Below are 50,211 nucleotides of genomic sequence, written 5' to 3'. Positions count from 1 at the left end.
CATGCCAGCCACCGCGAGCAGGGCAGCATGATCCGCCGCTACATCGCCTGGCGAAACCGCAACACCGACAACCCCCGCCTACGGAAGATCGTCAACAGGGCGAACGTGGCCTGACGCGGCACTAGCGTGACGCCGGTGATCTACGAACATCCCCTGGCCTACGTCCTCGGCCTGGAAGGCCTCGCGCTGTTGCGTTCGTTCACCGGCGAATATGACAGGAAGTTCGTCGACGCCCGCCTCGCCGAGATCCGCAAGCTCCTCGACGACGAGTCCCTGGCGGACGCCGGCGTGGAGGTGGCCCGCGTGGACACGGTCGATGGCTACCAGATGTGGTCGAAGACGTACGACGACGGCAACTCGACGTTCGACATCGACGAGCCGATCATCGGAGAGATCGTCGGCGCGCTGCCCGCGGGCGACGCACTGGACGCCGCCTGCGGTACCGGCCGGATGGCGGCGTTCCTGACGGAGCGCGGGCATCGCGTCCGCGGCGTGGACAGCTCGCCCGACATGCTCGGCCGGGCGCGCGAGCGGGTGCCGCACGTCGAGTTCCTCCACGGCGACCTGTGCCGCCTTCCCGTGCCCGACGACTCGGTCGACCTGGTGGTCTGCTCGCTGGCGCTGACGCACGTGCCTGCGCTGGATCCGGTGCTCGCCGAGTTCGCCAGAGTGCTGCGGCCGGGCGGGCATGTGATCACGTCGGACATCCATCCCGAAGGGGTGGCGCGAGGCATCGTCCCGCCCATACGCCTGCACGACGGGCGACCGGCGCGGCTGGCCACCCATCGCCACCTCATCGGCGACTACGTCCGCGCCGCCCTGGCGGCCGGACTCCAGGTGAGGCGCTGCGAGGAGCCCTTGATCCCGCCTGCGGACGGGCCCGCGCCGGCCGCGACGGACACGCTGGGACCGTGGGACGTCTGGCCGTGGGTCCTGAGCGACCTGGCGCCCGAGGCGGCGCGGGCGGCCATCGGTGGAACGCCCTCGTTGGTCGTCTGGCACTTCCAGCTGGCCGGTTAGCTCAGGCGGTGCTTGGCCATCCACTCCGCCACGGCCGCCGCGATGGCCAGGGGATGGTCCTCCGGGGTGTGGTGCCCGGCGATCTCCTCGTGCTGAACGATCTCGAGTGACGCCACGTTCGCCGCGCACCAGGCAAGGGTCTCGTCCGTCCACATCGTGCCGGGGCCGGGACGGAAGCCGATCAGCAGCTTCGGCACCTCCACGCTGGCCGCCAGCCACCGGCCGAACGCCTCGATCCAGGCCACGACGTCGGCCGGCTCCCCGCCCAGCGGCAACGAGCGAGCCCAGCGCAGCACCGGCAGGCGACTCTCCCTGGTTGGGTACGGCCGCGCGTACGCGGCCACGTCGTGCTCGGCGAGCGGCGTGGCGACCGAGTTGGGCAGCCCTTCCAGGAGGAAGGCGTTGTCGTCGAGGATCATGGACTCTCCCACACCCTCGGTCTTGATCGCCCTGAACAGGTCGCGGCCGCCCTCGGGGAGCTCTTCCCAGCTCATCGGCTTGACGATGGCCTCGGTGAAGGCGATCCCGCGTACCCGGTCCGGGTGGCGGGCGGCCCAGTCGAAGGCCAGCGCGCCGCCCCAGTCGTGGCCGACGAGCACCACGTCGTCGAGGTCGAGGGCGTCGAACCAGGCGTCCAGATAGCGGCCGTGGTCGTCGAAGGTGTAGTCGATGGCGGGCTTGCCCGACTCGCCCATGCCGATCAGGTCGGGGGCCAGGCGGCGGCCGTGCCCGATGGCGGGCAGGACGTTGCGCCACAGGTGCGAGGAGGTCGGGTTGCCGTGCAGGAAGACGATCGGCGCGCCGGCGCCGAGCTCGCGGTAGGACATGGTGGAATCGAGCACGTTCTGAATGGGCATTTTTCAGGTCCTGTTCAGGTGTTGAGTGTCATGACGCGGTCCACCGCGATCTCGATCACGACCCGGCCGGGCGGCGCGGGCGGCGGCGAACCGTAGCGTCGGCTGTAGCGGCGGGCGGCCTCTGCCACCCGGCGCGGATCGTCGGACACCGTGGTGGCGCCTTCGAGGGTGACCCAGCGGAACCCCTCGACCTGGCAGAGCGCGGCGCGGCCGCCCCGCACCAGGTTGCGGGCCTTGCGTGAGGCTGCGACGGTCAGCACGCGGGCCACGCCGGCGGCACCGTCCCAGGTGAAGCGCACGGCCACAACGTGCGGGGATCCGTCGGGCCGCAGAGTCGTGAGCGTGGCCACGCGCGGCTCGGCCAGGAAGGACTCCGCCGAGCCGGTCAGGTCCTTCATGTCAGCGGTAGGCCGCGACGTTGCGGGCGGCCCAGTCGGCGAAGGTGCGCGGCGCACGTCCCAGGATCCGCTCCACATCCGCGCTGACCTGCTGCTCGGCGGGGGTCGGTGTGCCCAGGATGGCGAGGGTGCCCTCGACGACCGGCTCCGGCATGAACTGCAGCATCTGCTGGCGTGCCTCCTCCCGGGTCTGCTCCACGAACCGCACCTCCTCGCCCAGCGCCGCTCCGATCGCGGCGGCACGCTCGCGCGGGGTGACCGCCCGCGGCCCGGTCAGCGTGTACGTACGCCCGGCGTGCCCGTCCTCCCGCAGCACCACGGCCCCGACCTCGGCGAGGTCGGCCGGGTCGACGGTCGGCAGGGCGATGTCGCCGAACGGCGCGGCGGCCGTACGGTGGGCGCGGATCGGCTCGGCCCAGGCCAGGGCGTTGGAGTCGAAGCCGCCCGGCCGCAGGATCGTCCACTCCAGCCCCGACCCGCGGACGGCCTCCTCGAACGCCACGGGGTGGCCGTACACGTCCGGCCGGGTCCCGGCACCCTGAGACGAGAGCAGGACGACCCGCCGGATCCCGCCCGCCGCGGCGGCCTCCAGGACTGCCTGCGGTTCCTGCCCGGCGACGAGCAGGAACAACGCGTCGGCGCCGTCGAATGCGGCCTTCAAACCGGCCGGCTCGCCCAGGTCGGCCGCGCTGTGCCGGACACCCACAGGAAGCGGCGCGGATCTCCTGGAGACCGCGGTCACCTGCTCGCCCGCGGCGGCGAGCAGCCGGGCCAGCTCTCCGCCGACCTTGCCCGTCGCACCCGTGACAACGATCATGGTTGTACCTCGCAGAGTTAGTTAGTTGGCTGACTTACTTCGAGGACCATAGCGGGCAAGCGAGGCGCCTGTCTATAGTGAGTCAGGTGGCTAACTCAACACGCTCGGGGAAGCGCGATCGCCTGGCCGGCGCCGCCGTGCGGGTGCTGCACGAGCAGGGAGTCGAGAAGACGACGCTCGCCGACATCGCCCGCGCGGCCGACGTTCCGGTGGGCAACGTCTACTACTACTTCAAGACCAAGGACCAGCTCATCGAGGCCGCCATCGCCGCCCACGGTCGCGAGCTCGAGTCCATGATCGCCCGGCTCGAGCAGCTCCCCACCCCGCAGGAGCGGCTCAAGGCCCTGGTGCACGGGTGGATCGAGCAACGCGACCTCGCGGCCAAGTACGGCTGCCCCACCGGCACCCTCGCCTCCGAGCTCGACAAACGCGACGACGGCCTCGACCGCGCGATCGCCAAGGTCATGGGGGAGCTGGTCGACTGGATGGAGCGGCAGTTCGCCGCCATGGGGCGCGACGACGGGCGCGAGCTCGCGATCGCCCTCATGGCCGCGTACCAGGGCATCTCCCTGCTGACCAACACCTTCCGCGACCCCGACCTCATGGCGACGGAGGGCCACCGCCTCGAACGCTGGATCGACTCGCTGGCCTGACGGCGCTTCCGCCGTGGGTGAAGACGTTCCGCCGTGGGCGATGAGGGGGCGCGATGGGCGCCGGCGGGCGTCATGGTGAGCCCAAAGATCGATGGCGGAGAGGTGGTGCGTGGACGATGACGGTCGCACAGGCGCTGGGGCCGGGGGAGTGGCTGAGCGCGGAGATCCGCGACAGCGACGCCTGGCGGATCCCGCTCGACGAAGAGCACCGGCAGGAAGTGCTCGCGGCCGTGCGCGCGGCGCAGTCGGCGGGCGAGATCACCCAGGAGGGCTTCCCACTGCCGACGCTCGGCCCCGTCCTGCGGCGGGTGCGTGAGGAGCTCGTGGACGGCCGCGGATTCGTGCTGGTCCAGGGGTTGCCGACGGGCGGGATGAGCGAGCGTCAGTGCGGGATCGCCGCGCTCGGGCTCGGCTGCCACGTCGGCGGCATCGTCCCGCAGGGCCCGGGCAAGGCGCCCCTCATGCACGTACGGGACACGGGCGCCGACCCGGCGCAGGCACGCACCAAGAGCTACGAGCACAGCGGGCGCCTCGGCTACCACAGCGACCCGACCGACATCGTGGCCCTGCTGTGCGTGCGACCGGCGAAGTCCCACGGCGCGGGCGATCGGCAGGACGAGGACCGTCGCGGTCAGGTAGTTGGTCAGCGGCAACCGGCCCAGCGGCGCGACACCCCGAAGGCCAGGCACAGCACGGCCGGTCCCCGGACGGCCCGCTCGATCCGGCCGATGGGCCAGGCCGTTGGCGAGCAGTACCAGGAGCCTGCGCAGCAGGAGCAGGAGCAGGCGGGGCCGGGGGCGCGCTGCCCGGCGGAGTCGAGCAGCCGGCCGGCTCGGCCGCCACGGCGGCGTCCCCGACGTTGGCGATCAGGACCCCGCACAGGTTGAAAGCAGGGTTCGCGGCGGCCCGGATCGTACTTTCGGCCGGTTCATCGGGCGGGTGCCGCCCGCCTAGCCTGGGCGGCGTGAATGTCCGGGATCGACTGACCGGGCGCGCCCGTGCCGCGGCCGACGCCGTCCTCGGGACGGCGCTCGCCGGGCTGCTGGCTTTCGTGGCCTACCAGATCGCCCACACCTGGGGCGGCGACTACTGGCAGTTCGGGTGCGCGGCCGGGACGGTGGTGTGCGGGCTGGCCCTGGCGCGTCGGCGCAGCCGCAGGTGGACGGCGGTCGCGGGCCTAGCCGTGGCGGCGGCGGCCGTGCTGGTCGCCACGTTCGCCGATCTGCCGGCCGAGCCGGGCCCGGCCATGACCCTCGCCCTGGCGGTGCTGGTGGGCTCGGCGGTCGCGGAGCTCCCGGCCCTCACTGCGGGCGCGGTCGCGGCCGGAGGGCTCGCGGTGGCCGCCGGCAGCCTGCTCACCGGCAACCTGACCCAGACCGTCCTCCCGCCCGTGACGATGCTGAACGTCGCCGGATGGCTCGGCGCGGTGACGATCGGACTGAGCTCGCGGCTGCTCGCCGCTCGCCGCCGCACCATGGCCGAGGACGTACGCCGCCACGAGCGCCTTCAACTCGCCAGAGAACTGCACGACGTCGTCGCCCACCATGTCACTGGCATCGTCCTGCAGGCCCAGGCCGCCCAGGTGCTCGCCCGCAAGCAGCCCCAACGCCTGGACGGTTCCCTGTCCGGCATCGAGGCCGCCGGCTCCGACGCGCTGGCCGCCACGCGCCGCCTCGTCGGCCTGCTGCGTGAAGCCGGCGACCCGCCCACGCCCGGCCAGGAAAGCCTCGCCGACCTGGTCGAACGTTTCGACGGCCCCGCCGTGCACCTACGCCTGCCCGACGACGATGACGACGAGCCGGCCTGGCCGCCCGAAGTGGCCAGCACCGTCTACCGGGTCGTCCAGGAGTCGCTGACGAACGTCTCCCGCCACGCCCCGCACGCCCGCTCCGTCCAGGTCACCGTCACCCGCCAGCACGACGCCGTCACGGTCGTGATCGCCGATGACGGGCCGCCGGCCTCCGCCAGCCCCTACCGCCCATGCGGCTTCGGTCTGCTCGGCATGCGGGAACGCCTGGAGGCCCTGGGCGGCACGCTGCACGCGGGACCGCGTCCAGGCAACGGCTGGTCCGTGCTCGCCACCCTTCCCCTGCCGGACAAGCGGGAGGTCCGATGACGACGAGACTGCTGCCGGCCGAGCTCCAGGCGGTGGACCGCCGATGACGATCAGCGTCCTGCTGGCCGACGACCAGGCGATGGTCCGCGCCAGTCTGCGGGTCATCCTCGAGGACCAGCCCGACATCAGCGTCGTGGCCGAGGCCGGCGATGGCGACGAGGCGATCGCCCTGGCTCGGCGGCTGCGTCCGGACGTGTGCCTGGTGGACGTCCAGATGCCGCGTGCGGACGGCATCGAGGTCACCCGCGCCCTGGCCGGGCCCGGTGTGCCGGCCCCGCTGCGGGTGGTCGTGGTGACCACCTTCGACCTCGACGAGTACGTCTACGGCGCGCTGCGCGCCGGCGCCGTCGGTTTCGTGTTGAAGGACGCGGGACCGGCCCTGCTCGTGGAGGCCGTGCGGGCGGCGAGCGCGGGCGACGCGCTGATCTCGCCGTCGATCACGCTGCGGCTGTTGCGCCACGTGACGCCCGGCGGGACGCCGTCCGCCCGCCGGCCCGCGCAGCCGCTGTCCGAGCGGGAGGTCGAGGTGGTCCGGGCGATCGCCAGGGGCCGCACCAACCAGGAGATCGCCGCCGAGCTGTTCATCTCGCTCAGCACGGTCAAAGGTCACGTCTCCGCCATCCAGCACAAGCTCGGCGTACGCAACCGTGTCCAGATCGCATCCTGGGCGTGGGAGAGCCGTTTGATGGGCACTCAGTAACACCGGTCTCAGGCCGCTGCCCGAACATACCCAACCCTGGTAAGGTTTTGGCAATTGATGCACATATATTGCAAGAACAAAGGGGACGCATATGCCCGACACCACCGCGGCTGTACGGCGGTCACTGTTCCTGCACGCGCCGATCCGTCGCACACCGCGCCTGATGCTGGAACAGATGCTGGCACTGGTGGACGACGACACCCCGGCGGATGGTCCCGACGGCCCCGTGGCGGTGCTGGAGCGGCGGCTGGCCGACCTGCTCGGCAAGGAGAGCGCCCTGTTCTTCCCCAGCGGGACGATGGCCCAGCAGGTCGCGTTGCGCCTGCACGCCGACCGGCGCGGACGCCGTACCTTCGCCGCCCACCCGCAGTCTCATCTGGAGGTGTGGGAGGAGCAGGGCTACAACGCCGTCCACGGGCTGCGGTTGCGCCGCACCGGCGACCCGCACGAGCTGATGACCGCCGACGATCTGGCGGCGATCGGCGAGCCGCTCGCCGCGGCGGTCTGGGAGCTGCCGCAGCGGGACATAGGTGGGCTGCTTCCGGAGTGGCCCGACCTGTGTGAGCAGGTGGCGTTCGTACGGGCGAGCGGGGCCGCCGCGCACCTGGACGGCGCCCGGCTCTGGGAGGCCCAGACCTACTACGGTCGGCCCTTCGACGAGATCGCCGCATTGTTCGACACGGTGTACGTCTCGCTCTACAAGAGCTTGCAGGGCGTGCGCGGCGCAGTGCTCGCCTCCGATGCCGCCACGGTGAACGCCGCGAGAGTCTGGCGCCAGAGGCTCGGCGGCGGCATCCGCGACGCCTGGCCACTCGCCCTGGCCGCCCTGGTCGGCCTGGACACGCTGGCCTCGCGGATGCCCGCCTACCGCGACCACGCCATCGCCATCGCCGCCGCGATCAACGCCGACGGCGCCGCCCATGCCTACCCCGACCCTCCGCAGACGCCGCTGTTCCACATCCATCTCCCGGCCTCTCGGCGCGCCGTCGAGCAGGCCGGCGAGCAGATCCTCAGCGAACGCGGCATCCAGCTCTGGGGCCGCGTTCGGTCCGCGCCGGACCCCGGCCGATGCAGCTTCGAGATCAGCGTCGGCGACAACGCGATGGAGTTCACCCCCGGCGAGGTGGTCACCCTCATCCGCGACGTCCTGGCCCGTGCCTCCTCGCACCCCGGCTCGCGGCCCCTCGATCAGGACTCCCCGCAAAGGTCGTCCTGATCGTCCGGCGAGAAGGCCGGCTCCACTCTTCCCGGCCGCTCCGGCGCGCTACGGTGGGGGCAGGGCGATAGGGGGAGGGGACGGTGCGGACCAGGCTGTCTGCCGCGTTGCTCCTCCTGCTGTCCTGGTTCCTGCCCGCGACCTCCCACGCCCAGCCCGCCCCGCACCACGGCGCGACCCCGCACGTGGTGGCGGCCTGGCGGGCGCAGGAGCAGCAAGGGCTGGGGCAGGAGCCCTACCGCCACACCGCGATGCAGGTCCGGCACGGCCTGCTCGGCCTGGCGGGTCCGGCCGGGACCGCCGTGCTCCCGTCCGGCCTTCCGTACCCGACGGCCACGTGGGCCGCCGTCGTCGCGCGTCCCGGCACGGACGCTCCGGCCGGCCGCCGGCCCGCTGCGGCGCCGGCGCGTGGGCCTCCCTCCACAGGGTTCTGAGACTCCCTTTTCTGCACATCTGAGCCTGTGGAGGCTTCATGTACCGTGCGCCTGTTTGGCGTGCGGTGGCGGCGCTCGCCGTCATCGCGATCTCATTAGCACTTGCCCTCACCACTGCGCCGCGCCTGGGCCTGGACCTGCGCGGCGGCACCCAGCTCGTGTTCGAGGCGAAGAACTCGCCGACCGTCAAGGCCGACGCGGCGGCCACCGACCGCGCACTCGACGTGCTCCGCCAGCGGGCGGACGCGCTCGGCGTGGTCGATCCCAGCCTGGTCCGCTCCGGCGAGAAACGGATCATCGTCGAGCTGCCCGGCGTACTCGACCCGCGCCAGGCGGCCGAGGTGATCGGCCGGACCGCGCAGCTGGCCTTCCATCCTGTCCTCGGCGCCGGCGATCCTTCAGGGGGACGCGACGAGAACGGCGAACCGCTCACGCTCGGTCCCGCGGCCATCACCGGCGACGGCGTGGCCGATGCGGTCGAGCAGAGCGATCCCCAGCGTGGTCCCGGCTGGTGGGTGACCATCGACTTCCGCGACGCCGACGCCTGGCAGCGGCTGACCGGGGCGGCGGCGTGCGAGCCGCAGGGCGATCCCCGACGCAGGATCGCCATCGTGCTCGACGCGGAGATCATCTCCTCGCCACCGCTGGACCCGTCGATCCCGTGCCGTACCGGCATCCCGGGCGCCCGCGCGGACATCACCGGGTCGTTCACCCACGAGGAGGCCCGCGATCTGGCCGTGCTCATCAAGGGCGGGGCGCTGCCCGTCCCGCTGGCCCTGGTAGAGCAGCGTACGGTCGGACCGACGCTCGGCGCGGCGGCCATCGACGCGAGCGCCAAGGCGGCGGTGGCCGGGCTCGTACTGACGGCGGTGTTCATCGTGGCGGTCTACCGGTTGTCCGGGCTGCTCGCGGCGGTGGCGCTGGCCTGCTACGGGCTGATCTCGTACGCGGCGCTGGTGGCGATGGGGGCGACGTTCACGCTGCCGGGGCTGGCCGGGTTCGTGCTGGCGATCGGCATGGCCATCGACGCCAACGTGCTGGTTTTCGAGCGGGCCAGGGAGGAGCACGACTCCCGGCGCGGGTTGAGGCGGGCCTTGGACCTGGGGTTCAAGAACGCGTGGAGCGCGATCGCCGACTCCAACGTCACCACCCTGATCGCGGCCGGGCTGCTGTTCTGGCTGGCCTCGGGACCGGTCAAGGGCTTCGGCGTGACGCTGGCGATCGGCGTGCTGGCCTCGCTGATCTCCGCCATGCTGATCACCCGTGTGCTCGTCCAGGGCGTCATCGGCAGGATCGGGCCGCGCGCGTCCGGGCTGGCCTCGCAGGGGGTGGTCAGGACCTGGCTGGCGCGCAGGAAGCCGCGGCTCATGGCCGCCAGGAGGGTGTGGCTGGCGATCGCCGGCGGGCTGGCGGTGGTGGCCGTGGCCGGGTTGCTGGTTCGCGGGCTGAACGTCGGCGTGGAGTTCACCGGCGGGCGGCTCGTGGAGTTCGCCACGTCCAAGCCGGTCCCCGCCGACGTCGCCGGGCAGGCGGTCGCACGGGCCGGGTTCCCCGCGGCGGTGGTCCAGTCCACGGACGACGGTGTCACGGTACGGGCGGCGCGGCTCGGGCTGGAGGAGGTGGCCCGGATCGAGCAGGCACTGGAGCCTCACGGGGGCGAGGTGAGCAAGACGCGCGAGGAGTTCATCGGGCCCAGCCTGGGCGAGGAGCTACGGCGTAACGCCCTCGTCGCGCTCGGGGTGGCCGTGGCCATGCAGCTGGTGTATCTGGCGGTCCGGTTCCGGTGGACGTTCGGGGCGGCGGCGGTGCTGGCACTGCTGGTGGACGTGACCGTCGTGGTCGGGTTGTTCGCGTGGCTGGGCAAGCCGATCGACGGGATCTTCGTGGCGGCGATGCTGACGATCGTCGGGTATTCGGTCAACGACAAGGTCGTGGTGTTCGACCGGGTGCGGGAGTTGTGGACCTCCCGGCGGGGGTTGGCGGCGGCGGTCGACGGGGCGATCGTGCAGACGTTGCCGCGGACGGTCAACACCGGGCTGGGCGCGTTGTTCATCCTGGTGGCGTTGATGGTCTTCGGTGGGGACTCGCTGCGGGACTTCGCCATGGCGCTGGTGGCCGGGATCGTCATGGGGACGCTGTCGTCGGCGTTCGTGGCCGGTCCGGCGGCCGTCGTGCTGGCCCGGTTCGACCGCCGCCCACCCGCTCCGCCGGCCAGGCGCACCGCGCCACGCGACCGTACGGGCACCGGGGCGGTGGTCTGATCCACGGCGCATAGCGCGTCGCCCACCCTTGGGCCCTGGCCGCGCTGCGTGTGCCGCCTTCCGTGCCCCTGCCCGCGCCTCCTGGGGAGTCGTGGAGCAGGGGCGCGGGGGGTAGGCGTCCGCCGGCGCGCCGGCGGACGCCTACCGCAGGTCGGGCAGCGCGACGATCCGGGCCGGAGTTCTCCTTCAGGCGGCCGCGTAGATGAGCGCGCCCGCACGTTCGAAGGGAACGACCTTGCCATTGAGGATCACTTTGGCGGCATTCGGCGCCGCGATCGCGATGGCCGTGGCCGGGTCGGTGCTCGCGGTCAGCCCGCTGCCGTCGATGCGTACGGTGCCGTCCCCGCCGAAGGTCACGGCCAGGTCCTTGACCGCGGCCGGCGCCTTGACCAGGGTCGCGCCGGCACGTTCGACCGACGAGCCGTCCACCATCACGATCGACCCGGCGTCGGCGTAGAGCAGCTTGCCGTCGAAGGTGTAGGACCCGAACGCGCGCGGCGCCTTCGTGGTCCAGGACTTGTAGTAGACCCCTGCGCCGCCGTTCAAGCTGAGGGCTGTCACCTGGTACGACGGGATGGTGCCCACGGGGAGACGTTCCACCGTCACGGACGTGTCGGCCGCGCCCTTGGACGGCACCAGGAGGGTGTCGAAGGTTTTCTGGCCGGTGGCGTTCGTCTTGACGTAGGAGGCGTACTTCGCGTTCTCCACCGAGTAGAACCGCGGTGCGTAGTAGCCGTCGCCCAGGGTGGAGGCGACCTCGGCCGGGTCGGCGGGGACGATCGTGAGGTTCGCACCCGTCGCGAAGGCGGTGGTCGTGGCCTCCGTCCCGGAGCGGATCGAGGGCTTGGCGTCCGAGGCGAAGTGCCAGTTCTGCTCGTAGCGGTGCGTGGCGGCGGTGTCCACCGGCTTGAGCCGGTCGGAGACGACCCACAGGCCCGAGTGCAGCGACAGGACGGATCGCTCGTGGCGAACACCGGCGGAGCTCTCGGTATTCGCGCCGATCAGGTCGAAGGCGGGGTTGGTGATCAGATGCGAGATCCCGCCCGCCGCCGTCGAGACCTGCGGCTTGTCGTCGATCTCGATCGTGTTGTGCGCCTCCGTGGTTTTCCGCAGCCATTGCGCGTGGGCGTCCGTGCTGTAGGTGAAGGTGCCCATGTCGGGCAGGAGTGGCCGGCCGTATGCATAAGCGGTGATCGCCAGCTCGTCCGGGTGGCTGTGGTTGCCGCGGTCGGCGTTGATCCGGAGGTGGGAGTCGTCGGCGGTCCAGCCGGAGCGGGAGACCGCGACCCGGGTGTCCGGGTAGAGGACGGAGGTGTGCGCCGGCTTCTCGCCCGACGTGCCGGAGGTGCCGACGTAGAGGAGTTCGGGGTCGTTGAGCAGCTGGCCCAGCTTCCTGAGAGTGCTGCGCAGGTCGAGGGAGTCGCTGTCGCCGTAGGCCGGGCCGTATCCACTGGGATAGCTCTGGTCCATGAGGAAGCGGGCCAACTGTCGCAGCTTGGCGGTGGCGGTGAACGCGATGCCGTTGCGCTGCATGTAGGCGACGACGTCCACGTACTGGCTGAGGTAGCCCCGCAGGTAGGCGTCCGTGGATTCCTTGTAGCCGCCGTCGGCGTAGGTCGAGTCGTTGAGCTGGGCCGAGAGGAAGTTGGCGGCGTTGGTCCGCCACGCCGGCGCCGCGCGGAACTCCGGGAAGTAGAGGGAGTTGTGCAGCAGCGTGATCTTCTGCGACTGCATCTTGTTCGGCGTGCCGTTGACGTTCTCCTGCAGGTACAGGCCCGCCCGGTTCATCGTCTTGAGGATCGCGGCGTTGGCGTCAGCGGTCAGCGACGGGCTCTTGCGCAGGATCTCGTAGGCCGCGATCCAGTTGTGCAGGCGCCGCGCGGCGTGCAGGTTGCCCGGGTAGGAACCGGCGCCCTGATCGGCGTCGTAGGCGTCGGCGTCCTTGATGAAGTCGGTCATCAGGCCGATGAGCGTGCGGGCGTACTGCTCGTTGCCCGTCTTCTGGTACTCCAGGGCCAGCGGGCCGGCGAAGAAGAAGCGGGGCAGCTGGTAGAGAAACTCGTCGTCGGCGATGCGATTCTCATTGTCGGCACCGCCGGGGAGCTTCCAATCGAAGCCGCCCGGGTCGCCCTCCCAGGAGAACGTGTTCTGCACGGTGTTGGACCAGGTGCGGGTCGCCTCGTCGAAGGTCTCGGCGTTGCCGTACAGCATGATGTCCTTCGCGGTGTCGGCCGTGCCGGTCAGCGTCAGCTCCGCTTTCTTCACGCCGGTGACGCCGCCGAGGTCGAACCGCAGGTACGCCTTGCGCGTCTCGCCGGTGAACGGCCCCGTGCCCTGGTCGCTGACCTGCATGTAGTACTTGGCGCCGTACACGCTGCCCGGGTGGGCCGCCCAGATGTAGGTGTCGTGCGTGGGGTGAAGGGTCTTCACCGACCCGTCGGCAAGGGTCAGGCGGAGGGTGGGCTTGCCCGACCCCTTGCTCCTGCTGTTGATGAGGGCGATGACCGCGTCCTTGTAGCGGCTCATCAGGAAGAATCCGGGCTTGCCGCTGGTGATGCTGCTCGTGACGTCTGCCGTGACCGTCTTTTCCCCCGGGCCGAAGGTCAGCGTCTTGATGTAGGCCTCGCCCGATCCCAGCGTCCAGATGTGGCTGGCGGTCAGCTCGAGTGCGCCCGGCCAGGTGGTGTGCGAGAAGCCGCCCGCCTCGATGGCCGGGCGCGCGCGGTAGTAGTCCAGCAGCCGCTGTTTGGCCAGCGCGTAGTCGCCCGCCTTCACCGCGCTCTCCACGGGCCCCAGGCCCGCGTGCGCGTAGTTCAGTCGCGGCCCCACCGTCCAGGCGCCGGCGCTCCACCTGCCGAAGAAGCCCGCATCGGACAACGCCGCCGCGGCGGCCGGAGGGACCGGCACCAGGAACGCGGCGAACAGAATAAGGACGGCGAGCCGCCGCCACGAGGGATACATGCACGCCAAAGTAGGGGTTCCCGGTATGTCCGCGGTATGTCGGGCGCAGGAGGCCGGGCTCGAGATCAAGGTGGATCCGCGGATGCGGGCCCCGTTTCCTCGGTGATGAGCCTGATCGCCTGCCTTATCACCTGCGCCTGGGCGGGGGCGAGCCCCTCGAGGAACGGCTCCACCGTCTCGACGCCCCACTCCCGCCCGGCCGTTCCGCCGTCGGGCAGCATGTGCCGCACGCTGTACGCGGCGACCATCTCCGCCAGGGGCGCGATCCTCGGATCGTCCGGCTCGACGTCGGCCAACTCGTCGAGCCTGCGATAGAACTCGCGCCCGCGCGCCGTCACCTCGGGATCGGCGGCGAGGGTGCCGAACAGGGCGAACGCGCGTTCCCGCTCGGGCGCCGCCGCCACGGTGTCCATCAGCTCCAGGAGCTCACGATCCCATGCCGCCGCCTTCGACGCGGGCAGGTCGACCGTCTTCAGGAAAGCCAGCAGGTCGGGAGAGGCGGTGGCCTCCGGGCCCAACGTCCCGGCCTCGGCCTGCCGCAGCACCTCGGCCAGGCGCTGCCGCCGGTCCCGGATCTCCTGCTCCTGCCTGGCCAGGTCGGCGTCGATCTCGGCGAGGATCTCGGTCAGCTCCCTTGAGCGGTCCTCGGCGATGACGTCGCGCGCCTCGTCCAGGCTCAGCCCGAGCGCGACGAGGCGGCGGACGCGGGCCAGGGCGACGGCGTCACGCATGCCGTACTCGCGATAGCCGTTGGCCAGGCGGGGCGGCTCGGGCAGGATGCCCTGGTGGTGGTAGTAGCGCACCGTCCGGGTCGACACCCCGAGCAGCGCGGCGAGCTCTCCGATCCGCATGCCACCAGTAAAGACGTTGACGTCACGTCACGGTCACATCGGGGGTCTCATGGCCTTGAGGAACAGGTCGACGAGCGCGTCGGCGTATTCGGGGGTCAGCGGGCCGGAGCGGAGCAGCCACCGCTGGTAGAGGGGGGCGTACAGCAGCTCCAGCGCCAGGTCGAGGTCGGCGTCGGCGGTGATCTGCCCGGCGCGTTGCGCGGTGCGCAACCGGGCCTTCTTGGCCTCGTCGACCGGACCGGCCAGCTTCTCGCGGTATTGGGCGGCGAGGCTCGGATCGTTGATGATCTCGGTGTTGAGCGCCCGGATCGGCGCCTCGAACGCCGGATCGGCGAATTCGGCCACCGTCGCGCGCATCACGACCTTGAGGTCGGCCTCGATGTCGCCCGTGTCGGGCAGCGCCATGCTGTCCTCTGGGCCTGCCTCGCTCAGCGCCAGGAACGAGTCGAAGACCACCGCCCCCTTGGAGGGCCACCATCGGTAGATCGTCTGCTTGCCCACACCGGCCCGCGCGGCGATGGCCTCGATCGACAGCTTGGCGTATCCCACCTCGGAGACCAGCTCGCGGGCGGCGGCGAGGATGGCCTGCCGGGATCGCTCGTTGCGGCGAGCGGGGTCGGGCTGCTTAGGCATAGCGAGCATCCTAACACGCCAACGAGACGAGACGTATCGTCATGCGTCCGGCCGCGCCGCCGTTCGACGAGCCGGAGGCCGCCGGGTAGCCGACGGCCTCCGGCAGCGTGGTCAGGACGTTCTGCTGAGCATGCCGTGCGGATCGAGCACGTACTTGCGGGCAGCCCCCTCGTCGAATTCGTGGTATCCCCGCGGCGCCTGGTCGAGCGGAATCGGTGTGGCGTTGACCGCCTTCGCGATCTGCACCCGGTCGTGCAGGATCGCCATCATGAGCTGGCGGTTGTACCGCATGACCGGGCACTGACCGGTGACGAAGCTGTGCGACTTCGCCCAGCCGAGACCGATCCGGATGGACAGCGACCCCTGCCTGGCGGCCTCGTCCGCCGCACCCGGGTCGCCCGTCACGTACAGGCCGGGGATGCCGAGCGCGCCACCCGCCCTGGTGACGTCCATGAGCGAGTTGAGCACGGTGGCGGGACGCTCCACCTCCGACTCGTGGCCGTGACCGCGTGCCTCGAAGCCGACCGCGTCGACGGCACAGTCCACTTCCGGTTCGCCGAGAATGTGCAGGATCTGCTCCTTCGGATCGCCCAGGGCGACGTTGATGGTCTCGCAGCCGAAGCTGTGCGCCTGGTCAAGCCGCTCCTTGTTCAGGTCCGCGACGATGACAACGGCGGCCCCGAGCAGGAACGCCGAGGCGGCCGCGGCCAGCCCGACCGGGCCGGCGCCGGCGATGTAGACGGTCGAGCCCGGCTGCACCCCCGCGCTCACGCAGCCGTGGAACCCGGTCGGGAAGATGTCCGCGAGCATGGCCAGGTCGAGGATCTTCTCCATCGCCCGGTCCTTGTCGGGAAACTTCAGCAGGTTCCAGTCGGCGTAGGGGACAAGGACGTAGTCGGCCTGCCCGCCGACCCAGCCGCCCATGTCGACGTAGCCGTACGCCGAGCCGGGCCGGTCCGGGTTGACGTTCTCGCAGACTCCGGTCTTGCCCTCCTTGCAGTTGCGGCAGCGGCCGCAGGCGATGTTGAACGGCACGGACACGAGGTCGCCGGTCTTGATGTACTCCACATCGGGGCCGGTCTCGACGACCTCACCGGTGATCTCGTGGCCGAGGACGAGGCCCTGGGGCGCCGTGGTACGGCCGCGGACCATGTGCTGGTCGCTGCCGCAGATGTTCGTCGCGACCGTCTTGAGTATCGCGGCGTGCGGCAGCTTGCGACCGACGTTGGCCGGGTTCACCCCGGGGCCGTCCTTGAGCTCGAATTCGGGATAGTCGGTCTCACGTACCTCGACCTTGCCTGGGCCTTCGTATGCGACTCCCCTATTGCCAGGCATGGCGATCTCTCCCTCGCTCGGAAGTGACGGACATATGGTCGTTCACGGGCTCATGGATCACCCCCTCCGGCCGAGATGCCAACGTCGGCGAGCGTGCCCCACACGGTCCCTGATCCGGTCGTCCGGCGGCGCGCGGGCGCCGGGAATCTGGCCTGCGAGCTCCTGCTGGGCCGCCTCGGCCTGCGGTTCCTTGGCACCCGTGATCTCCCCGGCGGCCCCTTGCTCAACCGGCTCGGGCAGCTCGCGGGCCGGGCGGGCGACCACGTCGTACACGACGACGGCCAGCACCGCGCCGATGACCGGCCCGGCGATGTAGACGCCGAGCTGCGCCCAGGGCGTGTCGCCGCCGAACAGGCTGTTGGCCAGGTAAGGGCCGAAGGTTCGAGCCGGGTTGACCGAGCCGTTCGTCGACGGGCCGAGCACGAAGATCTCGCCCGCCACCGCCAGTCCGATCATGAACCCGGCCCAGCCGGCCGGCGCCCGCCGGTCGACCGCCATCGCCATGATCGTGAGCAGCAGCAGGAACGTGCCGAGTGCCTCCAGCAGGATGCCCTGTGCGTAATTCACCCCGTCGCCGAGCCTGGTCAGCCCGACACCGCCCGGATCGATCGCCCGCCGGCCGAATCCGCCCACGATGAGCAGCCCGCCGGCGAACGCGCCGACGAGCTGGGCCGCGATGTAGAACGGCACCTCCGCCCACGGGAAGCGGCGCCCCGCGGCGAGCGCGATGGTGACCGCGGGATTGATGTGGGCCCCGGAGGTGCTGCCGAACGCGTAGATGACGATCGCGACGATGACGGCGAACGACAGCGAGATGAAGCCGAGTGCGGCATAGTCCAGTTGTCCGTTGCCGAAGACGAGCGCCGCCACGACCGAGCCGGCGCCGAAAAGGACGAGCAACATCGTTCCGATGGCTTCCGCGACGAGCCGTCGCGGCAGGTCTCCAACCATCGCAACCCCCGATGACGATGGTCTGCTCCCAATATTTAAATATAACCCGGTGCGCCCGGACGATCCGGGGCGGTGGGCAAAGCCCGGCTCACGGAACGGTGTCACGGCCCGCAAGGCACCGGGCCGAGAATAAATAGGTGGCATTCTCGGTACGCCTCGGGCTACCGTGGGTCCACGACACACGCAGGAACGTCACGAAAGGCCAGGCCATGCGCTACGCAGCCGTCGCACGCGAGCAGGAACGGCGTCTCTATCGCCGCGCCGCGGTGTCCGGTCTCGCGCTCGCCGGGCCGGCCTCGGGATAATCCTCACGGAGGAGGATCCGAAGGCCGCCGGGGACGTCCCAGGCGGCCTTTCTTTTTGTCTTCGGGCTGATAGTGAAAAGGCATCACACCTGCCTTGCAAGCAGGAGTTCGGGTTTCGAGATCCCGTCGGTCCACGCCAGGAACACAAGCGTCCGTGGCCCAATGGCAGAGGCACCGGTCTAAGGAGCCGGACGGTGCGGGTTCGAATCCCGCCGGACGTACGAATACACGCCCCGTTGGTCTAGCGGTCAGGACGCCCGGCTTTCAACCGGGAAATCGCCGGTTCGAGTCCGGTACGGGGTACGAACCATCCTTTTGCTTGGCCCTATAGCTCAATGGAGAGAGCGCCGGCCTACGAAGCCGGGTCCGTTGCAGGTTCGAATCCTGCTGGGGCCGCCGACAATCGCATAAAGGCCTGCGCGAGCTGGGCACGTGGCGAGCCCATTCGGCTGTAAACCGGACGCTTCGGCTTTGGCGGTTCGACTCCGTCCTCGCGCACGATCCCAGCCGTCCGGGTTGACAGGATTCGCGGTTGATCGTGTAATGGCGGTCGCGTCGCGTGGCGCCGGCCGTGTGGACGGCGGCGGCATGGAGGCGCCGAATCAAGGGGGATGACGCCGTGACCACTCACACCGTCGGTCGTGCCTGACCGCATCGTCCCCGCGCGACGTCCCATGCCTTCGGCGGTGTAGTCGACCCGCCGTATCTTCCGGCATGCCGTGCGGGTTACCCATGTCCTCGACACCCATCCCGCCTGGAGCGAAAACACGCATGCCCATGGACTTCAACCAGCAGATCATTGACGAATTCCGCGCCAATCGGGGCCAGGTCGGCGGCCCTTTCGAAGGAGCCAGGCTGCTCCTGCTGACCACCGTCGGCGCGAAAACGGGCGCCCGCCGTACGACCCCGCTCGGCTACCTGCCCGACGGCGACCGCATCCTCGTCATCGCCTCGGCCGGCGGCGCACCGGTGCACCCCGCCTGGTACCACAACCTGCGGGCCAACCCGCAGGTCACCGTGGAGGACGGCGTCTTCACCTATCAGGCGAAGGCGGTGGCGCTGGAGGGCGAGGAACGCGATCGCCTGTTCGCCCGCGCCGTGGAGGCGGATCCCGGCTGGGCCGCGTACGAGACCAGGTCGGGCCGCGTCCTGCCGGTGGTCGCGCTCATCCCGATCGACAGCGGGCCGCCGGCCGGGCCCATGGGCGACGCGCTCAAGAGGTTGCACGACGCCTTCCGCAGGGAGCTGGCGCTGATCCGCAGGGAGGTCGCCGCGTCGGGCCCGCGGTTGGGCGCGCAGCTGCGGATCAACTGCCTGACCCTGTGCCAGGGGTTGCACGTGCACCATGAGCGCGAGGACGGGTTCATGTTCCCCGCGCTGGAAGGGCGGCACCCGGAGCTCGCGGCGGCACTCGAGCGGTTGCGGGCGGAGCACGCGGTCGTCCAGGAGCTTCTCGGGCGGTTGCAGGAACTCCTGGCCGCGGAGGACGTCGCTCCCGAGGCGCTGTCGCTCGAGGTGGACCACCTCACCGCGGAGCTCGAGGCGCACCTGGACTATGAGGAGGAGCAGCTCGTGCCGTTGCTCAACGGCGCGTAGTCCCCAGGAACCGCCAGGTCAGTGCCCGCACCCGAGGTGCGGGCACCCGCGCCTTCCTGCGCGCGGCCCCCGCCGACGCGCTCTGTCTCGTATTTGGGATATATTCCCGGATATGAGACAGGCGGAGGAGCTTGATACCCGGCTGGCCGAACGGCTGGCGGAGCTGCGCGTCGAGCGCGGCTGGTCGCTGGACGAGCTGGCCCGCCGCGCCGCGATCAGCCGCTCGACCCTGTCGCGCCTGGAGCGCGGCGAGATCAGCCCGACCGCGGCGCTGCTCAACAAGCTCTGTGCGGTGTACGAGCGGACGATGTCGCGGCTGCTGGCCGAGGTCGAGTCCGAGCCGCCGCAGTTGCTGCGGGGCGAGGCCCAGCCGGTGTGGCGGGACGAGGAGTCGGGCTTCGTGCGCAGGTCGGTGTCGCCGCCGCATCCCGGCCTGCGGGGCGAGGTCGTCGAGGGCGTCCTGCGGGCGGGCGCGGACATCGTCTACGACGCACCCCCGGTGCCGGGGCTCGAGCAGCACATCTGGGTGCTGGAGGGCACGGTGGAGATCACCGCGGACGGCCGGGCGCACACTCTCGAGCCGGGCGACTGCCTGCGCTTCCGGCTCTGGGGCGCCTCCCGCTTCCGTTGCCCAGGACCGGACCCGGCGCGTTACGCGCTCTTCATCGTCCTGCCGTGAAAAGTACGCGCCGTCTTGCCGTGAAAGCCGAGGGATCCCGTATGCACACCATCGACCGCCTGTCCGCCGAGGAGTTCGACGCCGTCGTGAAGGACCTGGCCGATCTCCTGGTCGATGCCGTGGCTGACGGCGCTTCCGTGGGCTTCCTGGCGCCGTTCGACCATGAGGCGGCCGCCGCCTGGTGGCGGGCACAGGCCCCGGCCGTGGCCGACGGCCGCCTCATGGTGTGGGTCTGCCGCGACGGCGCCGGCATCAACGCCACCGTCAGCCTGGCGCTGGCCGCCAAGCCCAACGCCCGCCACCGCGGCGAGATCGTCAAGCTCATGGTGCACCGCGAGGCCCGCGGCCGGGGCCTGTCGCGGGCCCTGCTGACCACCGCCGAGCAGGCCGCCCTGGAGGCGGGGGCCGGCCTGCTGCTCCTGGACACCGAGACCGGCAGCACCGCCGAGCACGTCTACCTCACCGGCGGATGGACGCGTTACGGCATCGTCCCCGAGTACGCCGGATCCCCCGACGGAACGCTGCGGGACTGCAGCTTCTTCTACAAGCGGCTCACGTCAGGCCCTGCGTGAGCGCGTCGAGGTCGGCCAGCCGCTGGGCAGGTGACAGGCGCGCAGCCGTGGCAACGAGCAGCAGCTCGGTGACGGCGATCTCGTGGGCCAGCGGCGCGATCGGCCCGGCCGCTTCGCGCGGCAGGCTGACCAGCACCTCCGCCTGAGGGGCCAGTGGCGACCCCCAGGCGTCGGTGACGAGCACCAGCCGCGCGCCCCGAGCGCGGGCGGCCTGCACGAACAGGGCGGTGGCGGGGGAGTAGCGACGGAAGTCGTAGGCCGCGATCACGTCAGAGGGCCCCAGGTCCAGCAGGGTACGGGCGCGGGCCTGCGGCGGCTCGGGCACCCGGTGAGCGCCGGAGCGCAAGCTGGCCAGCTGGCGGATCAAGTATTCAGCGGCCAGCTCGCTGAGCGGCCCACCCAGCGCCCACACCGTGCGGGCCTCGGCCAGCAGCGCCGCCGCGGCCGTGATCAGGGGCTCGGAGAGGGCCGCAAGCGTGCCGTCCAGCCCTAAACGCAGGTCTTCGGCGGCGCGACCCAGCTCGGACGGCCCCGTCTCGGCGGCTTCGGCCGCGCCAGAGCCGGGCGCGCTCCAGGGAGTGTCACGCGTCGCGGCGTCCGGCGCGGTGACGAATTCCAGCAGCCGCGACCGGTCCCGCGCCCCGTCTCTGACAGCGGCCTGGAATTCGGCGAACCCGGCGTACCCGAGCCGGTCGAACAGCCGCGAGGCCGTCGGGGGGCTGACCCCCGCACGCTCGGCGAGCGCCCGCAGCGAGCCCAGCGCCGCGAACGGATAGTCGTCGAGCAGGACCCGCACGATCGCGCGTTCGCCAGGCGGCAACTCGGAGTAGACGGCGCTGAGGCGGCTCGCCACCGGATCGTTCTCCATGATGACAAATGTTACACCAAACCCCGTATACGCGAATTCACGGAACGAATGTTACGGTGCGGGCATGACTACCTGGCATGGTTTGATCGACAGCCGCTACCGGCGCTGGCTGCCCGTCACCGACGACACCCCGGCCGTCTCGCTGAACGAGGGCAACACCCCGCTGCTGCGCTCGGCGTACCTGTCCTCGCTCACCGGCTGCGAGGTGTGGCTGAAGGTGGAAGGCGCCAACCCGACCGGATCGTTCAAGGACCGCGGCATGACCGTGGCGATCAGCAGGGCGGCCGAGCGCGGCGCCGAGACCGTCATCTGCGCCTCCACCGGCAACACCAGCGCCTCGGCCGCCGCGTACGCCGCCCGCGCCGGCCTCACCGCGGCCGTGCTCGTCCCCAAGGGCCGGATCGCACTCGGCAAGCTCAGCCAGGCGGTCCGGTACGGCGCCCGCATCGTGGAGATCGACGGCACCTTCGACGACTGCCTGCGCGTCGCCCGCGAGCTGGCCGGCCACCACCCGGTCGCCCTGGTCAACTCCGTCGGCAACGAGCTGCGCCTGGCCGGACAGCGGACCGTCGCCTACGAGGTCGTGGACGCGCTGGGCGACGCGCCCGACGTGCACTGCCTGCCCGTAGGCAACGGCGGCAACATCACCGCCACCTGGGGCGGCTACCGCACCTATCAGCAGGCAGGCCTGGCCGCCGGGCTGCCGCGCATCTGGGGTTTCCAGGCGGCGGGCGCGGCGCCGCTGGTCCACGGCGCGCCGGTCGCCGACCCGCGGACCGAGGCGAGCGCGATCCGCGTCGGCAGCCCCGCCACCTGGGACGGCGCCGTCGCCGCGCGCGAGGAGTCCGGCGGGCTGATCGCGGCGGTGAGCGACGAGCAGATCTTCGCGGCGTACCGGGAGCTGGCCCGCCGCGACGGCGTCTTCGTCGAGCCGGCCTCGGCGGCCGGGGTGGCGGGGCTGCTCGACCGGCACGCGCGGGGCCTGCTGGAGCCTGGCCTGCGCGTGGTGATCACGCTCAGCGGCAACGGTCTGAAGGACCTCGACGCCTCCCTGCGCGACGGCTGCACCACGACCGAGACCTCCGCCGCCACCGCGGACGTGGCCCGCGCCCTGCGCCTGGCGGCGTGACGGTATCGTTCGCTCGCAGACGATCGACCGGAAAGTTGTGGGATACCTCCATGCCTGAAGCAGACCGTTCTGGTGTGAGATCGACCTCATGAAGAATGCAGGCAGGAAGCGCGGGTTCCCCACGGGAGATCTGGCGAGGGTGGCCGTGTTCGCCGCGCTGATCGCGGTGCTCGGGCTCCCGGGCTCGTTCAACGTCTTCGGCAACCCGGTCCCGATCACGCTGCAGACGCTGGGCGTCATGCTGGCGGGCGCGATCCTCGGCACCTGGCGGGCCGCGCTGGCGGTCGCGGTGCTGCTGGTGCTGGTCGCCGCGGGGCTGCCGCTGCTGTCCGGCGGGCGCGGCGGGCTGGGCGTCTTCGCCGGGCCCTCGGCCGGCTACCTCATCGGCTGGATCCCCGGGGCAGCGCTGACCGGCTGGCTCGTCGAGCGGGCGGGGCGCAACCCTGGGATCGTCCAGCTCGTGCTGGCGTGCCTGGCCGGCGGGGTCGGGGTGATCTACCTCTTCGGGATTCCCGTGCAGGCCATGGTCACGGGGGCGTCGCTGGGCACGACGGCGGCGCTCGCCATCGCGTTCCTGCCGGGCGACCTGATCAAGGCGGCGTTGGCCGCATCCGTGGTCAGGGGCACCCAGCGGGCCTACCCGGACGCGGTGCCGACGGTTTACCGCGAGCGGCTGCGAGCCGGTGGGATGCGTTGAGCCGCGCTCACCCGGTCGAGGCGGTGTGGCGAGGCGCCCATCTGGTCGAGAGCGTTGAGGTGGGCCCGTGCCGGTAGCCGACCACGTCATGCGGCACGCCGCGGCACGCCCGGCCCACCTCGCGTTGCGCGGTCCGGAGCGCGAGCTCACCTACGGCGAGCTCGCGCAGAGCGTCAACGGGGCCGCCCGCCACCTGCTGCGCCACGGCGGGGGCCGGGGGTCGCCGGTGGCGATCGGGGTGGCCGATCCGGTCGCGTCGCTGGTGGCCGTGCTGGCCGTGGACCTGGCCGGCGCGACACCACTGGTGGGCGACCACGCCTGGGACCGGCGGCGGTGGGCGCGGATGATCGGCGCGGTCGCGGTGGACGGGCTCATCGACGCGCCGCTGCCGTACATGCCGGGTCCCGCGGTCGAGCACGTGGCGGCGCCCGGCGACCTGGCGTGGGCGTGTTTCAGCTCGGGCAGCACGGGCCGCCCGCGTGCCGTGGTCCGCACGCGGGCCTCGTGGACGGCGTCGTTCCCGCACCTCGACGGGCTGACCGGGATCGGTCCCGACGACGTCGTGCTGGTCCCTGGTCCGCTGTCGTCCTCCCTGTACGCCTTCGCGGCCGTGCACGCCCTGGCCGCCGGCGCGACGGCCGTCGTGCCCGGCCGCTGGCCCTCGGGATCGCTGCCCGCGTTCCTCGAGCAGGCCACGGTCGTGCATCTGGTGCCGCACCTGTTGCCTGCCGTGCTCGCCCGGCCGGGCGAGCTGCGTACGGTCGTGGCCGGCGGCGCGGCGCTCGACCCCCGGTGGCGGGCGGCCGCGGCACGGGCCGGGATCCGGGTCGTGTCGTACTACGGCGCCACCGAGCTGTCGTTCGTCGCGGCGGACGCCGACGGCGGTGGATTGCGCCCCTTTCCTGGCGTCGAGATCGAGGTCAGGACCGCTCCTGGAAGCGTGCTGGGGGAGGTGTGGGCCCGTTCGCCTTGGCTGGCCGAGGGCTATCTGGGTGGGGCGGCGGGTCCGCTGCGGCGCGACGGTGATGGTTGGATGACCGTGGGCGACGTGGCGCGCCCGTACCGGGTAGGAGAGGTGCTGCGGCTGCGCGGGCGCGGCGACGGCGCGATCCAGACCGGCGGCGCCACCGTCGTGCCCGAAGATGTCGAGGAGGTGCTGAGGACGGTGCCCGGCGTGGGCGACATCGTGGTGATCGGCTCGCCCCACCCGTCACTGGGGTCGGTCGTCACGGCAATCCTGGAGGCCGACGGGGACGCGCCGCCGCCGCGGGCGCTGCTGGAGGCGGTGGCCAGGAGCGGGCTGGACGCGGCGCAACGGCCGCGCCGCTGGTACGCGGTGCCGAGCCTGCCGCGCACCCGGGCGGGCAAGCCGGCGCGTGCCCTGGTCGCGGACCGCCTGGCCGCCGACGACCCCGGCATCCGGCGGCTGACCTGACATGGCCGCCGGGAACGATGAGCCGGTCATCGTGGCCGCTCGGCGCACGTCCATCGGCACGGCGGGGCACGCGTTCAAGGACCTGACCGTGGACCGGCTGGCGGCGCCCGTGATCGAGGCCGTGGCCCGCGACGTCGCCGGCCGGCCGGTGGACGATGTGGTGCTGGGCAACTGCATGGGTCCCGGTGGCAACGTGGCCAGGGTGTCGGCGCTGGCGGCCGGGCTGGGGCACGCGGTCCCCGGGGTCACGGTGGACCGGCAGTGCGGCAGTGGGCTGGCCGCGATCCTGGTGGCCGGGCAGGCTGTACGCGCCGGGGAGATGAACCTGGTGATCGCGGGTGGGGCGGAGAGCGCCTCGACCCCCCCGCTGCGTACGCACCGGGGGGCGGCCGAGCCGTACGGCCGGGCGCCTTTCACCCCCGCCGGCCACCCCGACCCCGACATGGGCCCCGCCGCGGAGGAGCTGGCTACGGCGCGCGGGATCACCCGCGAGCGGCAGGACGCCTACGCCTGCCGCAGCCACGCCGCCGCGCTGGCCGCCCGCGAGGCCGGCCGCTTCGCCCAGGAGATCGTCCCGGTCGCCGGCCGGGCCGCCGACCAGCGGCCGCGGCCGCTGCGGTCGTCGTCGCTGGCCCGCCTGCCTGCGGCGTTCGTGGCGGGCGGTACAGTGACGGCCGGTAATTCCTCCCCGGTGAGCGACGGCGCCGCGGCCGTGGCCCTCGTGCCCGAGCGGTTGCGCGCGGGCCTGCCGGGGATGCGGCTGGTGGCCGGGTCGGTCGTCGGGTGCGATCCCGAGCTGCCCGGCTGGGGGCCGGTGCCCGCGGTACGCCGGGTGCTGGCGCGTGCGGGGGTGGACGTGGCGCAAGTCGCGGCGGTGGAGATCGTGGAGGCGTTCGCGGCGCAGGTGCTGGCCGTCACCGACGCGCTCGGGCTGGACCCGCTGGGCGCCGACGGCGAGCGGGTCTGCGCCGACGGCGGCGCGCTGGCGCTGGGCCATCCGTGGGGCGCCACCGGCGCGGTCGTGGTGACCAGGTTGTTCAGCCGGCTCGTCCGCGCCGGCGCCCCGCCCGGGACGCTCGGCCTGGCCACGGCCGCGGTCGGCGGCGGCCTTGGCGTGGCCGCCCTGTTCGAAGTGGTGGGTGTGAGTTGACCGAGTTCGCCGACGTGCACGGGCGCGATGGTGACCTGACGTGAGCGTGATCGAGTTCACTGACGTGCACGTGCGCCTCGGCCTCCGGGACGTGTTGTGTGGCATCACCGCTTCCCTGCCCGAGCGGCGCGTCGGCGTGGTCGGGGCCAACGGCTCGGGCAAGAGCACCTTGGCCCGCCTGATCAACGGCTTGGCGCTGCCGACGTCGGGCAGCGTCACCGTATTCGGCCTGGACACCCGCCGGCACGCCGCGAAGATCAGGCGCGGCGTGGGGTTTCTGTTCACCGACCCGGACGCGCAGATCGTCATGCCGACGGTGGCTGAGGACGTGGCCTTCTCGCTACGCCGCAGGGGCCTGCCGCGCGAGGAGGTCGAGCGGCGCGTGGCGGACGTCCTGGCCAGGTACGGCCTGGCCGGTCACGCCGACCATCCCGCGCACCACCTGTCCGGCGGGCAGAAGCAGCTGCTGGCGCTGTGCTCGGTGATGGTGCTGGAGCCGGACGTGCTGGTCATGGACGAGCCGACCACGCTGCTCGACCTGCGTCACTCGCGCCAGGTCGCCGCTCTGCTGCCGGAGCTGCCCCAGCAGGTGGTGGTGGTCAGCCACGACCTGCCGCTGCTTGCCGATTTCGATCGGGTGCTGGTGCTGGACCAGGGGCGCGTCGTGGCCGACGGCACGCCCGGCGAGGCCATCGCCCACTACCGCAAGCTCATGTCGTGAACGGGCTCACCGGCGCTTACGTCCCCGGCGCCTCGCCGCTGCACCGGCTGCCCGCCGGCGTCAAGCTGGCCGGTCTCGCGGTCGCGTGCGCTGTGCTGGTGTTGCTGGGCTCACCGCTCGCCCTGGCCGTGGCGGCGGCCGTGGTGGCCGGGCTCTATGCGGTGTCGCGGGTGGGGGTGGTGGCGGCCTGGGCGCAGGTGCGCCCGGTGCGCTGGTTCGCGGTGGCGTTGTTCGGCATGCAGTGGATCTTCGTGGATCTGGCGGGCGCGGCCACCACGACGCTGCGGGTGGTGCTCGCGGTCGCGCTGGCCGGCCTGGTCACGATCACTACCCGCTCTTCGGCCATGATGACCGCCCTGGAACGGTGCCTGGCGCCGGCGAGGTTCGCCGGGCTGGATCCGTTCCGGCTGTCGTTGCTGCTGTCGCTGACCGTGCGCAGCGTGCCCGTGCTGGCCGAGCTGGCGACGCGGGTGCGGGAGGCCCAGCGGGCCCGGGGCGTCGAGCGCAGCCTGCGGGCCTTCGCCGTGCCGATGGTGGTCAGCGCGCTGCGGCACGCCGATGCGCTCGGTGAGGCGCTCAGTGCCCGCGGTCTGGACGACTGACCACCTTTCCTCAGGTTTGACTTATATAAGCTGCCCCTGAAATAGTGAGGTCGTGCACGCATTCGACGTCCTCGGCGATCCTGTACGGCGCCGGATCCTGGAGTTGCTTGCCGGCGGGGAGCAGAGCTCCGGGGAGCTCACCGCTGTCATCCAGCGCGAGTTCGGGATCTCCCAGCCGGCCGTCTCGCAGCATCTGAAGGTGCTGCGTGACAACGGGTTCGCCAGCGTCCGGGCTCAGGGCACGCGGCGGCTTTATGCCGTCGAGCCCGGGCCTCTGCAGGAAATCGACGCGTGGCTGGAGCTCTTCCGCGGCTTCTGGAACCAGCGCCTGGATGCGCTGGCCACGGAGCTGGCCCGCGGTAAGCGCGAACGCCGCATGACAGGCGAGACGAAGGACAGCTGATGGATTTGCTTGACGAGATCACCCGGGCGCATCGCGAGCTGCTCGACGGCGAGCGCAAGGTCATGACCTTGCGCCGGCGCTACGACGCCGACGTCGAGGACGTGTGGGACGCCTGCACCACTGCCGACCGGCTGAGCCGCTGGTTCCTGCCCGTGACCGGGGACCTGAAGCTGGGCGGGAAATACCAGTTCCAGGGCAATGCGGGCGGCGAGATCCTGCAGTGCGAGCCGCCCCGCCTGCTGAAGGTCAGCTGGCTGTTCGGCGACAACCCCGGCTTCTCCGAGGTGGAGGTTCGCCTGTCCGCGGAGGACGACGGCACCCTGTTCGAGCTGCGCCACACCGCCGAGGTGCCGCCCGAGTTCTGGGCGATGGGTGGTCCTGGTTCGGTCGGGGTGGGCTGGGACCTCGGACTGCTGGGCCTGAGCCTGCACCTGGCGGACCTGCCGCAGTTCGACGAGAACACCTTCCACCTGACCGACGAGGGCCGTCGCGTCATCATCGAGAGCAGCCAGGCCTGGGGCCGGGCCTACGAGGCGGCGGGCGGCGCGCCGGACCAAGTCGCCGCCGCCGTCGCCAGCACCACCGCCTTCTACGCCCCCGAAGGCGAGTCGTCCTGACGACGTCGAAGTCGTCACCCCTCGGGCCTCGGGCGGCCGGGGCCGACGGCGACGCGGCACCCTGGCGTGACGGGGTCCGGTAGGGCAATGCATCGACGGCGGCAGGCCGGGCGGGGGACCTACTGGGTAGAGTTGTGAGTGAATGCTTACTCACCTCTCTCAGGAAGGGGGAAACTCATGAGGCTCGTCGTTTTCGGCGCCACAGGTGGCATCGGGCTGGAGCTGATCCGCCAGGGGCTCGACCTGAGCCATGAGATCACCGCCGTTGTGCGCTCGGCGTCCCGCCTGCCCGCCGAGTTGCCGGCGAGGGTCGACGTCGTCGAGGCCGACGTGATGGACCCCGACGCCATCACGCCGGCGGTCAAGGGCCGCGACGCCGTGATCACCGCGATCGGCCCGCGCGGCCGCGGCCCGACCACCGTCCACTCCGCCAGTGTCGCCTCCATCATCGAGGCCATGCGGCGGGCGGGCGTGCGGCGGCTGCTGACGGTGGGCGCGAGCGGCATGGTGGCCGACGCAGGCGACGGCCTGCTCACGCGGTACGTGCTCAAGCCGCTCATCGTGCAGCGGATGTTCGGCCAGTCCTACGCCGACCTGGCCGCGTCCGAGGAGCTGGTGCGGGCCGCCGATCTGGACTGGACGATCGTGCGGCCCTCGCGGCTGACGAACACCGGGCGTACCAACCGCTATCGCACGGCCAGGGACCTCAACGTGCGTGGCGGCATGAGCACCACCCGCGCCGACGTGGCCGACTGCATGCTGGAGCTGATCGGTGACCGCACGTCGGTGCGACACGTCATCTCGGTGGCGTCGTAGGGGCGGCTCAGGCGCGTGGCGCGTACGAAGTTCGGGTCGGGCTGGAAGGTGGCGGCGAAGCCGTAGGCGGCCAGGGCCAGGATGCCGGCGCCGATCCACAGCAGGCCGCGCTGCTCACGCAGACCCTGCCAGACCAGCCAGGCGCCGCCGATCTCGGCGAGGGCGGCCACGAGGAACAGGGCGATGGAGCGCAGCACCGACATGCCGATCACCTTACGGCCCATCGCTTCGGGGCCGATCGCCTCAGGGGTGGGTGCCCCAGCGGCCGTCCGCCTTGGCGCGTTCGACCGCCGCCAGGCCCGCCGGGCGCATCCGGCCCTCACCCTGCAGGCGCTCGACGCGGGCGATGTTGGGCTGGGACCACGGGCTGCGCGCGCGGCGCGGGCTGAAACGCTGCAGGTAGGTCGCCGCGTCGCGGGAGCGGGCCTGGCCGTCGATCCAGCCGTAGCACAGCGCCTCCTCCAGGGCTTGTGCGTAGGTGAGGGTCGTCGGCTCGGTCGTGCCCTTCTTGGCGATCACGAGCCACGCCTCGGTCTCGCTGTCGTGGTGGCCGGCCAGCCAGTCCCGCCACGCGGCGGCGTCGGTGAAGACGGTCATGACGTCTCCTTGAGTGCGGCGCGGACGCTCAGGTAGTGCGGGTTGTACATCAGACCCAGGATGTTGCCCCAGGGGTCGATCACGGAGGCGGTGATGAAGCCCTCGCCTCGGTCGTGCGGTGAGTCGTGCTCCTTGGCGCCCATGGACACCAGCCGCTCGAGGGCCGCAGGCACGTCCTCGACGTGCCAGAACACCAGGGCGCCCGCGGGACCGACCGTGCTGGGGGCCGGGGTTCTGGCCAGCGCGCTGCCCGCGTGCCTGCTGTGCACGAAGCCCAGCTCGTGCAGGTAGTCGCCGATGCGGAACTCCATGTAGTCCGGGGTGTCGAAGTACGGCGCGACGCCCAGCAGCTCGGTGTACCAGCGCTTGGTCGCCGCCAGGTCGGGGGTGTAGTAGGTGACGGTGGTGAGCCCGGCCAGCATGGTCGGTTCCTTTCCTCTCGGGTTCATGTACCATCCTCGCTGCCAAAGTGCTCATCAATTGAGCACTTTGTTTGCGACGATGAGGGCATGCGTGCCGACCGTCTTGTAGCCGTCCTGTTGCTCCTCCAGGCCCGTGGCCGGGTGACCGCCGCTGAGCTGGCGGAAGAGCTGGAGATCTCCGTGGCCACCGCCCGCCGCGACCTGGAGGCGTTGTCGGCGGCGGGCATCCCGGTGTACCCGCAGCAGGGTCGCGGCGGCGGCTGGCAGCTCGTCGGCGGCGCCCGTACCGACCTCACCGGTCTGACCGCGGCCGAGGCCCGGGCGTTGTTCCTGATGCTGGGGCCGGCTACGACCGCAGCAGCCCCGCTGACGTCGGCGCTGCGCAAGCTGATGCGGGCCCTGCCCGCGACGTTCCGTGCCGACGCCGAGGCCGCGGCCCGGGCCGTGGTGTCGGACTCGGTACGGTGGGGCGAGGTCGGCAGCGAGCTGCCCGGACTGGTCGAGGACCTGCAGGGCGCCGTCGTGGGCAGGCGGAAAGTGCGACTGGCGTACACCAGCAGGGGCGGCCGCTCGACAGAGCGGCTGGTGGATCCGCTGGGGCTGGTCGACAAGGACGGCGTGTGGTATCTGATGGCCGGCACCGAGAGCGGGCGGCGCACGTTCCGCGTCGACCGGATCGCCGGCGCCCAGGTGACGGACCTGGCCGCCGAACGGCCCGACGACTTCGAACTGTCCGCGGAGTGGGAGCGGGTCGTCGACGAGGTCGAACAGCGGCGCTCGCTCGTCTCGGCGGTGGTGCTGGTCCACGACCGGCACGTGCGGGTGCTGCGACTTCAGTTCGGCCGCCATTGCGAGGTGCTCGGCCAGGAGGCCGGCGGCCGGGTCCGCGTGCGAGTGGCCGCGCACATGGCGTTGTCGATTGCCGAGCATCTGGCCGGTTGGGGCGCCCAGATCGAGGTGCTGGAGCCGGAGCAGGTCCGCGCCGAGCTGGCCAGGATCGGCGCGGAGCTGGTCGCCCGCTATGCGTCCTGAGCGTGGTGGGTGAGCGCCGAGGGGTCGCGTTCGGGCGGGCCGGCGGGCCACCACCCGCCGTCGCGTTCGACGAAGGGGTACCAGCGTCCGTCGCGACCGTAGCGCAGCTGCAGGGAGCCGAGGGTCCAGCGGTTGCGCCACGCCTCGATCGCGGGCGGCCGCCCGCCTTCCCAGCCGGCCTCCAGCAGCGCCCGCGCCCTGGCCAGCTCCCGCCGGGGCGGCGTCCAGGCCGATTCCAGCACCTCCAGGCCGTCCGCACCGCCCTGGCGCCAGGCCGCCACGGCGGAGTCGAGGCCGAGGTCGAGGTCGTGCTCGGCGGCCAGGCGCACCCGGTCCTGGTATTCGGTCAGCTCCGGCAGCCGGCCGCGTACCAGCAGCTCGCGGGCACGGGATGCGGCAGAGGCGGCCAGCACCCGCAGGGCGGCCACGTCCACGTCGGCCCCCGGCTTCGGGGCGAGATCAGGCTCCAGGTCGGGCGGGGAGTAGGCGACGTCGAAGGGGGGCGGCTCGGGCAGCGGTGGCACACCGGCCGCGAACGCCTGCGCCGCCACCACCCCGCGCGCGGCCTCGGCCGTGTCGGGGACGTCGCGCCGCTGGAGCGCCTCGATCAACTGCCGCTCGCCGCGGCCGCGCATCAGCAGCAGCACGAACGGGTCGGCGTCCAGCAGCCAGGAGGCCTGGTAGCACAGCGCGGCGGCGTGCTCGCACGGGTGCCCCCAGTCGGGGCAGGAGCACTCCGGCTCCAGGTCGCCAACGGCGGGCAGCAGCGGCACAGCGGCGTCCTCGGCCGCCTCGACCAGGTCGTGCGGCATGTCGCGGTCGAGCAGCGCGGCGATGTGCCCGCTCTTGGCGGCGACCTGGTCCAGGAAGCGCTCCCACTCGGCGTCGGTGAGCTGCTCGACGCGCACGACGGCGTCGTACTCGCTGTCGGCCACGGCGGCGATGCGCCCGGGGCTGACGGTGATGGGGCCGAGCAGGCCGGTCTTGGCGTACGCGCGGCCCTTGCGCAGCAGTCCCTGGTCGAGCGAGGTGTCCTCCAAGGCCTTGATCCAGGCGCGGCCCCACCAGGTGGTGGCGAAGCGGGCCCCGGCGCGCTGCGGCGCGAAGGCGGCGAATCCCCGTACGGCGTTCATCTCAGCTCCACGAGTGCGGCCAGGTCGGCGTCGGTCAGCTCGGTGAAGGCGGCCTCGCCGGAGGTGAGCACGGCCTCGGCGAGCGAGCGCTTGGCTTCCAGCATCTGGGCGACGCGGTCCTCGATGGTGCCTTCGGCGATCAGCCGGTGCACCTGGACGGGGCGGGTCTGGCCGATGCGGTAGGCGCGGTCGGTGGCCTGGTCCTCCACGGCGGGGTTCCACCAGCGGTCGTAGTGGATAACGTGGTCGGCGCGGGTGAGGTTCAGCCCGGTGCCGGCGGCCTTCAGCGACAGCAGGAACACCGGGGCATGGCCGTCCTGGAAGCGGCGCACCATCTCCTCGCGGCGGGCGACAGGGGTGCCACCGTGCAGCAGCTGGGTGGGCACGCCGCGTTCGGTCAGGTGTTTGTCGATGAGGCGGGCCATGGCGACGTACTGGGTGAAGACGAGCACCGCGCCGTCCTCGGCCACGATGGTGTCGACGAGCTCGTCGAGCAGCTCCAGCTTGCCGGAGCGGCCGGCCAGCCTGGGGGTGCTTTCGTGCAGGTAATGGGCGGGGTGATTGCAGATCTGCTTGAGCCCGGTCAGCAGCTTGACGATCAGGCCGCGCCTGGCCATGCCCTTGGCGTCCGCGATCTGCTGCATGATCTCCCGCACCACCGCCTCGTACAGGCCGGCCTGCTCGGCGGTGAGCGCGACCGGCCGGTCGGTCTCGGTCTTGGGCGGCAGCTCGGGCGCGATGCCGGGGTCGCTCTTGCGGCGGCGCAGCAGGAACGGCCCCACCAGCCGCGACAGCCGGGCGGCCGCCTCGCTGTCGCCGGACTCGACGGGTCTGGCCCATCGCGCCCGGAACCTGGCGAGGGGGCCGAGCAGTCCCGGTGTGGTCCAGTCGAGGATGGCCCACAGGTCCGACAGGTTGTTCTCGACGGGGGTGCCGGTCAGCGCGACGCGGGCGGCGGCGGGGATCTCCCGCAGCGCCTTGGCGGTGCCGGAGGCCGGGTTCTTCACATGTTGTGCCTCGTCGGCGACGAGCAGGCCCCACGGGTGCGCGCCCAGCCGGGCCGTGTCGAGCCGCATCGTGCCGTACGTGGTCAGGACGAATCCCTCGTCGGCCAAGGTGCGGCCGGTGCCGTGGAAGCGCCGTACCGGGACGCCGGGTGCGAACCTGGCGATCTCCCGCTCCCAGTTGCCCAGCAGCGACGCCGGGCACACCACCAGTGTCGGCCCGCTGTTCCTGTGCAGGTGGAGGGCGATCAGGGTGATGGTCTTGCCCAGGCCCATGTCGTCGGCCAGGCAGCCGCCGAGCCCGAGCGAGGTCATCCTGGCCAGCCAGCGCAGCCCGTGCAGCTGGTAGTCGCGCAGCGTGGCGGCCAGCCCGTCCGGCGGGCCGGTCTCCTCCGGCTCGGCGAGCCGGTCGCGCAGCTCCCGCAGCCAGGTGGTGGGCTCGACGGGCACCTGCTCGCCCTCGACCTCGACCGACCCGGTCAGCGCGGCGCCGAGCGCGTCCAGCCCCGTCAGCGGCTTGAGATCGCGCTGGCGCGCCTTGCGGGCCAGGTCGGGGTCGATCAGCACCCACTGGTCACGCAGCCGCACGACGGGCCGGTGCGCCTCGGCCAGCCGGTCCATCTCGGCGGCCGTCAGACGCCGGCCGCCCAGGGCGAGCTGCCAGTTGAAGCTGGTCAGGTGGTGGCCGCCGAGGAACGACGGCAGGTCGGACGGCGCGGTGTCCCGCTCGCCGATGACGGCGGTGGCGGTCAGGCCGCGCACCAGCGACCTGGGCCAGTGGACTTCCACGCCGGCCGCCGCCAGCCGCTCCGCGGCCCCGGCCAGCAGGTCTTCCACGTCGCCGTCCGACAGGGCGAGCTCGTCCGGCACGGCATTGTCGAGCAGCCGTTCCAGCCGGGGCCAGGCGCGGGCCGCCCTGCGAATGGCGAGCGTCGCCTCGATCCTGGCCCGTGGCCCGAACCCGGGGTCCCTGCCCTGCCAGAGCTCGGCCGCGTCCACCACCAGCGAAGGGTCGGCCAGGCTGTGCAGCTGGACCACTGCGCGGAAGTTGTCCAGAGCCAGGTCGTCGGCCTCCAGCCGCAGCGACAGGCGTACGCCGGCGTCGAGCCCGGCCGACACCTCCTCGGCCCAGCGGCGCAGATGCGGCACTTTGACGGGTGCGACGGCGGCGTAGGCGGTGGTGCCGGTGGCGCGCACGGCGCCGGGCGAGCGGGGCATGGCGTCGGCGACGGCATCGAGGAAGGCGCGCAGGAGGTTTTCCGCATCGGGTAGCCACAGCTCCTCGCCGCCGATCGGCCCATCGCCGCCGTCACCGTCACCGCCGCCGTCGATCGGGAATGCGCGGGCGGCGGCGGGCATGGTGGCGGCCAGGTCGCGGATGCGCTGCACGTCCGCCGCGTCGAACGGGCCGGCGCGCCAGGAGTCGCGGTCGCCGGCCGTCACGCCCGGCAGGATGCGGCCACGGGTGACGAGCTGGAGTGCGATCAGCGCGGCCGCGCCCCAGAAGCGGGCGGCGGGATGGGCCTGCTCATCTGTGCGCGCCCTGGCCAGCGCCGCAACGGCGGCCGCCACGGGCACCCGGGTGGCGGCGACCTGGCGGGCCCGCGCCGTGCCGGCGTGCTGCTCGGCCACGGTCACGGCCTCGGCCCCGCCTGGGTCGAGGAAGGTCACGTGGCCGGACCTGGGCGGATCGCCGGGTTCGAAGACTGCTGCGTGCCTCACCAGATCCATCATGACCGTACAGTGTACGGTACGGGAAGAGTGTGGTTTACCTCAGTGCTGATCGGGCGCTCGCCTCATTCCGGGCATATCTGATCGTCCATAGCCTTGAGCCCATGACTGATTGGCTCGTTGGACTGATGGAGACGCTAGGGGCCCCAGGGGCGGGTCTCGCGATCGCGTTAGAGAATCTGTTCCCACCCCTGCCCAGCGAGGTGATCCTGCCGTTGGCTGGCTTCACCGCCAGCAGGGGTGAGATGGGCCTGCTGGACGTGCTGGTGTGGACGACGCTGGGCTCGGTGGTCGGCGCGCTGGCGCTGTACGCGGTGGGGGCGCTGCTGGGGCGCGAGCGCGTGCTGGCCATCGCCTCCCGGTTGCCGCTGGTGAAGGTGTCCGACATCGAGAAGACCGAGGCGTGGTTCGCCAGGCACGGTCGCAAGACGGTGTTCTTCGGCAGGATGATCCCCATCTTCCGCAGCCTCATCTCGGTCCCGGCGGGTGTGGAGCGGATGCCGCTGCCCGCGTTCACCCTGCTGACGACCGCCGGGAGCCTGATCTGGAACACCCTCTTCGTACTGGCCGGCTATTTCCTGGGCGAGAACTGGTCGCTCGTGGAGGCCTATGTCGGGGTCGGCACCAACATCGTGATCGCCATGGTGGTGGCGGCGGTGCTGGTGTTCGTCGGCGTGCGGCTGGCCGAGCGGCGCAAGGGCAGGCATGCGTCTCGTCGTTGAGGGCCTGCGGCAGCTGGGCGCGGTCACGCTGGGTACCGTCACCGCGCTGGCCGGCCTGGGTTTCCTGCTGACGGCACTGCCGTTCACCGGCCGCCGGTACGTAGGCGCGGCGGCCCGGCGGCTGGCCCGGCTGGAGGCGCGCCGGCTGCGCCTGGACCGCGCCGGCCTCGACGCGCTCACCGGCAGCGACGGGCGGCCGCTGCGCTATCTGGCCGCGCGGGCGCCCATCGGCCTGCTGGGCGGGATGGTGATCACACTGATCGTCTTCGGCGCGTGGCAGAGCGGCCAGCTGGCCTGGGCGTGGCTGTGGGGTGACACGTTCGACGGGATGGCGCGCTCGCTGCCCCTGGCCCTCTACACCGGCACCCTCGGGGGCGTGCTGCTGTTCGTCGCCTTGACGGGCGTGGTGGGCGTGCACGTGCTGGAGCGGCGGCTGGCTCTGCGGATGCTGGGCCCGGACCGTACCGAGGTGCTGGAGCGCAGGATCGCCGAGCTGGCCGAGAGCCGGGCGGGCATCGTGGCGGCGGTCGACTCCGAGCGGCGCCGCATCGAGCGGGACCTGCACGACGGGCTGCAGCAGCGGCTGGTCGCGCTGTCGATGCTGGTCGGGCGCGCCCGGCGGGGGCGGCCGGAGCTGCTGGAGCAGGCGCACCAGGAGGCACAGCAGGCGCTGGCCGAGCTGCGCGAGGTGGCCTGGCGGGTATATCCGAGCGGGCTGGACTCCCTCGGGCTGGGCGAGGCGCTCGCGGGTGTGGCCGAACGCTCGAGTGTGCCGGTCAGGGTAGCCTGCGACCTGCGCCGGCGGCCGCCGATGGCGGTGGAGACGGCGGCGTACTTCGTGGTCTGCGAGGCCGTGACGAACGCAGCCAAGCACTCCGGCGCCGGGCTTATCACGGTCGAGGTGCGTGAGGAAGGAGCGGCGGTGGTCGTACGGGTGCGCGACGACGGGGCGGGCGGCGCCAGCCCTGCGGGCGGTGGTCTGTCCGGGCTGGCGCGGCGGGTGGCCGCGCTGGATGGCGCCTTCGAGGTGGACAGCCCGGCGGGCGGGCCGACGACGATCACGGCGGTGCTGCCGTGCGGGTGATCCTGGCCGAGGACTCCACGTTGTTGCGTGAGGGGCTGGTACGGCTGCTGCTGGAGGAGGGCCACGAGGTGCCGGCCGCGGTGAGCGACGCCGAGGCGCTGGTGTCGGCGGTGGCGGCGTACGAGCCGGACGTCGTGGTGGTGGACGTGCGCATGCCGCCGACCCACACCGACGAGGGGCTGCGGGCGGCGCTGGAGATCCGGCGCCGCTGGCCGGCGGTCAAGGTGCTGGTGTTGTCGCAGTACGTGGAGAAGCGCTTTGCCACCGAGCTGATGAGCGCGGACGTCGAGGGCGTGGGCTACCTGCTGAAGGACCGGGTGGCGCAGGTGGGCGACTTCCTGGACGCGCTGGAGCGGGTGGGCGCCGGGGGAGCGGCGTTCGAGCCGGGGGAGCGGCGTTCGACCCGGAGGTGGTGCGGCAGCTGCTGGCGCGTACCACGCAGGTGGATCCGCTGGCGCGACTGACCGCCCGCGAGCGTGAGGCGCTGGAGCGGATGGCGCAGGGACTGACGAACGCCTCGATCGCCCAGGCGCTGCACGTGTCGCAGAGCGCCGTGGAAAAGCACGTCAACTCCCTGTTCGACAAGCTGGGCCTGTCGCACACCAACGGCTACAGCCGTCGGGTGCTGGCCGTGCTGCACTTCCTGGAGTCCTGACGGCCCACCGCACACATCAACCGCGACACCCTGTGGCCGATCGTGGGCGAGTACGGCCTGCGGCCCACAGGTCAGGCGGAGGCCCGCTAGCTTTCGGTGCCGTCACCGGCCAGTGTGCCCCCGCTGACCGGTTCGAGCACGAAGACCGGGATCTGGCGGTCGGTCTTGCGCTGGTAGTCGGCATAGTCCGGGTATGCGTCCACCGCCCGGCGCCACCAGAGGGCCTTCTCGTCCTCGAACACCTCGCGCGCCCGGTACTCCTGGGCCACCGCGCCGTCCTGAAGCTCGACGACCGGCTCGGCGACCAGACTGGCGTACCACTGCGGGTTGGCCGGCGCGCCACCCTTGGACGCGACAGCCGCGTAGCGCCCCTCGTGCTCGACACGCATCACCAACGTCTTGCGGACCTTGCCGGTCTTGGCTCCCCGGTAGGTCATCAGCACGGTGGGCAGGTCACGGATCGTGACGCCGTCGGTCGTGCCGGTGCGCATGATCTGCTCGACGTGCTCGCGGACCCAGCCCCACGCGCTCGGTTCGTAATCACCAGTCAATGTCATGTCCTGATCAACGTGCCCGGCTCGTCGCCGATTCCGCGGTCTGACCGTGCCGGCGGCCGTCCGGGTGGCGGGGGCGCCGGGTATCCACGTTGTCGGTCAAGGTCTGGAGGATGCCGGGTAGTTCCGCCACCGGTTCGGCACGCTGGCCGCGCAGCTCAAGCAGTTCATCGACCAGGCCGGCGGGCTGTGGCAGGAAGGGAAACTGGCCGACAAGCTGGTGACGGCCTTCACCTCGGCGTTCAACCGGCACGGCGGCAGCGAGGCCACGATCTTGTCGCCGGGCAACGTCTTCTACCGAGGTGCGGGTTAGTGCTCCCGCCTTCGGGCGGGAGGTGAGGGCTCGCGTGGGAAGGCCTTCAAGGGCCTGAAGGTGCCCTTTCCCGAGCTTTGGAACTGGTCGTGACCGCGTCTTGTCTTGTCTCATTTCTGGGTCTGGTCTTGGGATTGGAGGTAGGTGCGGACGGTGGCCAGGTTCGTGCTGCCGGTCGAGCCCGCGTAGTAGGAGCGGGACCAGAAGTGGCCGCCCCACAGGTATGTGCGGACGTGGGCGTTGTATTCCTGGCGGAGGTAGCGGGCGGAGACGCCTTTGAGGGAGTTGACGAGGGAGGACAGAGCGACCTTGGGCGGGTAGCGGACGAGGAGATGAACGTGGTCGTGCTCGCCGTTGAACTCGGTCAGCTCGCAGTCGAACTTCTCGCACACCTCTTTCATGATCTGTTCGCAGCGTTTCAGCATCGGGCCGGTGAGTGCGTCCCGCCGATATTTCGTGACAAACACCAAATGCGCGCTCAGGTCGTGAACGCAGTGACGTCCGGTTCTGATGTCGGGGTTCGGTTCCCATCGCGGTGACATACACCAAACGATAGAATGAGCCTCGTGGGGCTGCGGAAACGCAACCGTGCTCAGGTCGCCCGCCTGGAGTTGGACCAGCGGCAGAGCGCCGTGTTGGACGGCCAGGCGCACAACGCGCGCACGCTGTGGAACCTACTGCACGAGTTCTTCACCTTCCGGCAGGGCCGGTTCGCATCCTTGGCCCAATGCGACGAGGCCATCCGGGTCGCCCGCAAGGAGATCGACTGGCTCAAAGACCTGCCCGCCCAAGCGGCGCAAGCCGTGCTGAAGACCTACCGGCAGGCGTGGGCGAACTACTTCAACCCCGACCACCCGGCCGGACGCCCCACGTTCAAGAGCCGATTCCGCTCCCGGATGGCGGTGGACGTCCCCCAGGGGCGGGACCTGAACATCACCCGGATCAACCGCCGGTGGGGCGCGGTCACCATCCCCAAACTCGGCCGGGTCCGCTTCCGATGGACCAAGGACCTGCCCGGCGTCACGAAGGGCGGCCCGGACGGGAAGATCACCGGGGCGCGGCTGGTCAAGGAGGCAGGCGGGTGGCACATCGTATTCCGCACCCAGACCATGCAGGCACCCACGGCTCCGCACCCCGGGCCACCAACCGCGATCGACCGGGGCATCGCCGTGCCCCTGGCGCTGACCACCGGAGAGAAGATCTTCCACCGTAACCAGTGGCTGACAAGCGGGGAACAGCAACGCCTGCTCCGCCTGGAGCGCAAAGCCGCCCGCCAAAAAAGAGCCGCCAAACCCGGACAGCCTGCCAGCAACCGGCTGAAGCAAACCTACGACCAGATCGCCCGCCTGCGCGCCAAAGCCAAGCGCCGGGCCATCGACTGGCAGCACCAGACCACCACCCAGCTCACCGCCCAGTTCTCCGTCATCGTGCTCGAAGACCTCAAGGTCACGAACATGATGGCGAGCGCCTCCGGCACCCTCCAACAGCCGGGCACGAACGTCGCCCAAAAACGCGGCCTGAACCGCGCCATCGCCACCGAGGCGTGGGGCCGCACCGCCGAGTTCCTCACCTACAAGGCCACCGACAAAGGCGGCAAGGTCGTCTACATCCCGGCACCGGGCACCAGCCAGGAATGCCACGCCTGCCACACGATCACCGAGGGGTCGCGGGAGAGCCAGTCCCGGTTCGTGTGCAAGAACCCAGCCTGCGGGTGGATCGGCAACGCCGACGTCAACGCCGCCCGCACCCAGTTGCACCGGTACAACTCAGCCGCCGGACAGGCGGTCACCGGACGTGGAGGCCCTGCACCACTGGGGCCGCTGAAGCGTCAAGCACCTCATGGCGGGACTACCCGCACCACCCCGCAAGGGGTGGCGGCGTAGCGGCCATGAGAATCCTCTCCGTTCATGGGGAGGAGCACGTCAAGGGGTCATGCAGAGCGCCGATCATGGCTGGCCGTCCGTGCTGGCCGTCGGGCCGGCCGTGGCGGGCCTGCTCCGGCTCGTCGTCTTCACCGTGGTGGAGGCGCGTTTCGCCACCCAGCCGATGATGCCCCTGCGGCTGTTCAGGATCCGGGGGGGGTGGCTGTCGGCAACGTCATGCTGTTGCTGTTCGGCGGGATCGCGATCGCGATGTGGTATTTCACGTCGCTCTTCCTGCAGAACGTGCTCGGCTACAGTGCGCTTGGAGCCGGGCTGGGGCAGACACCCGCGGCGGTGATGTTCGTGGTGATCGCGCGATGGGCCGCCGTCCTGCTGCCGCGAACCGGGGTGCGCCCTCTGGTGCTGGCCGGCTCCGGCTGTTTCCTGGCCGGTTTCGGCTGGCTCGCCCAGGCCCACGCCGGCAGCGGCTACGTCACCAGCGTGCTCGGCCCTACGCTGCTGATCGCGGTTGGCATCGGGCTGACCTTCCCCACCCTCATGGCCGCAGCGACCGCCGACGTTCCCGAGCGGGACGCGGGGATCATCGGCGGCCTGGCCAACACCGCCAGTCAGGTAGGCGGGTCGGTAGGCCTGGCGGTGCTCGCGACGGCCGCCGGCGCCAGAGCCGCGACGGAGGCCAGCGGGAGTTCCCCCGCCGCCGCCCTCGCCGCCGGCTACGACCTGGTCTTCCTCGTGGCGGCCGGGCTCGGCTTGGCCATCGCGGTGGTCAGCTTGCTGCTGCCGCGGCACCGGCGCGGCTGACCGCCCTTCGGCCTCCAGGCTCCGGGTGACCCCCGGGCAACGTCGCGGTCCGGCGCGGCTCACTCAGGCGGTCCAGTGCCGGCGCCTCGCCACCGCCTCCGTACGTGGCGAGGGTCTTCATCCGCCGCACCGGCACTGGCACCCGTACCAGGCCAGGCCGGGCGCGGCGACCTGCGGCAGGCGCCGGCGGTGTTCGTTCATGAGAAGAACGTCCGCGTGCGGGGGCGGCCGTGCCCCGCTGGAGGTTCTCGCGCGACGCCGGCTGACGCTACTTCAGCTGGCCGAAGAAGGCCCGCAGGTCCGCGGCCACCGCCTGCGGCGCCTCCATGGCCGGGAAGTGCCCGCCCCGTTCGTGCTCCGTCCAGTAGGTGTCGGCGGACGGGTTGAGCAGCTTGCGGACCGTGGCGTCGGCGCCGAACACCGAGACCCCCTGCGGCACCGCCGCCGGCGCCCCCCAGTCGGTGGAGTGGGCCTGCTCGTAGAGGAAGCGGGCGGCCGAGACGCCGGAGCCGGTGAACCAGTAGAGGCTCACGATCGTGAGCAGCTGGTCCCGGTCGTATGGCAGGTCGGTCCACTCCTCGAACTTCTCCGCGATCCAGCCCAGCTGCCCGGCCGGTGAGTCGTTGAGCAGGTAGCCGATGGTCTGGGGCCGGCTGTTCTGGATCGCCAGGTATCCGCTGCCCTCGCTGCGGAACTTCGCGATCCGGTCCAGGATCAGCCGGTCCACCTCGTCCTCCGGGTCCAGCCCGTCGGCCATGCCGGGCAGGAAGGAGGCCGTGTTGGCGGCGGTGAGGGCGTCGGTCACCACGTGCACTCCGGCGACGTGCTCGCCGTCGAGGCCGGCCACCGCGCCGGAGACGCCGGCGCCGATGTCGCCGCCGTGGACGCCGTAGCGGTCGTAGCCGAGGCGGCTCATCAGCTCGGCCCAGGCCCGCGACGTGCGACCCATCGCCCAGCCCGCCTCGCGGACGGGGGTAGAGAAGCCGAAGCCGGGCAGCGACGGCACGACCAGGTGGAAGTCCTGCCTCAGGTGCTCGATCACGGTGGTGAACTCGGCGAACAAGCTCGGGTAGCCGTGGGTGAGCACCAGCGGGAGCGCGCCGGGGTCGTCGCAGCGGACGTGCAGGAAGTGGATCGGCTGCCCGTCGATCTCGGTGACGTACTGCGGATACTCGTTGAGCCGGGCCTCGGCGGCTCGCCAGTCGTAGCCGTCGGCCCAGTACGCGGCCAGCTCCTTGAGGAACTCCAGCGGCACGCCCCGGCTCCATCCGGCGCCGGGCATCTCGTCGGGCCAGCGCGTTCTGGCCAGCCGGTCGGCCAGGTCGTCGACGTCGGACTGGGGGATGGCGATGCGGAACGGCTGGATGGTCATCGGGCTTCTCCTTCGGCTGAGGCAGGGATCCCACGCTACGGACCAATCCGGAACACTTCTTTCCGCTATCGGTGACAGAGTCGAAGAATGCTGGAGACCTCGGCGAGACTGCTGAAGCTGCTGTCCCTACTGCAGGCGCGGCGCGACTGGACCGGTGCCGAACTGGCCGAGCGCCTGCAGGTGACCACGCGGACCATCCGCAACGACATGGAGCGGCTGCGCCGCCTGGGCTACCCGGTGCACGCCACGGCGGGAGCGACCGGCGGCTACCGGCTCGGCGCTGGCGCGGCGCTGCCGCCGCTGCTGCTCGACGACGAGGAGGCCGTGGCCGTCGCAGTGAGCCTGCGTACCGCCGCGGGCGGCACCGTCGCCGGGATCGAGGAGACCTCCGCCCGGGCGCTGGTCAAGCTACAGCAGGTGCTGCCGCCACGATTACGTCAGCGGGTGGAGGCGCTGCGTGTGTACACGGTGCCGGAGCGGTGGGCGGGGCCGAGCGTCGACGCCGGTGTCCTGACCACGATCGCGACCGCGTGCCGGGATCATGAGCGGCTCCGCTTCGATTACCGTACGCACGACGGCGACCAGGCCGTCCGCACCGCTGAGCCGCACCGCCTGGTGCACACCGGGCACCGGTGGTATCTGCTCGCCTGGGACCTGGAGCGCGGCGACTGGCGTACCTTCCGGGTCGACCGCATCCGGCCCCGCACGCCGTCGGGCCCGCGCTTCACCCCGCGTCCGCTGCCGGAAGGCGGCGACGTCGCGCGGCATGTCTCCCGCGGCGTCGGCGAGGCGACCTGGCGCTACCGGGCGCGGGTGATCGTCCATGCGCCGGCCGAGCGGGTGGCCAGGAGGTTACCGGTGCCGGCGGAGATCCGGCCGATGGGCGAGGACCGGTGCGTGTTCGAGCCCGGTTCGGACGATCCGCTGATGCTGGCGGGCTACCTGGCCATGCTGGGCGAGGACTTCACGGTCGAGGGGTCGCCGGAGCTGGCCGCGGAGCTGCGTACGCTCGCCCGCAGGTTCCTGCGCGCGATCGACTCCTGGCGTCACGTGCCGCCGACGCGGTGAACGGAGTGTAGGCCCACGGCGCGCAGGGGGGAACAGGAATCGGCGACCGAGGTCCTGACCGTCAGTCGGCCACGCCGCCCGCGCCACCGAGCCCACCGGATCTGCGTGCTGTTGACTCTCGGAGTATCTCATCGCCCTGCCCGGCGATCTGCCGGCCCGCCTTCCCCTAGCGAGAGGTGCTCACGAACGCGGCCGCCAGTGCGGATCCCGTCCGATGAAGGCCAGCAGCGTGTCCTGAGGCGACGCGTTGTGGGCGACCTTCACCTCCGGCCCGAACACCTCGATGCCCGGCCCGAACGCGCCCGGCGTGCGGAACTTCTCGATGAGCTCGGCGGGCAGCGCCGTCATGGCCGACCAGGCCCGCTCGACGTCGCCGGGATCGATCGTGTCGTCCTGCGACGTGGCGCGGGCCAGATCCCAGCCGTGCAGCGGGAGGTCGTCGCTGACGACCTGGTCGATGTGCTGCTGCGCGGGCATCGGGCCGGTGGGCGTGTCGCAGGGCAGGGTGGCGAGCGAGGGATCGTTCAAGATCGCCTCCACGTCGGCGCGGGCGGCGCGGAAGGCCGCCACCGGGTCGTCGTCGACCGTGGGCGCCGGGCTGAGCGAACGGCCCAAGGGGTGCAGCATCGCGGCGTGCATGTCGACGATGTGCCGGACCACGTCCCTGGCCGTCCACTTCGCGCACGGGGACGGATGCGACCACTGGTCGGGGCGGACGGAGACGACCTTGCGTTCGAAGGCGCCGGCCCGGCGCCGGTAACGATCGGCGATCTCACTCATCACCGTTGTCCCCTTCCTTCGTGTGGTGCGTCAAGTGTCGCAGCCGCCGTGGCTAGCATCGCCCCATGCCGTACGTCAGACCGGAGTTCGCCGGCAGGCCTGTGTACATGGCCGCCGCCGTGCACGTGGCGGCGCCGCCTGAGCAGGTGTTCGCGTTGATCACCGATTGGCCACGGCACCAGGAGTGGATGTTCCTGACCACCGCCCGCCAGGTGGGCCCGGACACGATCGAGGCCTACACCGGGCTGCGGCCCTTCGGTTTGCTGGACACGATGACGATCACGCAGTGGCGGCCGCCAGCGCTGGTGCGGGTGGAGCACACCGGCCGTATCGTGCGCGGCCACGGTGCGATCCGGGTACGCCCGCAGGCCGGCGGCAGCCGCGTCATCTGGGCGGAGCAGCTGTGGCCGCCGTTGGGCCCGCTGGGCCGCGCCGTGTGGCCGATCGTCCGCCTGGTCGGCGCCGCGTTCGCCCGCCGTTCCCTGCGCAGACTCGCCGTACTGGCCGAGCGCGGCGGTGGCCGGCCGAGCTCGACCTGATGGCCCAGTCGCGGGTCTACGTGTGCGGCCCTGCCCTTCTTTCCGGCCCTTCTCGGGCCTGCCGTCGGGCGGGCCGCTCGGCTGCGGGCGCCGCTCTTGGCGCTCGTCGCGGACCGATCCCGGGCTGCGGTCCGACCCTCGTACGCCAGGCAGGCCGTCAGGGCGTGCCGGCGTACGCCGCCTCGCCCTGCCCGGCGTGGCGGGCGACCGCGGCCGCGAACGCCGCGATCACTGGGTGCGGCCGCCGCCCGTCGCCGGCCAGTTCCGGCTGGTACATCGTGGCCAGGAAGAACGGGTGGCCGGGCAGTTCGGCCACCCGTACCGCGCCGTCGTCGGCGGCGTGACCGGAGAACACCAGCCCGCCCGCCGTCAGCGTCTGCGTGTAAGCCTCGTTGAGGCCGTAGGAGCACACGTAGGCCTCCATGGTGGTGGGCGTGCCCATGATCTGCTCGATGCGCGAGCCGGGCGTCAGCCGTACCAGGTTCTCGTGGCCGGCCAGCGAGCACGCCAGCGGCGTGAGCAGGAAGTCGCGGGCGCCCGGTTCGTTCTCGGCGTGCGCCACGTCCAGCCCGCACACGTGCCGGGCGACCTCCAGCAGCATGTGCTGGAAGCCGCCGCACGTGCCCAGGAACGGGATCCGCTGTTCGCGGGCGACGCGTGCGGCCTGCACGGCGCCGTCCTCGTCCCGGTACGGGCTGCCGGGCAGGATCCAGATGCCGTCGAAGGCGTCCAGGCCCGTCACGTCGGTGGTGGGGATCCAGTATGGGTCGAGCGCAATGCCGTCACGCTCGCGCAGCGCCTCCATCAGCAGCGGGATGCGGGCGTGCGAGCGGACGCTGGGGGAGCGGTCCCCCACGAGGGCGATTCTCATGCCCTTATCGTGACCGTCTGCCCCGCTTAAGCGCCAACGATGAAATCTGCATCTGCTATAAGCAACACTGATGGACCCTCATTTGCTGACGACGTTCGTGACCGTGGCCCGGCACGGCTCGTTCTCCGCGGCCGCCGCCGAACTGGGCTACACGCAGTCGGCGATCTCCCAGCAGATCGCCGCGCTCGAGGCCGACCTGGGGCTGGCGTTGCTGAGACGCCGCCCGGTCGAGCCGACCCCGGCCGGGCGGCGGCTGCTGGAGCACGCGGGGCCGCTTCTGCTGCGGTTGCGCGCGGCCCGCGCCGACGTGCTGCGCGCCGCAGCCGCGCCCCGGCACCGGCTGCGCCTGGCCGCCACGCCTTTGGCCGTCAACGCGGTCCTGGCCGCCCGCCTGGCCGGGGCGCGGGCCGCGCAGCCGCGGCTGGATGTGACGCTGGTGACATGCGGGCGCGAGCAGGTCGGCGCCCTGGTGGCCGAAGGGGAGGCGGATCTGGGGCTGGCCGACGGCATCGCCGCGCCCAGCGATCCGCTGCGGCTGCCCGACAGCGGTCCGATGACGACCGTGGGGGTGAGCGAGGAGGAGCTGGTGGTGGCGCTGCCCGGCGATCATCCTGTGGCGGGGCGGGCGGCGCTGCGGCTGGACACCTTGGCGGACGCGCGCTGGCTGCAGACGGACCTGTGCCCCCTGGCGCGGCTGCGGGATCTGGTGGGGGACGGGTTTCCGGTGGCGCTGGAGTACCGGGGCGCGGACGTGCACACGGTCGTCAACCTCGTGGCCGCAGGTCACGGGCTGACGCTCCTGCCGGCCTCGGTCCTGCCCGGCCGCGCGCCGGCGCCGCTCTCGGGCTCCGGGCCGCCGCCCGTACGCGGCGTGCCGCTGGCGTGGCCGCGTCTGGTGCACCGGGTGGAGCTGCTGCACGGCGCCCTGCCCGCAGGTTCGGCCGCCGACCTGGCCCGCGCACTGTCGGCCTGACGTCGCCGGCGTGCGCCCGGGCCAGGCCGACATCCAGCCTCCCCGATGGCTTCAGGGTGCGCAGGGCCTCAGGATTGACCGCAGGTCGCGGGGCAGAACTTGACCTCTGGGTAGCGCGATGACGGCTTGTCCAGGACGGGCTGCCGCTGCGACTTCAGATGCTGGTCGAGGAAGGCCGCCACGTACGTGCGGGTGAGCTCGGAGCCGCGCGCCGCGGGCAGAACGCCGTAAGCGGGCTTGATGCCGAGGGCACCCGCCATCAGCGAGCCGTCGGTGAAGGACTGGTGTTCGGCGCCCGACAGCACGAGCCACCGCTTCCACCCGGTCAGCAGCTTCCAGTCGCGCTCCCACGAAGTGTCGCGGCCTCCGGGGACGTGCTGCGCCGAGCCCAGGAACATGAACGGCCGGGAGAACCCACTCTTGGGGATCCGGGCGTAGGTGGTGCCGTCCATGTCGATCCCGGCCCGCACCCGGGAGTCCTTCACCATGGCCGCCATGGCGCTGGCCCCGCCGATCGACTGGCCCGCCATCGCGATTCTGGAGCGGTCGATCCGGCCGGAACCGTCCCATTTCGATGGCAGCTGGTCGAGTACGAAGGAGACGTCGGCCGCCCGGCCCTGAACCACCCCCGTGCCGAAGCCCGGGTCGGTGTCGCTGTCGCACGCCAGGCATTCGGCGACCCGCCCGTCGGCCAAGGTCGTGGCGTAGCTCTCGTAGGGGTGGTCGATCCCGGCCACCACGTACCCTCGGCTGGCCAGATCCTCGGCCAGGGACGTGAGCGTGCTCATCGGATTGGTGAAGCCGGGGGAGAGCACCACCAGCGGAAGCTTCTCCCCCGTGGGTTCGGCGTCTTTGATGGCGTTCGTGCGCGTCTTGCTCAGCGTGTCGTCCGGGACGCCCGCGATCCCATAGCGCCTCATGGCGAGCTCCGATTCCTTCGGCGTCATGTACGGCGCGCGCTGCCCGTCCCGCTGCTTGGTCGGATACCACAGGGTGACCTTGAGCTCCCTGGCGTCGACGTCGAGGTTCCACGGATCGGGGCGGGAGGCGTCCTTCAGATACAGGGCGGTGGTGCCGACCGGATGGGCTCCGGTGGGGGCGGGCAGGGTGGCGGGGCCGGTCGGAGTGGCCGACGGAGCGGCGGACCGGGGTGGCGTGGGTGCGGAGCAGGCGGACGCGGCGAAGACGACCAGTCCCGCGGCGACTGCCAGGATCTGTCTCATCGAGAGGTCCCTTCACTTCTGCAGCAAGGTCAGGGCCTTGGCCAGCGCGGGGTCGCGCCCGGCGGCCGCGTCCTTCGGGGTCAGGGGCACGTGGTGGTCGGGGGGCACGCCGATCCGGTCGATCACCTCGCGATTAGGCCCCAGGTGGTGCCTCGTGGGGAAGCTCAGGAGGGTGTTGTTGCGGAGCAGGTAGGGCCGCGACGGGCCGGAGATCACGCCGGCGGTTCTGGTGCCGACCAGTTGGCCGATGCGCAGGTCCTTGACCGCGGAGCTGAAGTGCTCGCACGCCGAGGCACAGCTGCGGTCGGTGAGCACCATCAGCGGCAGGTTGAGCAGCTCGACGGTGTCGTCGGTCCACGAGGTTTCGCACGTGCCGTCCACGGTGCACTGGTAGGCGGTGACCTTGCCGTGGACGAACGCGCTCACCAGCCGGGTCGCCTCCGCAGGGCTCCCGCCGCCGTTGCCACGCAGGTCCAGCACGACGCCGGACAGCATCCGGCCCTTCCGCAGCCTGGAGATCGCCTTGAAAGCCCTGTCCGCGGCGTCGGGAGCGAACCCGCGCAGCCGTACATAGGCGATGCTGTCGTCCAGCAGCTTCGACTGCACCACTTGCAGGGCGGCCAGATCCCGCTGGTAGAGGCCGGGCTTGAGCGTCACGGTCCAGCGGCGGCCGGTGGTCTGTCGCAGGAGCCGCAGCCGCACCGGCCGCGCGTCCGGGTACGCGGGGTAGAGGGCGGCGATCGCGGGGCCGGCCTTGCCGTCGATGAAAGGCGCCGATTCGTTGATCGACTCGATGAGGTCACCCGGGCGTAATCCGGCGGCCTGTGCCGCGCCACCCTGCACGGTGGTGACGAACAGCGGGGGGAGGGCGACGCCGGGATTGCCGTCCACCTGCGGACCGTTGACGTTCGCCTGGAAACCCAAGCCATACCCGTCGCCGTCGTAGTAGTCGGGGGGTCGCTTGACGTCGTGCGCCCAGCGGGCGTGGTTGTCGCCGAGGGCGGCCACGATGGCTTCGAGGGTGACGACGGCCAGCTTGTCGCGCAGATCGGGGACCTGGTCGGTGGTCTTCCGATAGACGGTCTCGAAAGCGGTCCAGTCGGCTTTGCGGTCACCGGTCAGCGCCGGCATGGTCGCCTCGGGCACGTCGCGTCCGTTGCGGTTGAGCTCCTGTGTCAGGGCGACGAATCCGGCGGCCAGCAGCGAGCGGGCGTCCAGCGTGGCGCCGCTGTAGTAGTTGCCGAGGATGCAGAAGTACGCCTGCTCGATGACGTCGATCGTGGTGGCCGTCTCCGCACCGGGTGGTCCCTGGGGCTGCGAGCAGACCGCACTGGCTGCCGTGCTCGCCTGGCTGCGCGGCGGCGACGGCGCCGTGCAGGCCGCCGCCAGGAGCAAGGCGAGACCGGCTGTCACGGTCCTGACGACGGTCATGACAGGCGTCTCCGGATCCACCAGAAGGAGAGCCAGGTGAGGCCGAGGGTGAGGAGGGCGTAGATCCCGGTCTCGATCCACTGGAAGGGCCAGAAGCGTTCGAGGGGCTGGTAGGTCGCCTGCTGCCGGTAGCCGAGTCGGTTGAGCTCGGCCATGCACGCGTCCATGCCCGGTGCCCCCGCTGCCGGTGCGCAGGGTCCCGACGTCGTGGAGACCTTGATGGTGCCGGGCTCGCCGTTCTTGGCGATTGTGCGTCCGGACGGATCGACCAGGTTGCTGGACAGGACCCAGGCGCCCGCGTGGCCGGGAACGGCCAACTCCAGGATAATGTGCGCAGATCCGGCAGATCCGCCTTCATCCCGGCCAATGCCCATGCCGTCCACGTTCGCCTGGCCGAGCTCGAAGGTCGACGCGACCGGGGGCATCAAGTGGGGACGGACCAGCAGTGGCATGGCGAGCTGGATCGCGGCGAAGATGGCCAGGGTGAGGGCCATGGCGGCCAGTGTGCGGCGTACCAGCATGCCCACGGTCACGCCGAGGACGAAGGCGAAGGCCGCGTACCCTATCGGGGCGATGCCGCGCGCGCCGAACACCAGGGGAGCCATCAGGGCCAACTCGTCCGGAGCCGACATGTCCAGGGGATCGGACCACCAGGTCACCGCGAGGCCGCACAGGCAGGCGGCGGCCATGGCGACCAGGCCGGTGAGCCCGAGCTTGACCGCCAGCCAGCGGCCGCGGGTGATGCTCTGGTTCCACACCAGCAGGTGCGTGCCCGCCTCCAGCTCGCGGGCGATCAACGGTGCTCCCCAGAAGAGCCCGACGACAGCGGGCAGGAGCAGCACGACGAGGCTGACGGCCATGAAGGGCATGTCGTACATGCCGAAGAAGCGGTCGAAGAAGCGGCCGCAGGAGTTGTCCTGCGTACACGTGGCGATCCCGGCGGAGTAGTCGGAGGCCAGGCCCGGGCCGGTCAGGGCCAGGGCGGCGGTGAGGACGACGAGTACGGCGGCCATCATCGCGGCCGAGCCGCGGAGCTGGCGCCAGGTCAGCCAGATCATCGCTGCACCTCCAGGGCGACTTGCCGGTTGTCGGCAGTGCGCTTCTCCATGTAGGCCAGGACGAGGTCCTCCAGGCTGAGCTGGGTGACCGTCCAGGCGGGGTCGTGGATCGGGGCGTCGGTACGGATCACGTACGTGCTCTGCCGGTCGGTGTGGCTGGCGGAGATGACGT

At 71.7% G+C, this 50,211-nt stretch carries 51 protein-coding genes, 5 tRNA genes and 2 pseudogenes; 35 read left to right on the top strand and 23 right to left on the bottom strand.

Going from position 1 to position 50,211, the window contains the following annotated elements:
• The first annotated feature begins 135 nt into the window (after nucleotides 1–135).
• A complete protein-coding gene (locus tag ACTWPT_RS54750) occupies nucleotides 136–1,020 on the top strand; it encodes a class I SAM-dependent methyltransferase (protein WP_443185499.1) in 885 nt (294 codons plus the stop codon).
• On the opposite strand, the gene ACTWPT_RS54745 is transcribed toward ACTWPT_RS54750, so the two are convergent.
• The 3 genes from ACTWPT_RS54745 to ACTWPT_RS54735 are packed head-to-tail and all read right to left on the bottom strand — an operon-like array spanning nucleotide 1,017 to nucleotide 3,092.
• Complete coding sequence (locus ACTWPT_RS54745) at nucleotides 1,017–1,877, bottom strand: haloalkane dehalogenase (RefSeq protein ID WP_443185498.1); 861 nt, start codon at nucleotides 1,875–1,877, stop codon at nucleotides 1,017–1,019. The two genes, ACTWPT_RS54750 and ACTWPT_RS54745, sit on opposite strands and share 4 nt — an antisense overlap.
• 14 nt (nucleotides 1,878–1,891) lie before the next feature.
• On the bottom strand, nucleotides 1,892–2,275 hold the full coding sequence (locus ACTWPT_RS54740) for a pyridoxamine 5'-phosphate oxidase family protein (RefSeq protein ID WP_443185497.1): 384 nt from the start codon (nucleotides 2,273–2,275) through the stop codon (nucleotides 1,892–1,894).
• A gap of 1 nt (nucleotide 2,276) precedes the next feature.
• Nucleotides 2,277–3,092 (bottom strand): NAD(P)H-binding protein, encoded by an 816-nt coding sequence (locus tag ACTWPT_RS54735; RefSeq protein ID WP_443185496.1) that lies wholly within the window; start codon nucleotides 3,090–3,092, stop codon nucleotides 2,277–2,279.
• An 86-nt stretch (nucleotides 3,093–3,178) separates the two neighbouring features.
• Here ACTWPT_RS54735 and ACTWPT_RS54730 point away from each other — a divergent pair, with 86 nt between their 5' ends.
• From ACTWPT_RS54730 to secD, 7 genes are all read left to right on the top strand, one after another.
• Nucleotides 3,179–3,745 (top strand): TetR/AcrR family transcriptional regulator, encoded by a 567-nt coding sequence (locus ACTWPT_RS54730; RefSeq protein WP_443185495.1) that lies wholly within the window; start codon nucleotides 3,179–3,181, stop codon nucleotides 3,743–3,745.
• Nucleotides 3,746–3,861: 116 nt separating this feature from the next.
• Nucleotides 3,862–4,632, top strand: coding sequence for a TauD/TfdA family dioxygenase (locus ACTWPT_RS54725; RefSeq protein ID WP_443185494.1), 771 nt, complete (start codon nucleotides 3,862–3,864; stop codon nucleotides 4,630–4,632).
• 77 nt (nucleotides 4,633–4,709) lie between these two features.
• Nucleotides 4,710–5,861, top strand: coding sequence for a sensor histidine kinase (locus tag ACTWPT_RS54720; RefSeq protein ID WP_443185493.1), 1,152 nt, complete (start codon nucleotides 4,710–4,712; stop codon nucleotides 5,859–5,861).
• Between the two features lie 43 nt (nucleotides 5,862–5,904).
• The gene (locus ACTWPT_RS54715) at nucleotides 5,905–6,561 is read left to right on the top strand and encodes a response regulator (protein WP_443185492.1); all 657 of its coding nucleotides are present in this window, start codon (nucleotides 5,905–5,907) and stop codon (nucleotides 6,559–6,561) included.
• A gap of 91 nt (nucleotides 6,562–6,652) precedes the next feature.
• Nucleotides 6,653–7,777 carry a threonine aldolase family protein gene (locus ACTWPT_RS54710; RefSeq protein WP_443185491.1) on the top strand — a complete coding sequence of 375 codons (1,125 nt, stop codon included), beginning with the start codon at nucleotides 6,653–6,655 and terminating at the stop codon, nucleotides 7,775–7,777.
• An 83-nt stretch (nucleotides 7,778–7,860) separates the two neighbouring features.
• Nucleotides 7,861–8,211, top strand: coding sequence for a hypothetical protein (locus tag ACTWPT_RS54705; RefSeq protein WP_443185490.1), 351 nt, complete (start codon nucleotides 7,861–7,863; stop codon nucleotides 8,209–8,211).
• A 38-nt stretch (nucleotides 8,212–8,249) separates the two neighbouring features.
• Complete coding sequence (gene secD / locus ACTWPT_RS54700; protein WP_443185489.1) at nucleotides 8,250–10,472, top strand: protein translocase subunit SecD; 2,223 nt, start codon at nucleotides 8,250–8,252, stop codon at nucleotides 10,470–10,472.
• A gap of 186 nt (nucleotides 10,473–10,658) precedes the next feature.
• Here secD and ACTWPT_RS54695 read toward each other — a convergent pair whose 3' ends face one another.
• The 5 genes from ACTWPT_RS54695 to ACTWPT_RS54675 all read right to left on the bottom strand — a co-directional run bounded on the left by ACTWPT_RS54695 (nucleotide 10,659) and on the right by ACTWPT_RS54675 (nucleotide 17,203).
• Nucleotides 10,659–13,433 (bottom strand): heparinase II/III family protein, encoded by a 2,775-nt coding sequence (locus tag ACTWPT_RS54695; protein WP_443185488.1) that lies wholly within the window; start codon nucleotides 13,431–13,433, stop codon nucleotides 10,659–10,661.
• A gap of 65 nt (nucleotides 13,434–13,498) precedes the next feature.
• The gene (locus tag ACTWPT_RS54690; protein ID WP_443185487.1) at nucleotides 13,499–14,284 is read right to left on the bottom strand and encodes a MerR family transcriptional regulator; all 786 of its coding nucleotides are present in this window, start codon (nucleotides 14,282–14,284) and stop codon (nucleotides 13,499–13,501) included.
• A gap of 33 nt (nucleotides 14,285–14,317) precedes the next feature.
• Nucleotides 14,318–14,917, bottom strand: coding sequence for a TetR/AcrR family transcriptional regulator (locus ACTWPT_RS54685; RefSeq protein ID WP_443185486.1), 600 nt, complete (start codon nucleotides 14,915–14,917; stop codon nucleotides 14,318–14,320).
• Nucleotides 14,918–15,028: 111 nt separating this feature from the next.
• The gene (gene fdhA / locus ACTWPT_RS54680; RefSeq protein WP_443185485.1) at nucleotides 15,029–16,252 is read right to left on the bottom strand and encodes a formaldehyde dehydrogenase, glutathione-independent; all 1,224 of its coding nucleotides are present in this window, start codon (nucleotides 16,250–16,252) and stop codon (nucleotides 15,029–15,031) included.
• A gap of 57 nt (nucleotides 16,253–16,309) precedes the next feature.
• Nucleotides 16,310–17,203: an MIP/aquaporin family protein gene (locus ACTWPT_RS54675; protein ID WP_443185484.1), complete on the bottom strand. Its 894-nt coding sequence runs from the start codon at nucleotides 17,201–17,203 to the stop codon at nucleotides 16,310–16,312.
• Nucleotides 17,204–17,340: 137 nt separating this feature from the next.
• On the opposite strand from ACTWPT_RS54675, the gene ACTWPT_RS54670 reads away from it, so the two are divergent.
• The 9 genes from ACTWPT_RS54670 to ACTWPT_RS54630 all read left to right on the top strand — a co-directional run bounded on the left by ACTWPT_RS54670 (nucleotide 17,341) and on the right by ACTWPT_RS54630 (nucleotide 20,355).
• A complete protein-coding gene (locus ACTWPT_RS54670; protein ID WP_443185483.1) occupies nucleotides 17,341–17,508 on the top strand; it encodes a hypothetical protein in 168 nt (55 codons plus the stop codon).
• A gap of 63 nt (nucleotides 17,509–17,571) precedes the next feature.
• A tRNA-Ala gene (locus ACTWPT_RS54665) sits at nucleotides 17,572–17,642 on the top strand.
• A 14-nt stretch (nucleotides 17,643–17,656) separates the two neighbouring features.
• Nucleotides 17,657–17,729, top strand: a tRNA-Leu gene (locus ACTWPT_RS54660).
• 9 nt (nucleotides 17,730–17,738) lie between these two features.
• Nucleotides 17,739–17,811 (top strand) — tRNA-Glu (locus ACTWPT_RS54655).
• A gap of 18 nt (nucleotides 17,812–17,829) precedes the next feature.
• Nucleotides 17,830–17,904, top strand: a tRNA-Arg gene (locus tag ACTWPT_RS54650).
• Nucleotides 17,905–17,925: 21 nt separating this feature from the next.
• A tRNA-Tyr gene (locus ACTWPT_RS54645) sits at nucleotides 17,926–18,006 on the top strand.
• Nucleotides 18,007–18,279: 273 nt separating this feature from the next.
• Nucleotides 18,280–19,104, top strand: coding sequence for a nitroreductase/quinone reductase family protein (locus ACTWPT_RS54640; protein WP_443185482.1), 825 nt, complete (start codon nucleotides 18,280–18,282; stop codon nucleotides 19,102–19,104).
• Between the two features lie 112 nt (nucleotides 19,105–19,216).
• Nucleotides 19,217–19,783 (top strand): helix-turn-helix domain-containing protein, encoded by a 567-nt coding sequence (locus ACTWPT_RS54635; RefSeq protein ID WP_443185481.1) that lies wholly within the window; start codon nucleotides 19,217–19,219, stop codon nucleotides 19,781–19,783.
• Nucleotides 19,784–19,824: 41 nt separating this feature from the next.
• Nucleotides 19,825–20,355 carry a GNAT family N-acetyltransferase gene (locus ACTWPT_RS54630; RefSeq protein WP_443185480.1) on the top strand — a complete coding sequence of 177 codons (531 nt, stop codon included), beginning with the start codon at nucleotides 19,825–19,827 and terminating at the stop codon, nucleotides 20,353–20,355.
• Here the strand turns inward: ACTWPT_RS54630 and ACTWPT_RS54625 are convergent.
• A complete protein-coding gene (locus tag ACTWPT_RS54625; protein WP_443185479.1) occupies nucleotides 20,336–21,223 on the bottom strand; it encodes a MurR/RpiR family transcriptional regulator in 888 nt (295 codons plus the stop codon). The genes ACTWPT_RS54630 and ACTWPT_RS54625 overlap by 20 nt on opposite strands.
• A 64-nt stretch (nucleotides 21,224–21,287) precedes the next feature.
• Here ACTWPT_RS54625 and thrC point away from each other — a divergent pair, with 64 nt between their 5' ends.
• From thrC to ACTWPT_RS54580, 9 genes and pseudogenes are all read left to right on the top strand, one after another.
• Nucleotides 21,288–22,352, top strand: coding sequence for a threonine synthase (thrC, locus tag ACTWPT_RS54620; protein WP_443185478.1), 1,065 nt, complete (start codon nucleotides 21,288–21,290; stop codon nucleotides 22,350–22,352).
• 88 nt (nucleotides 22,353–22,440) lie between these two features.
• The gene (locus ACTWPT_RS54615; protein ID WP_443185477.1) at nucleotides 22,441–23,049 is read left to right on the top strand and encodes a biotin transporter BioY; all 609 of its coding nucleotides are present in this window, start codon (nucleotides 22,441–22,443) and stop codon (nucleotides 23,047–23,049) included.
• A gap of 67 nt (nucleotides 23,050–23,116) precedes the next feature.
• The gene (locus ACTWPT_RS54610; RefSeq protein WP_443185476.1) at nucleotides 23,117–24,484 is read left to right on the top strand and encodes a class I adenylate-forming enzyme family protein; all 1,368 of its coding nucleotides are present in this window, start codon (nucleotides 23,117–23,119) and stop codon (nucleotides 24,482–24,484) included.
• A gap of 1 nt (nucleotide 24,485) precedes the next feature.
• Nucleotides 24,486–25,634: a thiolase family protein gene (locus ACTWPT_RS54605; protein ID WP_443185475.1), complete on the top strand. Its 1,149-nt coding sequence runs from the start codon at nucleotides 24,486–24,488 to the stop codon at nucleotides 25,632–25,634.
• Nucleotides 25,635–25,680: 46 nt separating this feature from the next.
• Nucleotides 25,681–26,355, top strand: a complete 675-nt coding sequence (locus ACTWPT_RS54600) for an energy-coupling factor ABC transporter ATP-binding protein (RefSeq protein WP_443185500.1) — start codon at nucleotides 25,681–25,683, stop codon at nucleotides 26,353–26,355.
• Complete coding sequence (locus ACTWPT_RS54595; RefSeq protein WP_443185474.1) at nucleotides 26,352–26,957, top strand: energy-coupling factor transporter transmembrane component T family protein; 606 nt, start codon at nucleotides 26,352–26,354, stop codon at nucleotides 26,955–26,957. The genes ACTWPT_RS54600 and ACTWPT_RS54595 overlap by 4 nt, the downstream gene beginning before the upstream one ends.
• A 52-nt stretch (nucleotides 26,958–27,009) precedes the next feature.
• Entirely contained in the window at nucleotides 27,010–27,360 is a 351-nt protein-coding gene (locus ACTWPT_RS54590) for an ArsR/SmtB family transcription factor (protein WP_443185473.1), read from the top strand.
• Nucleotides 27,360–27,977 carry an SRPBCC family protein gene (locus ACTWPT_RS54585; protein WP_443185472.1) on the top strand — a complete coding sequence of 206 codons (618 nt, stop codon included), beginning with the start codon at nucleotides 27,360–27,362 and terminating at the stop codon, nucleotides 27,975–27,977. Before ACTWPT_RS54590 ends, ACTWPT_RS54585 begins: the two co-directional genes overlap by 1 nt.
• Nucleotides 27,978–28,154: 177 nt before the next feature.
• A pseudogene (locus ACTWPT_RS54580) lies at nucleotides 28,155–28,694 on the top strand (NAD(P)-dependent oxidoreductase); the annotation flags it as partial.
• Here ACTWPT_RS54580 and ACTWPT_RS54575 read toward each other — a convergent pair.
• Genes ACTWPT_RS54575 through ACTWPT_RS54565 form a run of 3 tightly spaced genes read right to left on the bottom strand, consistent with a single transcriptional unit; the run spans nucleotide 28,664 to nucleotide 29,839 of the window.
• Nucleotides 28,664–28,996, bottom strand: a complete 333-nt coding sequence (locus ACTWPT_RS54575; RefSeq protein ID WP_443185471.1) for a hypothetical protein — start codon at nucleotides 28,994–28,996, stop codon at nucleotides 28,664–28,666. The pseudogene ACTWPT_RS54580 and the gene ACTWPT_RS54575 sit on opposite strands and share 31 nt — an antisense overlap.
• 40 nt (nucleotides 28,997–29,036) lie before the next feature.
• Nucleotides 29,037–29,390, bottom strand: coding sequence for a YdeI/OmpD-associated family protein (locus ACTWPT_RS54570; protein ID WP_443185470.1), 354 nt, complete (start codon nucleotides 29,388–29,390; stop codon nucleotides 29,037–29,039).
• Nucleotides 29,387–29,839, bottom strand: coding sequence for a VOC family protein (locus tag ACTWPT_RS54565; RefSeq protein WP_443185469.1), 453 nt, complete (start codon nucleotides 29,837–29,839; stop codon nucleotides 29,387–29,389). The genes ACTWPT_RS54570 and ACTWPT_RS54565 overlap by 4 nt, the downstream gene beginning before the upstream one ends.
• A 60-nt stretch (nucleotides 29,840–29,899) precedes the next feature.
• On the opposite strand from ACTWPT_RS54565, the gene ACTWPT_RS54560 reads away from it, so the two are divergent.
• Nucleotides 29,900–30,844: a helix-turn-helix transcriptional regulator gene (locus ACTWPT_RS54560; protein ID WP_443185468.1), complete on the top strand. Its 945-nt coding sequence runs from the start codon at nucleotides 29,900–29,902 to the stop codon at nucleotides 30,842–30,844.
• On the opposite strand, the gene ACTWPT_RS54555 is transcribed toward ACTWPT_RS54560, so the two are convergent.
• Nucleotides 30,832–31,977 (bottom strand): SWIM zinc finger family protein, encoded by a 1,146-nt coding sequence (locus ACTWPT_RS54555; RefSeq protein ID WP_443185467.1) that lies wholly within the window; start codon nucleotides 31,975–31,977, stop codon nucleotides 30,832–30,834. The two genes, ACTWPT_RS54560 and ACTWPT_RS54555, sit on opposite strands and share 13 nt — an antisense overlap.
• Entirely contained in the window at nucleotides 31,974–34,703 is a 2,730-nt protein-coding gene (locus ACTWPT_RS54550; protein WP_443185466.1) for a DEAD/DEAH box helicase, read from the bottom strand. Before ACTWPT_RS54550 ends, ACTWPT_RS54555 begins: the two co-directional genes overlap by 4 nt.
• Nucleotides 34,704–34,816: 113 nt before the next feature.
• Here ACTWPT_RS54550 and ACTWPT_RS54545 point away from each other — a divergent pair, with 113 nt between their 5' ends.
• The 3 genes and pseudogenes from ACTWPT_RS54545 to ACTWPT_RS54535 all read left to right on the top strand — a co-directional run bounded on the left by ACTWPT_RS54545 (nucleotide 34,817) and on the right by ACTWPT_RS54535 (nucleotide 37,173).
• Nucleotides 34,817–35,434 (top strand): DedA family protein, encoded by a 618-nt coding sequence (locus tag ACTWPT_RS54545; RefSeq protein WP_443185465.1) that lies wholly within the window; start codon nucleotides 34,817–34,819, stop codon nucleotides 35,432–35,434.
• The gene (locus tag ACTWPT_RS54540) at nucleotides 35,418–36,518 is read left to right on the top strand and encodes a sensor histidine kinase (protein WP_443185464.1); all 1,101 of its coding nucleotides are present in this window, start codon (nucleotides 35,418–35,420) and stop codon (nucleotides 36,516–36,518) included. Before ACTWPT_RS54545 ends, ACTWPT_RS54540 begins: the two co-directional genes overlap by 17 nt.
• Nucleotides 36,509–37,173: pseudogene (locus ACTWPT_RS54535) on the top strand (response regulator transcription factor). Before ACTWPT_RS54540 ends, ACTWPT_RS54535 begins: the two are co-directional and overlap by 10 nt.
• 86 nt (nucleotides 37,174–37,259) lie before the next feature.
• Here ACTWPT_RS54535 and ACTWPT_RS54530 read toward each other — a convergent pair.
• The 3 genes from ACTWPT_RS54530 to tnpA all read right to left on the bottom strand — a co-directional run bounded on the left by ACTWPT_RS54530 (nucleotide 37,260) and on the right by tnpA (nucleotide 38,582).
• Nucleotides 37,260–37,730, bottom strand: coding sequence for a nitroreductase family deazaflavin-dependent oxidoreductase (locus ACTWPT_RS54530; protein WP_443185463.1), 471 nt, complete (start codon nucleotides 37,728–37,730; stop codon nucleotides 37,260–37,262).
• Between the two features lie 7 nt (nucleotides 37,731–37,737).
• Nucleotides 37,738–37,980, bottom strand: coding sequence for a hypothetical protein (locus ACTWPT_RS54525; protein WP_443185462.1), 243 nt, complete (start codon nucleotides 37,978–37,980; stop codon nucleotides 37,738–37,740).
• Nucleotides 37,981–38,150: 170 nt separating this feature from the next.
• Nucleotides 38,151–38,582: an IS200/IS605 family transposase gene (gene tnpA / locus ACTWPT_RS54520; protein ID WP_443185461.1), complete on the bottom strand. Its 432-nt coding sequence runs from the start codon at nucleotides 38,580–38,582 to the stop codon at nucleotides 38,151–38,153.
• 24 nt (nucleotides 38,583–38,606) lie between these two features.
• On the opposite strand from tnpA, the gene ACTWPT_RS54515 reads away from it, so the two are divergent.
• Complete coding sequence (locus tag ACTWPT_RS54515; protein WP_443185460.1) at nucleotides 38,607–39,923, top strand: RNA-guided endonuclease InsQ/TnpB family protein; 1,317 nt, start codon at nucleotides 38,607–38,609, stop codon at nucleotides 39,921–39,923.
• A gap of 198 nt (nucleotides 39,924–40,121) precedes the next feature.
• Nucleotides 40,122–40,724: an MFS transporter gene (locus ACTWPT_RS54510; protein WP_443185459.1), complete on the top strand. Its 603-nt coding sequence runs from the start codon at nucleotides 40,122–40,124 to the stop codon at nucleotides 40,722–40,724.
• A 268-nt stretch (nucleotides 40,725–40,992) separates the two neighbouring features.
• Here ACTWPT_RS54510 and ACTWPT_RS54505 read toward each other — a convergent pair whose 3' ends face one another.
• Nucleotides 40,993–42,096: an epoxide hydrolase family protein gene (locus tag ACTWPT_RS54505; protein ID WP_443185458.1), complete on the bottom strand. Its 1,104-nt coding sequence runs from the start codon at nucleotides 42,094–42,096 to the stop codon at nucleotides 40,993–40,995.
• 87 nt (nucleotides 42,097–42,183) lie between these two features.
• Between ACTWPT_RS54505 and ACTWPT_RS54500 the strand changes: the two genes are divergently transcribed.
• Nucleotides 42,184–43,164, top strand: a complete 981-nt coding sequence (locus ACTWPT_RS54500; protein WP_443185457.1) for a helix-turn-helix transcriptional regulator — start codon at nucleotides 42,184–42,186, stop codon at nucleotides 43,162–43,164.
• Nucleotides 43,165–43,344: 180 nt separating this feature from the next.
• Here the strand turns inward: ACTWPT_RS54500 and ACTWPT_RS54495 are convergent, their stop codons facing one another.
• A complete protein-coding gene (locus ACTWPT_RS54495; protein ID WP_443185456.1) occupies nucleotides 43,345–43,944 on the bottom strand; it encodes a TIGR03086 family metal-binding protein in 600 nt (199 codons plus the stop codon).
• Between the two features lie 65 nt (nucleotides 43,945–44,009).
• On the opposite strand from ACTWPT_RS54495, the gene ACTWPT_RS54490 reads away from it, so the two are divergent.
• Nucleotides 44,010–44,483, top strand: a complete 474-nt coding sequence (locus tag ACTWPT_RS54490) for an SRPBCC family protein (protein WP_443185455.1) — start codon at nucleotides 44,010–44,012, stop codon at nucleotides 44,481–44,483.
• 157 nt (nucleotides 44,484–44,640) lie between these two features.
• Here the strand turns inward: ACTWPT_RS54490 and ACTWPT_RS54485 are convergent, their stop codons facing one another.
• Nucleotides 44,641–45,354, bottom strand: a complete 714-nt coding sequence (locus tag ACTWPT_RS54485; protein WP_443185454.1) for a CTP synthase C-terminal region-related (seleno)protein — start codon at nucleotides 45,352–45,354, stop codon at nucleotides 44,641–44,643.
• Between the two features lie 70 nt (nucleotides 45,355–45,424).
• Between ACTWPT_RS54485 and ACTWPT_RS54480 the strand changes: the two genes are divergently transcribed.
• The gene (locus ACTWPT_RS54480) at nucleotides 45,425–46,327 is read left to right on the top strand and encodes a LysR family transcriptional regulator (RefSeq protein ID WP_443185453.1); all 903 of its coding nucleotides are present in this window, start codon (nucleotides 45,425–45,427) and stop codon (nucleotides 46,325–46,327) included.
• Between the two features lie 68 nt (nucleotides 46,328–46,395).
• Here ACTWPT_RS54480 and ACTWPT_RS54475 read toward each other — a convergent pair whose 3' ends face one another.
• Genes ACTWPT_RS54475 through ACTWPT_RS54465 form a run of 3 tightly spaced genes read right to left on the bottom strand, consistent with a single transcriptional unit; the run spans nucleotide 46,396 to nucleotide 50,039 of the window.
• The gene (locus tag ACTWPT_RS54475) at nucleotides 46,396–47,550 is read right to left on the bottom strand and encodes an alpha/beta hydrolase family protein (protein ID WP_443185452.1); all 1,155 of its coding nucleotides are present in this window, start codon (nucleotides 47,548–47,550) and stop codon (nucleotides 46,396–46,398) included.
• A gap of 12 nt (nucleotides 47,551–47,562) precedes the next feature.
• The gene (locus ACTWPT_RS54470; protein WP_443185451.1) at nucleotides 47,563–48,981 is read right to left on the bottom strand and encodes a S41 family peptidase; all 1,419 of its coding nucleotides are present in this window, start codon (nucleotides 48,979–48,981) and stop codon (nucleotides 47,563–47,565) included.
• Nucleotides 48,978–50,039, bottom strand: a complete 1,062-nt coding sequence (locus tag ACTWPT_RS54465) for an ABC transporter permease (RefSeq protein ID WP_443185450.1) — start codon at nucleotides 50,037–50,039, stop codon at nucleotides 48,978–48,980. Before ACTWPT_RS54465 ends, ACTWPT_RS54470 begins: the two co-directional genes overlap by 4 nt.
• Between the last annotated feature and the right edge of the window lie 172 nt (nucleotides 50,040–50,211).

This window comes from Nonomuraea sp. 3N208, assembly GCF_052245935.1.
GTDB lineage: Bacteria > Actinomycetota > Actinomycetes > Streptosporangiales > Streptosporangiaceae > Nonomuraea.
Note: the sequence above shows the minus strand (reverse complement) of the source record. Positions and strands in the feature narration are given on the sequence as shown.

Excerpts from the sequence above, each read along its gene's own strand:
- ACTWPT_RS54605 (WP_443185475.1), top strand. The coding sequence starts at position 24,486 with ATGGCCGCCGGGAACGATGAGCCGGTCATCGTGGCCGCTCGGCGCACG.
- ACTWPT_RS54625 (WP_443185479.1), bottom strand. The coding sequence starts at position 21,223 with ATGGAGAACGATCCGGTGGCGAGCCGCCTCAGCGCCGTCTACTCCGAG.
- ACTWPT_RS54500 (WP_443185457.1), top strand. The coding sequence starts at position 42,184 with ATGCTGGAGACCTCGGCGAGACTGCTGAAGCTGCTGTCCCTACTGCAG.
- ACTWPT_RS54465 (WP_443185450.1), bottom strand. The coding sequence starts at position 50,039 with ATGATCTGGCTGACCTGGCGCCAGCTCCGCGGCTCGGCCGCGATGATG.
- ACTWPT_RS54475 (WP_443185452.1), bottom strand. The coding sequence starts at position 47,550 with ATGAGACAGATCCTGGCAGTCGCCGCGGGACTGGTCGTCTTCGCCGCG.
- ACTWPT_RS54635 (WP_443185481.1), top strand. The coding sequence starts at position 19,217 with ATGAGACAGGCGGAGGAGCTTGATACCCGGCTGGCCGAACGGCTGGCG.
- fdhA (WP_443185485.1), bottom strand. The coding sequence starts at position 16,252 with ATGCCTGGCAATAGGGGAGTCGCATACGAAGGCCCAGGCAAGGTCGAG.
- ACTWPT_RS54640 (WP_443185482.1), top strand. The coding sequence starts at position 18,280 with ATGCCCATGGACTTCAACCAGCAGATCATTGACGAATTCCGCGCCAAT.
- ACTWPT_RS54740 (WP_443185497.1), bottom strand. The coding sequence starts at position 2,275 with ATGAAGGACCTGACCGGCTCGGCGGAGTCCTTCCTGGCCGAGCCGCGC.
- ACTWPT_RS54505 (WP_443185458.1), bottom strand. The coding sequence starts at position 42,096 with ATGACCATCCAGCCGTTCCGCATCGCCATCCCCCAGTCCGACGTCGAC.
- ACTWPT_RS54470 (WP_443185451.1), bottom strand. The coding sequence starts at position 48,981 with ATGACCGTCGTCAGGACCGTGACAGCCGGTCTCGCCTTGCTCCTGGCG.
- ACTWPT_RS54485 (WP_443185454.1), bottom strand. The coding sequence starts at position 45,354 with ATGAGAATCGCCCTCGTGGGGGACCGCTCCCCCAGCGTCCGCTCGCAC.
- ACTWPT_RS54565 (WP_443185469.1), bottom strand. The coding sequence starts at position 29,839 with ATGAACCCGAGAGGAAAGGAACCGACCATGCTGGCCGGGCTCACCACC.
- ACTWPT_RS54495 (WP_443185456.1), bottom strand. The coding sequence starts at position 43,944 with ATGAGTGAGATCGCCGATCGTTACCGGCGCCGGGCCGGCGCCTTCGAA.
- thrC (WP_443185478.1), top strand. The coding sequence starts at position 21,288 with ATGACTACCTGGCATGGTTTGATCGACAGCCGCTACCGGCGCTGGCTG.
- ACTWPT_RS54560 (WP_443185468.1), top strand. The coding sequence starts at position 29,900 with ATGCGTGCCGACCGTCTTGTAGCCGTCCTGTTGCTCCTCCAGGCCCGT.
- ACTWPT_RS54715 (WP_443185492.1), top strand. The coding sequence starts at position 5,905 with ATGACGATCAGCGTCCTGCTGGCCGACGACCAGGCGATGGTCCGCGCC.
- ACTWPT_RS54570 (WP_443185470.1), bottom strand. The coding sequence starts at position 29,390 with ATGACCGTCTTCACCGACGCCGCCGCGTGGCGGGACTGGCTGGCCGGC.
- ACTWPT_RS54585 (WP_443185472.1), top strand. The coding sequence starts at position 27,360 with ATGGATTTGCTTGACGAGATCACCCGGGCGCATCGCGAGCTGCTCGAC.
- ACTWPT_RS54540 (WP_443185464.1), top strand. The coding sequence starts at position 35,418 with ATGCGTCTCGTCGTTGAGGGCCTGCGGCAGCTGGGCGCGGTCACGCTG.
- ACTWPT_RS54615 (WP_443185477.1), top strand. The coding sequence starts at position 22,441 with ATGAAGAATGCAGGCAGGAAGCGCGGGTTCCCCACGGGAGATCTGGCG.
- ACTWPT_RS54735 (WP_443185496.1), bottom strand. The coding sequence starts at position 3,092 with ATGATCGTTGTCACGGGTGCGACGGGCAAGGTCGGCGGAGAGCTGGCC.
- ACTWPT_RS54545 (WP_443185465.1), top strand. The coding sequence starts at position 34,817 with ATGACTGATTGGCTCGTTGGACTGATGGAGACGCTAGGGGCCCCAGGG.
- ACTWPT_RS54575 (WP_443185471.1), bottom strand. The coding sequence starts at position 28,996 with ATGTCGGTGCTGCGCTCCATCGCCCTGTTCCTCGTGGCCGCCCTCGCC.
- ACTWPT_RS54710 (WP_443185491.1), top strand. The coding sequence starts at position 6,653 with ATGCCCGACACCACCGCGGCTGTACGGCGGTCACTGTTCCTGCACGCG.
- ACTWPT_RS54690 (WP_443185487.1), bottom strand. The coding sequence starts at position 14,284 with ATGCGGATCGGAGAGCTCGCCGCGCTGCTCGGGGTGTCGACCCGGACG.
- ACTWPT_RS54745 (WP_443185498.1), bottom strand. The coding sequence starts at position 1,877 with ATGCCCATTCAGAACGTGCTCGATTCCACCATGTCCTACCGCGAGCTC.
- ACTWPT_RS54490 (WP_443185455.1), top strand. The coding sequence starts at position 44,010 with ATGCCGTACGTCAGACCGGAGTTCGCCGGCAGGCCTGTGTACATGGCC.
- ACTWPT_RS54725 (WP_443185494.1), top strand. The coding sequence starts at position 3,862 with ATGACGGTCGCACAGGCGCTGGGGCCGGGGGAGTGGCTGAGCGCGGAG.
- ACTWPT_RS54695 (WP_443185488.1), bottom strand. The coding sequence starts at position 13,433 with ATGTATCCCTCGTGGCGGCGGCTCGCCGTCCTTATTCTGTTCGCCGCG.
- secD (WP_443185489.1), top strand. The coding sequence starts at position 8,250 with ATGTACCGTGCGCCTGTTTGGCGTGCGGTGGCGGCGCTCGCCGTCATC.
- ACTWPT_RS54630 (WP_443185480.1), top strand. The coding sequence starts at position 19,825 with ATGCACACCATCGACCGCCTGTCCGCCGAGGAGTTCGACGCCGTCGTG.
- ACTWPT_RS54480 (WP_443185453.1), top strand. The coding sequence starts at position 45,425 with ATGGACCCTCATTTGCTGACGACGTTCGTGACCGTGGCCCGGCACGGC.
- ACTWPT_RS54555 (WP_443185467.1), bottom strand. The coding sequence starts at position 31,977 with ATGAACGCCGTACGGGGATTCGCCGCCTTCGCGCCGCAGCGCGCCGGG.
- tnpA (WP_443185461.1), bottom strand. The coding sequence starts at position 38,582 with ATGTCACCGCGATGGGAACCGAACCCCGACATCAGAACCGGACGTCAC.
- ACTWPT_RS54530 (WP_443185463.1), bottom strand. The coding sequence starts at position 37,730 with ATGACATTGACTGGTGATTACGAACCGAGCGCGTGGGGCTGGGTCCGC.
- ACTWPT_RS54685 (WP_443185486.1), bottom strand. The coding sequence starts at position 14,917 with ATGCCTAAGCAGCCCGACCCCGCTCGCCGCAACGAGCGATCCCGGCAG.
- ACTWPT_RS54675 (WP_443185484.1), bottom strand. The coding sequence starts at position 17,203 with ATGGTTGGAGACCTGCCGCGACGGCTCGTCGCGGAAGCCATCGGAACG.